Source organism: Sabulicella rubraurantiaca (assembly GCF_017355885.1).
Classification (GTDB): domain Bacteria; phylum Pseudomonadota; class Alphaproteobacteria; order Acetobacterales; family Acetobacteraceae; genus Roseococcus; species Roseococcus rubraurantiacus.
Genome location: NZ_JAFEUU010000006.1, coordinates 105,590 through 158,913 on the forward strand (window position 1 = coordinate 105,590; position 53,324 = coordinate 158,913).

The 53,324-nt window shown below is 71.5% G+C and carries 59 protein-coding genes (2 of these 59 running past the window's edge); 34 read left to right on the top strand and 25 right to left on the bottom strand.

Features of this window, described 5'->3' with window-relative positions; translation table 11 throughout:
* The 3 genes from JTJ31_RS12465 to JTJ31_RS12475 all read left to right on the top strand — a co-directional run.
* Positions 1-89: the end of an ABC transporter ATP-binding protein gene (locus JTJ31_RS12465; RefSeq protein WP_207538991.1), read on the top strand. Its footprint begins 685 nt before the window's first position; the window shows 89 of its 774 coding nt (coding positions 686-774); its start codon lies beyond the left edge, outside the window; the stop codon is at positions 87-89.
* Positions 90-381: 292 nt separating this feature from the next.
* Positions 382-1,014: a YciI family protein gene (locus JTJ31_RS12470; RefSeq protein WP_207538992.1), complete on the top strand. Its 633-nt coding sequence runs from the start codon at positions 382-384 to the stop codon at positions 1,012-1,014.
* Positions 1,011-1,844, top strand: a complete 834-nt coding sequence (locus JTJ31_RS12475; RefSeq protein WP_207538993.1) for a DMT family transporter — start codon at positions 1,011-1,013, stop codon at positions 1,842-1,844. Before JTJ31_RS12470 ends, JTJ31_RS12475 begins: the two co-directional genes overlap by 4 nt.
* Positions 1,845-1,851: 7 nt before the next feature.
* Here JTJ31_RS12475 and JTJ31_RS12480 read toward each other — a convergent pair whose 3' ends face one another.
* On the bottom strand, positions 1,852-2,655 hold the full coding sequence (locus JTJ31_RS12480) for an FkbM family methyltransferase (protein ID WP_207538994.1): 804 nt from the start codon (positions 2,653-2,655) through the stop codon (positions 1,852-1,854).
* 115 nt (positions 2,656-2,770) lie between these two features.
* Between JTJ31_RS12480 and JTJ31_RS12485 the strand changes: the two genes are divergently transcribed.
* Both JTJ31_RS12485 and JTJ31_RS12490 read left to right on the top strand, forming a co-directional pair.
* Complete coding sequence (locus tag JTJ31_RS12485) at positions 2,771-4,048, top strand: erythromycin esterase family protein (RefSeq protein ID WP_207538995.1); 1,278 nt, start codon at positions 2,771-2,773, stop codon at positions 4,046-4,048.
* A gap of 107 nt (positions 4,049-4,155) precedes the next feature.
* Positions 4,156-4,533 (top strand): SPW repeat domain-containing protein, encoded by a 378-nt coding sequence (locus JTJ31_RS12490; RefSeq protein WP_207538996.1) that lies wholly within the window; start codon positions 4,156-4,158, stop codon positions 4,531-4,533.
* Between the two features lie 15 nt (positions 4,534-4,548).
* Here the strand turns inward: JTJ31_RS12490 and JTJ31_RS12495 are convergent, their stop codons facing one another.
* The 5 genes from JTJ31_RS12495 to gloB are packed head-to-tail and all read right to left on the bottom strand — an operon-like array spanning position 4,549 to position 7,961.
* Positions 4,549-5,517, bottom strand: coding sequence for a Bug family tripartite tricarboxylate transporter substrate binding protein (locus JTJ31_RS12495; RefSeq protein ID WP_207538997.1), 969 nt, complete (start codon positions 5,515-5,517; stop codon positions 4,549-4,551).
* Between the two features lie 56 nt (positions 5,518-5,573).
* A complete protein-coding gene (locus tag JTJ31_RS12500; RefSeq protein ID WP_207538998.1) occupies positions 5,574-6,179 on the bottom strand; it encodes a methyltransferase domain-containing protein in 606 nt (201 codons plus the stop codon).
* Positions 6,176-6,622, bottom strand: a complete 447-nt coding sequence (locus JTJ31_RS12505; RefSeq protein ID WP_236020161.1) for a cupin domain-containing protein — start codon at positions 6,620-6,622, stop codon at positions 6,176-6,178. Before JTJ31_RS12505 ends, JTJ31_RS12500 begins: the two co-directional genes overlap by 4 nt.
* Positions 6,619-7,212, bottom strand: a complete 594-nt coding sequence (locus tag JTJ31_RS12510) for a glutathione S-transferase N-terminal domain-containing protein (RefSeq protein WP_207539000.1) — start codon at positions 7,210-7,212, stop codon at positions 6,619-6,621. Before JTJ31_RS12510 ends, JTJ31_RS12505 begins: the two co-directional genes overlap by 4 nt.
* Positions 7,213-7,235: 23 nt before the next feature.
* Positions 7,236-7,961, bottom strand: a complete 726-nt coding sequence (gloB, locus tag JTJ31_RS12515; protein ID WP_207539001.1) for a hydroxyacylglutathione hydrolase — start codon at positions 7,959-7,961, stop codon at positions 7,236-7,238.
* Positions 7,962-7,996: 35 nt separating this feature from the next.
* On the opposite strand from gloB, the gene JTJ31_RS12520 reads away from it, so the two are divergent.
* A complete protein-coding gene (locus JTJ31_RS12520; protein ID WP_207539002.1) occupies positions 7,997-8,764 on the top strand; it encodes a class I SAM-dependent methyltransferase in 768 nt (255 codons plus the stop codon).
* Here the strand turns inward: JTJ31_RS12520 and JTJ31_RS12525 are convergent.
* From JTJ31_RS12525 to JTJ31_RS12540, 4 genes are all read right to left on the bottom strand, one after another.
* A complete protein-coding gene (locus tag JTJ31_RS12525) occupies positions 8,688-9,290 on the bottom strand; it encodes a hypothetical protein (protein WP_207539003.1) in 603 nt (200 codons plus the stop codon). The genes JTJ31_RS12520 and JTJ31_RS12525 overlap by 77 nt on opposite strands.
* 66 nt (positions 9,291-9,356) lie before the next feature.
* A complete protein-coding gene (gene dut, locus JTJ31_RS12530; RefSeq protein ID WP_207539004.1) occupies positions 9,357-9,836 on the bottom strand; it encodes a dUTP diphosphatase in 480 nt (159 codons plus the stop codon).
* Positions 9,833-11,014, bottom strand: coding sequence for a bifunctional phosphopantothenoylcysteine decarboxylase/phosphopantothenate--cysteine ligase CoaBC (gene coaBC / locus JTJ31_RS12535; protein ID WP_207539005.1), 1,182 nt, complete (start codon positions 11,012-11,014; stop codon positions 9,833-9,835). The genes dut and coaBC overlap by 4 nt, the downstream gene beginning before the upstream one ends.
* 41 nt (positions 11,015-11,055) lie before the next feature.
* Positions 11,056-11,805, bottom strand: coding sequence for an SDR family oxidoreductase (locus JTJ31_RS12540; RefSeq protein ID WP_207539006.1), 750 nt, complete (start codon positions 11,803-11,805; stop codon positions 11,056-11,058).
* Positions 11,806-11,883: 78 nt separating this feature from the next.
* Here JTJ31_RS12540 and JTJ31_RS12545 point away from each other — a divergent pair, with 78 nt between their 5' ends.
* The 7 genes from JTJ31_RS12545 (at position 11,884) to JTJ31_RS12575 (ending at position 20,284) form a co-directional block, all read left to right on the top strand.
* Entirely contained in the window at positions 11,884-12,999 is a 1,116-nt protein-coding gene (locus tag JTJ31_RS12545; protein ID WP_207539007.1) for an efflux RND transporter periplasmic adaptor subunit, read from the top strand.
* A 4-nt stretch (positions 13,000-13,003) separates the two neighbouring features.
* Positions 13,004-16,129: an efflux RND transporter permease subunit gene (locus JTJ31_RS12550; protein WP_207539008.1), complete on the top strand. Its 3,126-nt coding sequence runs from the start codon at positions 13,004-13,006 to the stop codon at positions 16,127-16,129.
* Positions 16,126-17,295 (top strand): TolC family protein, encoded by a 1,170-nt coding sequence (locus JTJ31_RS12555; RefSeq protein ID WP_207539009.1) that lies wholly within the window; start codon positions 16,126-16,128, stop codon positions 17,293-17,295. Before JTJ31_RS12550 ends, JTJ31_RS12555 begins: the two co-directional genes overlap by 4 nt.
* A gap of 95 nt (positions 17,296-17,390) precedes the next feature.
* A complete protein-coding gene (gene hrcA / locus JTJ31_RS12560; protein ID WP_207539010.1) occupies positions 17,391-18,464 on the top strand; it encodes a heat-inducible transcriptional repressor HrcA in 1,074 nt (357 codons plus the stop codon).
* A gap of 29 nt (positions 18,465-18,493) precedes the next feature.
* Positions 18,494-19,171 (top strand): CPBP family glutamic-type intramembrane protease, encoded by a 678-nt coding sequence (locus JTJ31_RS12565; RefSeq protein ID WP_207539011.1) that lies wholly within the window; start codon positions 18,494-18,496, stop codon positions 19,169-19,171.
* Positions 19,172-19,220: 49 nt separating this feature from the next.
* Complete coding sequence (locus tag JTJ31_RS12570) at positions 19,221-19,778, top strand: nucleotide exchange factor GrpE (RefSeq protein WP_207539012.1); 558 nt, start codon at positions 19,221-19,223, stop codon at positions 19,776-19,778.
* Entirely contained in the window at positions 19,778-20,284 is a 507-nt protein-coding gene (locus tag JTJ31_RS12575; RefSeq protein WP_207539013.1) for a GNAT family N-acetyltransferase, read from the top strand. Before JTJ31_RS12570 ends, JTJ31_RS12575 begins: the two co-directional genes overlap by 1 nt.
* Here JTJ31_RS12575 and JTJ31_RS12580 read toward each other — a convergent pair.
* Together JTJ31_RS12580 and JTJ31_RS12585 are read right to left on the bottom strand one after the other, a co-directional pair.
* Positions 20,235-20,426 (bottom strand): hypothetical protein, encoded by a 192-nt coding sequence (locus tag JTJ31_RS12580; RefSeq protein ID WP_207539014.1) that lies wholly within the window; start codon positions 20,424-20,426, stop codon positions 20,235-20,237. The two genes, JTJ31_RS12575 and JTJ31_RS12580, sit on opposite strands and share 50 nt — an antisense overlap.
* A 5-nt stretch (positions 20,427-20,431) precedes the next feature.
* Positions 20,432-21,397, bottom strand: a complete 966-nt coding sequence (locus JTJ31_RS12585) for a Bug family tripartite tricarboxylate transporter substrate binding protein (RefSeq protein ID WP_207539015.1) — start codon at positions 21,395-21,397, stop codon at positions 20,432-20,434.
* 80 nt (positions 21,398-21,477) lie between these two features.
* On the opposite strand from JTJ31_RS12585, the gene phnC reads away from it, so the two are divergent.
* The 10 genes from phnC to JTJ31_RS12635 all read left to right on the top strand — a co-directional run bounded on the left by phnC (position 21,478) and on the right by JTJ31_RS12635 (position 29,596).
* On the top strand, positions 21,478-22,314 hold the full coding sequence (gene phnC, locus JTJ31_RS12590) for a phosphonate ABC transporter ATP-binding protein (RefSeq protein WP_236020139.1): 837 nt from the start codon (positions 21,478-21,480) through the stop codon (positions 22,312-22,314).
* Positions 22,315-22,339: 25 nt separating this feature from the next.
* Positions 22,340-23,338, top strand: a complete 999-nt coding sequence (gene phnD, locus JTJ31_RS12595; RefSeq protein WP_207539016.1) for a phosphate/phosphite/phosphonate ABC transporter substrate-binding protein — start codon at positions 22,340-22,342, stop codon at positions 23,336-23,338.
* Entirely contained in the window at positions 23,335-24,336 is a 1,002-nt protein-coding gene (gene phnD / locus JTJ31_RS12600) for a phosphate/phosphite/phosphonate ABC transporter substrate-binding protein (RefSeq protein WP_236020140.1), read from the top strand. Before phnD (JTJ31_RS12595) ends, phnD (JTJ31_RS12600) begins: the two co-directional genes overlap by 4 nt.
* A complete protein-coding gene (gene phnE / locus JTJ31_RS12605) occupies positions 24,336-25,199 on the top strand; it encodes a phosphonate ABC transporter, permease protein PhnE (protein WP_207539017.1) in 864 nt (287 codons plus the stop codon). The genes phnD (JTJ31_RS12600) and phnE (JTJ31_RS12605) overlap by 1 nt, the downstream gene beginning before the upstream one ends.
* A complete protein-coding gene (phnE, locus tag JTJ31_RS12610) occupies positions 25,196-26,026 on the top strand; it encodes a phosphonate ABC transporter, permease protein PhnE (RefSeq protein WP_207539018.1) in 831 nt (276 codons plus the stop codon). Before phnE (JTJ31_RS12605) ends, phnE (JTJ31_RS12610) begins: the two co-directional genes overlap by 4 nt.
* Complete coding sequence (hemW, locus tag JTJ31_RS12615) at positions 26,023-27,177, top strand: radical SAM family heme chaperone HemW (RefSeq protein WP_207539019.1); 1,155 nt, start codon at positions 26,023-26,025, stop codon at positions 27,175-27,177. Before phnE (JTJ31_RS12610) ends, hemW begins: the two co-directional genes overlap by 4 nt.
* A 126-nt stretch (positions 27,178-27,303) precedes the next feature.
* Positions 27,304-27,582 carry a hypothetical protein gene (locus tag JTJ31_RS12620; protein ID WP_207539020.1) on the top strand — a complete coding sequence of 93 codons (279 nt, stop codon included), beginning with the start codon at positions 27,304-27,306 and terminating at the stop codon, positions 27,580-27,582.
* A 69-nt stretch (positions 27,583-27,651) separates the two neighbouring features.
* Positions 27,652-28,383: an endonuclease III domain-containing protein gene (locus JTJ31_RS12625; RefSeq protein WP_207539021.1), complete on the top strand. Its 732-nt coding sequence runs from the start codon at positions 27,652-27,654 to the stop codon at positions 28,381-28,383.
* The gene (locus tag JTJ31_RS12630) at positions 28,380-28,760 is read left to right on the top strand and encodes a histidine triad nucleotide-binding protein (RefSeq protein WP_207539022.1); all 381 of its coding nucleotides are present in this window, start codon (positions 28,380-28,382) and stop codon (positions 28,758-28,760) included. Before JTJ31_RS12625 ends, JTJ31_RS12630 begins: the two co-directional genes overlap by 4 nt.
* Positions 28,757-29,596 carry a SirB1 family protein gene (locus tag JTJ31_RS12635; RefSeq protein WP_207539023.1) on the top strand — a complete coding sequence of 280 codons (840 nt, stop codon included), beginning with the start codon at positions 28,757-28,759 and terminating at the stop codon, positions 29,594-29,596. The genes JTJ31_RS12630 and JTJ31_RS12635 overlap by 4 nt, the downstream gene beginning before the upstream one ends.
* 90 nt (positions 29,597-29,686) lie before the next feature.
* Here JTJ31_RS12635 and JTJ31_RS12640 read toward each other — a convergent pair whose 3' ends face one another.
* Both JTJ31_RS12640 and JTJ31_RS12645 read right to left on the bottom strand, forming a co-directional pair.
* On the bottom strand, positions 29,687-30,844 hold the full coding sequence (locus JTJ31_RS12640) for an MFS transporter (protein WP_328805729.1): 1,158 nt from the start codon (positions 30,842-30,844) through the stop codon (positions 29,687-29,689).
* Between the two features lie 2 nt (positions 30,845-30,846).
* Entirely contained in the window at positions 30,847-32,241 is a 1,395-nt protein-coding gene (locus JTJ31_RS12645; protein WP_207539024.1) for an FAD-binding oxidoreductase, read from the bottom strand.
* Between the two features lie 187 nt (positions 32,242-32,428).
* Here JTJ31_RS12645 and JTJ31_RS12650 point away from each other — a divergent pair, with 187 nt between their 5' ends.
* The 3 genes from JTJ31_RS12650 to JTJ31_RS12660 are packed head-to-tail and all read left to right on the top strand — an operon-like array spanning position 32,429 to position 34,671.
* The gene (locus JTJ31_RS12650; RefSeq protein ID WP_207539025.1) at positions 32,429-33,391 is read left to right on the top strand and encodes a tripartite tricarboxylate transporter substrate binding protein; all 963 of its coding nucleotides are present in this window, start codon (positions 32,429-32,431) and stop codon (positions 33,389-33,391) included.
* A gap of 6 nt (positions 33,392-33,397) precedes the next feature.
* Positions 33,398-33,880, top strand: a complete 483-nt coding sequence (locus JTJ31_RS12655; protein WP_207539026.1) for a MarR family winged helix-turn-helix transcriptional regulator — start codon at positions 33,398-33,400, stop codon at positions 33,878-33,880.
* Between the two features lie 32 nt (positions 33,881-33,912).
* Positions 33,913-34,671, top strand: coding sequence for an HpcH/HpaI aldolase family protein (locus JTJ31_RS12660; protein ID WP_207539027.1), 759 nt, complete (start codon positions 33,913-33,915; stop codon positions 34,669-34,671).
* 37 nt (positions 34,672-34,708) lie between these two features.
* Here JTJ31_RS12660 and JTJ31_RS12665 read toward each other — a convergent pair whose 3' ends face one another.
* Genes JTJ31_RS12665 through JTJ31_RS12675 form a run of 3 tightly spaced genes read right to left on the bottom strand, consistent with a single transcriptional unit; the run spans position 34,709 to position 37,720 of the window.
* Positions 34,709-35,884 carry an enolase C-terminal domain-like protein gene (locus JTJ31_RS12665; RefSeq protein WP_207539028.1) on the bottom strand — a complete coding sequence of 392 codons (1,176 nt, stop codon included), beginning with the start codon at positions 35,882-35,884 and terminating at the stop codon, positions 34,709-34,711.
* Between the two features lie 7 nt (positions 35,885-35,891).
* On the bottom strand, positions 35,892-36,551 hold the full coding sequence (locus JTJ31_RS12670) for a class I SAM-dependent methyltransferase (protein ID WP_207539029.1): 660 nt from the start codon (positions 36,549-36,551) through the stop codon (positions 35,892-35,894).
* Complete coding sequence (locus JTJ31_RS12675; RefSeq protein WP_207539030.1) at positions 36,548-37,720, bottom strand: CaiB/BaiF CoA transferase family protein; 1,173 nt, start codon at positions 37,718-37,720, stop codon at positions 36,548-36,550. Before JTJ31_RS12675 ends, JTJ31_RS12670 begins: the two co-directional genes overlap by 4 nt.
* Before the next feature lie 82 nt (positions 37,721-37,802).
* Here JTJ31_RS12675 and JTJ31_RS12680 point away from each other — a divergent pair, with 82 nt between their 5' ends.
* Both JTJ31_RS12680 and JTJ31_RS12685 read left to right on the top strand, forming a co-directional pair.
* Positions 37,803-38,582: an enoyl-CoA hydratase/isomerase family protein gene (locus JTJ31_RS12680; RefSeq protein WP_207539031.1), complete on the top strand. Its 780-nt coding sequence runs from the start codon at positions 37,803-37,805 to the stop codon at positions 38,580-38,582.
* A gap of 62 nt (positions 38,583-38,644) precedes the next feature.
* Complete coding sequence (locus tag JTJ31_RS12685; protein ID WP_207539032.1) at positions 38,645-39,115, top strand: DUF1003 domain-containing protein; 471 nt, start codon at positions 38,645-38,647, stop codon at positions 39,113-39,115.
* Here the strand turns inward: JTJ31_RS12685 and JTJ31_RS12690 are convergent, their stop codons facing one another.
* Positions 39,116-39,505 carry a DUF1232 domain-containing protein gene (locus tag JTJ31_RS12690; protein WP_207539033.1) on the bottom strand — a complete coding sequence of 130 codons (390 nt, stop codon included), beginning with the start codon at positions 39,503-39,505 and terminating at the stop codon, positions 39,116-39,118.
* Entirely contained in the window at positions 39,502-41,310 is a 1,809-nt protein-coding gene (locus JTJ31_RS12695) for an ABC-F family ATP-binding cassette domain-containing protein (protein WP_207539225.1), read from the bottom strand. The genes JTJ31_RS12690 and JTJ31_RS12695 overlap by 4 nt, the downstream gene beginning before the upstream one ends.
* A gap of 96 nt (positions 41,311-41,406) precedes the next feature.
* On the opposite strand from JTJ31_RS12695, the gene JTJ31_RS12700 reads away from it, so the two are divergent.
* Complete coding sequence (locus tag JTJ31_RS12700) at positions 41,407-42,144, top strand: SDR family NAD(P)-dependent oxidoreductase (RefSeq protein WP_207539034.1); 738 nt, start codon at positions 41,407-41,409, stop codon at positions 42,142-42,144.
* On the opposite strand, the gene JTJ31_RS12705 is transcribed toward JTJ31_RS12700, so the two are convergent.
* The gene (locus tag JTJ31_RS12705; protein ID WP_207539035.1) at positions 42,098-42,904 is read right to left on the bottom strand and encodes an SDR family NAD(P)-dependent oxidoreductase; all 807 of its coding nucleotides are present in this window, start codon (positions 42,902-42,904) and stop codon (positions 42,098-42,100) included. The genes JTJ31_RS12700 and JTJ31_RS12705 overlap by 47 nt on opposite strands.
* Positions 42,905-42,994: 90 nt before the next feature.
* Between JTJ31_RS12705 and JTJ31_RS12710 the strand changes: the two genes are divergently transcribed.
* Genes JTJ31_RS12710 through JTJ31_RS12730 form a run of 5 tightly spaced genes read left to right on the top strand, consistent with a single transcriptional unit; the run spans position 42,995 to position 47,811 of the window.
* Entirely contained in the window at positions 42,995-43,387 is a 393-nt protein-coding gene (locus JTJ31_RS12710) for a DVU3141 family protein (RefSeq protein ID WP_207539036.1), read from the top strand.
* Between the two features lie 8 nt (positions 43,388-43,395).
* Positions 43,396-44,199, top strand: a complete 804-nt coding sequence (locus JTJ31_RS12715; RefSeq protein WP_207539037.1) for an ABC transporter permease — start codon at positions 43,396-43,398, stop codon at positions 44,197-44,199.
* 3 nt (positions 44,200-44,202) lie between these two features.
* The gene (locus JTJ31_RS12720) at positions 44,203-44,850 is read left to right on the top strand and encodes an ABC transporter ATP-binding protein (RefSeq protein ID WP_207539038.1); all 648 of its coding nucleotides are present in this window, start codon (positions 44,203-44,205) and stop codon (positions 44,848-44,850) included.
* Entirely contained in the window at positions 44,807-46,054 is a 1,248-nt protein-coding gene (locus tag JTJ31_RS12725) for a capsule biosynthesis protein (RefSeq protein ID WP_207539039.1), read from the top strand. The genes JTJ31_RS12720 and JTJ31_RS12725 overlap by 44 nt, the downstream gene beginning before the upstream one ends.
* Entirely contained in the window at positions 46,051-47,811 is a 1,761-nt protein-coding gene (locus JTJ31_RS12730) for a polysaccharide biosynthesis/export family protein (protein WP_328805730.1), read from the top strand. The genes JTJ31_RS12725 and JTJ31_RS12730 overlap by 4 nt, the downstream gene beginning before the upstream one ends.
* 40 nt (positions 47,812-47,851) lie before the next feature.
* Here the strand turns inward: JTJ31_RS12730 and JTJ31_RS12735 are convergent, their stop codons facing one another.
* The 5 genes in view from JTJ31_RS12735 to JTJ31_RS12755 are tightly spaced (each overlapping or abutting the next) and all read right to left on the bottom strand, a layout consistent with a single transcriptional unit that may run on beyond the window.
* Positions 47,852-49,183 (bottom strand): aldehyde dehydrogenase family protein, encoded by a 1,332-nt coding sequence (locus JTJ31_RS12735; protein WP_207539040.1) that lies wholly within the window; start codon positions 49,181-49,183, stop codon positions 47,852-47,854.
* A complete protein-coding gene (locus tag JTJ31_RS12740; RefSeq protein ID WP_207539041.1) occupies positions 49,180-50,388 on the bottom strand; it encodes a hydroxysqualene dehydroxylase in 1,209 nt (402 codons plus the stop codon). Before JTJ31_RS12740 ends, JTJ31_RS12735 begins: the two co-directional genes overlap by 4 nt.
* Positions 50,385-51,995 (bottom strand): squalene/phytoene synthase family protein, encoded by a 1,611-nt coding sequence (locus JTJ31_RS12745; protein ID WP_207539042.1) that lies wholly within the window; start codon positions 51,993-51,995, stop codon positions 50,385-50,387. The genes JTJ31_RS12740 and JTJ31_RS12745 overlap by 4 nt, the downstream gene beginning before the upstream one ends.
* Positions 51,992-53,089 carry a glycosyltransferase family 2 protein gene (locus JTJ31_RS12750; RefSeq protein WP_207539043.1) on the bottom strand — a complete coding sequence of 366 codons (1,098 nt, stop codon included), beginning with the start codon at positions 53,087-53,089 and terminating at the stop codon, positions 51,992-51,994. Before JTJ31_RS12750 ends, JTJ31_RS12745 begins: the two co-directional genes overlap by 4 nt.
* Positions 53,089-53,324, bottom strand: partial view of a lysophospholipid acyltransferase family protein gene (locus JTJ31_RS12755; RefSeq protein WP_207539044.1) — the 3' end only. 574 nt of this gene lie beyond the right edge of the window; the window shows 236 of its 810 coding nt (coding positions 575-810); its start codon lies off the right edge, out of view; the stop codon is at positions 53,089-53,091. Before JTJ31_RS12755 ends, JTJ31_RS12750 begins: the two co-directional genes overlap by 1 nt.

Consider the following 53,324-nt stretch of genomic DNA (forward strand, 5'->3'; position numbering starts at 1 on the left):
AGACATTAGGCCGCACCGGCAATGCCATGGTGGACCAGTTCGCCAATGGCGAGCGCGAGGGACCAATCCGGATGGAGCTGCGGCGCTAAGCGCTTCCCCACGAAAACGCTTCGCATTTTCGCGAGGGCCCCGGATTGGCGGTGATCCTGTGAGCTTCGCTCCGTTGCGCGGGCAAAGCCCGCGCGCCGACCGGGGGGCGGTGGGTTGGCAGCGCCTCCTGTTCGCCAGCGGGTGCGACCTCTTCACAGGAGGGGCAACCGGACGGAGTATCCGGCCGCGACTGCGGCCGGCGCGCCCAGAGCACCATCGAAACAGGCGCAACCCAGGCGGCGCGAAAGCCAAGCCGCCGGAGGCGGCGCCCGGCGCCTGAGGAAAGAAAACATGGGCCACGTCATCCTGGGCTGGGACGGCACCGATGCGGAGGCGCCCGCGCGCCGCGCCGCTGTGCGCGACCGCCATCTTTCCGTCATCACGCGCTGGGTGGAGGAGGGGCGCCTCAACCTCGCCGTGCCGCTCTTTGAGCCGGACGGCCGCGCCCTCGGCTCCGTGATGATCCTCGGCGACGCGGATGAGGTGGAGGCGCGCCAATACCTTCTTGAAGAACCCTTCGCGCGCGAGGGCGTGTGGCTCTCCTACCAGATGCGTCCCTTCCGCATCGCCCCCTTGCCGTATCAGCCTTTGCCGAACGGGCCGATGCCCTCCTCCTTCACCCATGTCGTCAGCATCGTGGAGGACCAGCCCGGGGGCACGGAACGCCGCGCCCACGCGCGCGGCCCGCATCTGGAGCGCGTGCGGCAATTCGCCGCCGACGGCACGCTGGCGCTGGGCGGCGCGCTGCTCGACGCCAAGGGCCAGATGGTCGGCTCCATCACCGTCACCCGCCACCCGACGGTGGAGGAGGCGGACGCCTTCTGGGCCGAGGATCCCTACGTGACCGAGGGCGTCTGGGGCGAGGCGCGCCGCTTCCCGACCCGCTTCGCGCCCCTGCCCTACAAGGCGCTGCCCACGGCATGAGCGCCACGCTGCTGGGCGTGGGCGCGCTGGCGCTCTGGGCCTTCCTGGGGCTGCTGACGCGCCTCGCTGCCGGCCTGCCGCCGCTCCAGGTAACGGCGCTGTCCTTTGCGGTGGCCGCCGCCCTGTCGCTGGCCCTGGTGGCGGCGCGTGGGCGGATCGGTGCGCTGCGCGTCGGGCCGGTGGCATGGCTGCACGGGGTGGGCGGGTTGTTCGGCTATCACGCGCTCTACTTCGCCGCGCTGGCCTTCGCACCACCGGTCGAGGCCAATCTGTTGAACTACCTCTGGCCGCTGCTGATCGTGCTGCTCGCCGCGCCCATCCTGGGCCTGCCGCTCGGCGCGCGGCGGCTGGGCGGCGTGGCGCTGGGCTTCGCGGGCTGCGTCGTGCTGATCGGCGGCGGCGCGCGCTTCGATCCGTCGGCGTGGTTCGGCTTCCTGTGCGCGGTGGGCTGCGCCGTGGTCTGGGCCACCTATTCCGTCACCGCGAAGCGCCTTGCCGCCGTGCCGACCGATGCGGTGGCCGGGTTCTGCGCCGGCGCGGCCCTGCTCGCCCTCGTCGCGCATCTCCTCTTCGAGCAATGGGTGACGCCTGGCGCCATGCAGTCCATCGCCCTGCTGCTGCTCGGCATGGGGCCAGTGGGAGCGGCCTTCTTCCTGTGGGATGCGGGAATGAAGCGCGGCGACCCGCGCCTGCTCGGCACCCTCGCCTATGCGGTGCCCGTGGCCTCCACGGCGCTGCTCGTCCTCGCCACGGGCGGTGATTGGTCCTGGCGCCTCCTGGTCGCATTGGCGCTCGTAGCTGGCGGCGGGGCCCTCGCTGCGCGAGCGTGAGCCGGGCCTAAGGTCGGGCGAGCACCACGATCGCCCGGCTGGATTTGCGAGGGTGGTAGAACAGCCCTTCCTCCGCGAAGCGCGCGAAGACCCGCCCCACCCCGTCCAGCCCGATCACGTCCGGGTGCACCTCCAGGATCGCCTCGCGCACGCATGACAGGTCGACGCCGTCGAACACGGTGAGCTCGCCGCCCTCGATGTCCACGATGAGCAGGGAAGGCCTCACCTCGGCGACGAGATCGCGCAGGGAACGCGCGGGCAGGCGGACCTCCTCCGTGTCCGGCTGCGGCGTCATCGAGCAGCGCCAGAAATCCGCGTGCATGTAGAAGGGAACGGTGCCGTTCTCCTGCGCCACCACCGCGTTGACGAGTTCGACCGGCACATCGTTGATCGCGTGGTTGCGCCGCGCCACTTCGATGAGCTTCGGATTGGCCTCCACCGCCACCACGCGTTCGATCCCAGGCCGCCGGGCCACGAAGGAGGAGATGAAGCCGATCCCCGCACCCAACTCGAGGACGCGGTCTCCCGGGCGGGTCGTGCCGGCGATCGCGTCCAGCTCCTCGGTCTCGTAGCGGCCCTCGCAGAGATACCGCCAGATTTCCGGGGTCAGGACGGCGCGCGGCACTTCCAGGGGCACGCCGCGAATGTCGAAGCGATAGCGCAGATCGGGCGCGGCGCCCCGCGGGAAGCGGAAGCGCATCCGGCGCCGCCAGTGGCGACGCACGAGGTGCAGCGCCGCGTCCTGGCCAGCCTGCAGGGCCCGCCTTGCGCGGATGGACAAGGAAGGAAGGGAGCGGTGTGACGCAGTCATGCGCGAGGACCATGCCGCAGAATTCTTCACGCAGCCAGACGAGGCCCTGCCACGTGCCCCGCCGAACCACGCCCCCGCCTCGCGCGTTCCTCGCGCTTGGAGGAGCGAGACCGCCATGGCGAGCGAAGCGGAGATCCAGCGCATCCTGGCGCAAGCAGCCGAACCCTTGCCGCGGATCGGCCAGGATCTTGCCGCGGCCTTCGACCGCTTCGGTGATGCGCGCGTCGTCCTGCTGGGCGAGGCGACGCACGGCACGCATGAGTTCTACGCCGCCCGCGCCGCCATCACCCGTCGCCTGGTGGAGCGGCACGGCTTCACCATCGTGGCGGTGGAGGCGGATTGGCCCGACGCCGCCGCGCTGGACCGCTGGCTGCGCCGCCTGGGCCCCGGCGGGCCGGTGCGGCCGCCCTTCTCGCGCTTCCCCGTCTGGATGTGGCGCAACGAGGAGATGCGCGGCTTCGCGCAATGGCTGCGCACCCACAACGACGCGCTGCCGCCCGAGAGGCGCGTCGCCTTCCGGGGCCTCGACATCTACTCCCTTGGCAGTTCCATCGAGGCAGTGCTGCAGCACCTCGAGATTCATGACCCGGAGGAGGCGCGGGCGGCGCGGCGCCGCTATGGCTGCCTGACGCCCTGGCAGGCCGAGCCCGCGGATTATGGCCGCGCCGTCTTGTTCGGCGACCGCCATGGCTGCGAGGACGCCGCCGTCGCCCAATTGCAATCCTTGCTCGAAGCCGGGATGGGCGGCGAGGAATGGCTGTTCGACGCCACGCAGAATGCGCGCGTGGTGCGCGCGGCGGAGCAATACTACCGACTGATGTTCCGCAGCGGCACGGAAAGCTGGAACCTGCGCGACCGGCACATGTTCGACACGCTGCGCGCCGCGCTGGACCATGCGGGGCCGGAGGCGAAGGCGGTGGTCTGGGCGCATAACAGCCACATCGGCAACGCCGCCGCCACCGCCATGGGCTGGCAGGGCGAGTTCAATATCGGCGAGCTGTGCCGCACCGCCTTCGGCATGGATGCGGCGCTGGTCGGCTTCAGCACCGACACGGGGAGCGTGGCCGCCGCGCATGACTGGGACGGGCCGATGGAGGAGATGGCGCTGCGCCCCGCCCTGCCCGGCTCGCATGAGGCGCGGCTGCGCGAGGCGGGCTTGCCCGAGCGCGCCCTGCTGGACCTGCGGACGCCACGGCTGCGCGACGCCCTGTCGCAGCCTGCGCTGGAGCGCGCCGTGGGGGTGGTCTATCGTCCGGCGACGGAGCGGCGCAGCCATTACTTCGAGGCGGTGCTGCCCGACCAGTTCGACGCGTTGGTCTGGTTCGCCCAGAGCCGCGCCGTCACGCCCCTGCCATCTCCAGGGGAGGAGGAGGCGACCCCGCTGGGTGCCTGACCGCGCCAAATGCATCGCGGTTCATAAATATCGTTGGCGATACGGAACGGGCCGCGCCGCCGGGCGTTCGACGCGGACAACATGACACAAACGTCATGGAGGCAAACATGCGCGTCATCTCCACCCGCACGCACGGCGTGCTGGATTACCTCACCGGCCTTCTGCTGATCGTCGTGCCCTACCTCCTCGGCTTCGCCGACGGCACGGCGGCGCAGTACGTGCCGCAGGCCCTGGGCGTGCTGCTGCTCGGCTCCTCGATCATGACCGACTACGAACTCGGGCTGATGCGAATGATCCCGATGCCGGTCCACCTGACGATGGATATCGCCATGGGCGTGCTGCTCGCGGCCTCGCCCTGGCTCTTCGGCTTCGCGGACCGCGTCTTCTGGCCGCATCTGCTGGTCGGCCTGTTCGAGATCGCGGCCGGGCTGATGACCCGCACCACGCCCGACGCGGTTGCAGGCGACGTGGCCCGCAACCGCTGAGCCGCAGCGCCCGGGTCAGTCGAGCCGGATTCCCACCTGCTCGATCACCGGGCGCCAGCGCGCGGTTTCCTCGGCGATCATGCGGCCCATCGTCTCGCGGTCGTTGTAGCCGATGATGATGGCTTGGTTGCGGAAGGTCTCCTGCACGCCCGGATCCTCGAGCGAGGCGCGGATCGCCTCCTGCAGCACCTGCTTGATCGACTCGGGCGTGCCGGCGCGGATCACGAAGCCCTGCCAGCCCGGCACCACCAGATCGGGCATTCCCTGCTCCCGCGCCGTCGGCACGTCGGGCATCATTGGGTGGCGCTGCGGCGTCAGGATGGCGAGCGCGCGCACCCGCCCGCTATCCACCTGCGCCTTGGCGAGGTTGATGCCGTCGATCATCAGCTGCACCCGCCCGCCCAGCATGTCCTGCAGCGCGGGGGCGGAGCCGCGGTAGGGCACATGCACCACGTTCACCCCGGCCTGCCGCGTGAAGAGTTCGAAGGCGAGGTGGGTGATCGAACCTGGCCCGCCCGAGCCGAAATTCAGCTGCCCCGGGCGCTGCTTCGCCAGGGCGATGAATTCCTGGAGGTTGCGCACCGGAAGATCGGCCGGGACCATCACGAACAGCCCGCCCACCGTCGCGGTGGCGAGCGGCGCGAGGTCACGCACCGGGTCGAAGGGCAGGCTGCGATAGAGCAGCGGGTTGACCGCGATCACCGAGTTGTTGACGTGGCCGAAGGTGTAGCCATCCGGCGCCGATTTCGCGACCGCATCCAGGCCGAGATTGCCATTGGCGCCGCCCCGATTCTCCACCGCCACGGGCTGGCCCAGGATCTCGCCCATGCGCTGCGCGATGGGGCGCGACACGAGGTCGGAGCCGCCGCCGGGCGGGAAGCCGACCACGAGTCGAATTGGCCGGTTGGGGAATCCCGCGACCTGCGCGAGGGCAGGCGTGGCGAGAAGCGGCGCGGCCAGCAAGGCGCGGCGGGGCAGGGACATGGGCTTCCTCCGAAGTATCGTCTTTGGCCGAAGCTTCAGCGCAACGCGCCCGTCCATCAAGCCTTGCGCCAGACGCCGCGCAGCACCTCCGCCTCGCCCTGATGCTTCGGGCCTTCATCCAGCCGCACCGTGCCTTCGGTGCATTCCAGCAGCGTCAGCGCGCCGAAAGCCGCGTCCGCCGCCGCGCGCGTCCAGAGCAGCGCCGCCTCGCGCGGGCCGCCGGAGCGGCGCCCCGATTGCGCGGGCGAGAAGCCCTCCAGCACGAGCAGACCGCCCGGCCGCAGCGCCCGCACCACGCCCGCCGCCACGGCGGCGCGATCCTCCGGCGGCAGGTGCAGGAAGATCCAGGCCACGACGTCGAAGCACGATGCCGGCCAGTCCCAGCGCGCGAGATCGGCTACCTCGGCCTGCATGGAGACGCCGCGTGCCCGCGCCAGCGCCGCCGCGCGCGCGACGGCGACGGGCGACCAGTCCACCGAGATCGTGTCGAGGCCGCACCCGGCCAGGAACACGCCGTTGCGCCCCTCGCCATCGCCCAGCGCCAGGGCCCTTCCCCGTGCCGGGAAGCGCCAGGATTGCGCGCGCAGATAGTCATTGGGACGGTCGCCGAACAGGAACTCGCCGGTGCCGTAGCGCTCATCCCAGGCGAGGGAGGTGCTCATCCCGGTGCCCAGCCCGGCGGCGCCATCTCGAACCCGGCGAACTCGAAGGCGGGCGAGACGGTGCACGCAACCAGCACCCAGCCACCGAGCGGCCGCGCCGCCTGCCACGCGCCCTTCGGCACCAGCGCCATCAGGCACTGGCCACGCGACAGGTCGGGGCCGAGAAGGATCTCCTCCTCTTCGCGCCCGTCGGGCGACACGCGCAGCGACAGCGCGCCGCCGCCCTGCCACAGCCAGAGCTCCGCCGCGTCCACCCGGTGCCAGTGCGAATCCTCGCCGGGGCCGAGCAGGTAGTGGATCGCCGTCACCGCACCGCGCGCGCCATCCGCCGGCGCGTCGCGCCATACCTCGCGGAAATGCCCGCCCTCCGGATGCGGCGCGAGGCCGAGCGCCTCGATCACCGCACGGTGGTCCAGCTTGGGATCGGCGAGGTTCACGCTCAGCCCTTGGGCATCGTCTCCGCGAAGGGCTTCAGCTTCACGGTCTTCTCGTACCACGCCGCCAGCTTGGGATGGGCCTTGCGCCAATCCTCGTTGCCGAAGCGAAAATCGAGATAGCCCAGTGCGCAGATCGCGCCGACGGAGCCGATGGTCAGCGGCGCGTCCGGATCTTCCGCCTCCAGCGCCACCAAGCCGCGCTCGACCGCCGCCTTGGCGCGACCGACGAGGCGCTGCCGCCCTTCATCCTCCTGCGCGAAGGCCTGCTGCCCGCGCCGGAACACCGCCGCATCCATCATCCCGTCGGCGATGGCGGCGATGCGCAGGGCGTTCCAGCGCGGCGCGCCGTGATCGGGGATCAGCTTCGCATTGGTGCCGATGCTGTCCAGGTACTCGCAGATCAGCGGGCTGTCCGGCAGGGCGATGCCGTCATCGGTGACGAGGCAGGGCACCTTGCTGAGGGGGTTGTCGCGCAGCAGCTCCTCAGGGCTCTCATGCGGGTTTGTCGCCACCCGCTCCAGTTCGATGCCGTGATGGATGGCGACGGCATTCACCTTGCGGACGAAGGGCGAGGCGGCGCTGTTGTAGAGCTTCATGCGGGACGTTTCCTTGTCGTTGGTCAGCGGAAATTATCCTTGCCCGTCCGCAGCCGGGCCAGCTCGGCCACGTCGCGCGCGCGCAGGAACGGGTTCGCGGCCTTTTCCAGGCCGAGCGTCGTCGGGATGGTCGGCTCGTTCCGGTCGCGCTGCGCCTGCGCCTTCGCGGCATAGTCGCGCAGTGCCGCATTGTCCGGGTCCACGGACAGCGCGTAGCGGATGTTGGAGAGCGTGTATTCGTGGCCGCAGAAGACGCGCGTGTCGTCCGGCAGGGGCGCGAAGCGCTGCAGCGAGTGGAACATCTCCTCCGCCGACCCTTCCAGCAGCCTTCCGCAGCCGATCGCGAAGAGCGTGTCGCCGGGAAAGAGCGCCTTGCCGGAGGCGAAATGAAAGGCGATGTGGCCGCGCGTGTGGCCCGGGCTGTCCAGCACCACCGCCTCGCTCTCGCCCAGGCGGAAGCTGTCGCCGGGCTTCAGCGCGAGGTCCAGCTTGGGCAGGCGCGACGCATCCGCCGCGTTGCCCGCCACCTTGGCGCCCGTCGCCTCCCGCACCTCGGGAATGCCGGCGATATGGTCGCCGTGATGGTGGGTGATGAGCAGCCAGTCCAGCCGCCCGCCGCGTGAATTCACCCGCTCCAGCACGGGCCCGGCGACGGCGGCATCCACCACGGCGGTTGCGCCCGTTGCCTCGTCGCGCAGGAACCAGGCGTAGTTGTCTTCCAGCAGCGGGATGGGTTCCACATGCAGCATGGCGCGCGCCTCCTGTCCCGCCCTATATCCCGCGCATGAACGCCGAGGTCCATGGGCTGCACGAGTTTCACCTGTCGCCGCTGGGAAGGCTGGCCGCGCGGCTGGTCGGCCAGCGCTTGGCGGCCCTGTGGCCCGATGCGGGGCGGCGCGAGGTTGCAGGGCTGGGCTTCGCCGCGCCCTTCCTCCATGCAATGCCGCCTGGCCCTGGGCGACGGATCCTGCTGACCCCGTCCACCCTGGCCGACCGCCTGGGCGCCGTGGTGTCCGAATCTGCCCTGCCCCTGCCCGATCGCTGCCTGGACGGCATCGTGCTGGCCCATGCGCTGGAAGCCTGCCCGGCGCCCCGCCTCCTGCTGCGCGAATGCTGGCGCGTGCTGCGCGACGACGGGCGCCTGCTGGTGGTCGCCCCGAACCGCCTCGGCCCCTGGGCGCTGTTCGAGCACACGCCCTTCGGCCAGGGCCGGCCCTATTCCCCCGGGCAGGTGTCGCGGCTGCTGGAATCGCAGATGTTCCGGGTGGAGCGGCGCGATGGCGCCCTGTTCCACCCGCCCTTTCCCTGGCCCTGGGCGCTGCGCGGCGCCGGGTTGTCGGAGGCGCTGGGACGGCGCTGCCTTTCCCGCTTCGCGGGCGTGCTGGTGCTGGAAGCGGAGAAGGACCTTTTCGCCGCCATGCCTGCCGGCGCGGTGAGCCTGCGCCGGCGGGTGGTGATGCCCGTGCGGGCGGCGGTCAGGTCCGTGGCAGCGGGGAAGCGCGCTCCTGCTCCGCCAGCAGGCGTAGCTGCTCTGCGCGTTCCCCTTCGATGAAGGATACTTCCATGTCGCAGGCGGTGGGCGCGCCGCGGCTGCGCTCCGGGCACGCCGCGCGGGCGGTGGCGATGCGGGCTTCGGTCGCCTGATCGATCTCACGCCGGCGGGTGGCGAACCATGCCTCCCGAGCCTCGGTCGTCCCGAACTGGCCGGGTGGCAGGGTGAGGGCGACGTTAGCTGGATAGGTGCTGATCGCGCCGGAGGCGGCGTCCACCGCGACGCCAATCAGTCCGCCGATGAGGAGGTTGCCCATCGTCATGGGCTGGAACCCAGCCGGCGCAGTGGCGACAGCGGGCTGGAAACCCTGGCGCTCGCAACGCACCGCGAGGTCGCGGGAGGAGCGGCTGATCGTCACCGTGCCCGGCGTCGGGTTCACCACAGCGATGGGCGATCCGTCGCGACTGACCGTACAGGTCGCCCCAGCGGGCTCGGTGGTGACGGCGATGGTGGCAGTGGTGCCCTGCGTCACCGTGGCGCAGGCAGTGGTCAGGAACAGGCCTAGAAGGGCCAGGACACGAAGCATGTTGTTTCCTTCCTCATGGCGGGATCTTTGCCCGCATGGGAAGGTTTGCTCAAACTTGCGACATTGTCACTCTTTGTCGACCATCTTTACGAGATTTTTAGTCGCATGGCCTGTCGAGCCGAACCCGCCTCCCCCTCGCGCCGTCTCGTCCAGGCTGGCCACTTCCTCCCACATCGCCCGCACTACGGGGACGAAGACGGCCTGGGCCACGCGGTCGCCGCGTGACACCGCGAAGGGTTCGGTCCCGGAATTGAACAGGATCACCCCCACCTCACCGCGGTAATCCTCGTCCACCGTGCCAGGCGTGTTCAGCACCGTGACGCCGTGCCGCAGCGCGAGGCCCGAACGGGGCCGCACCTGCATCTCGAAGCCGGGTGGCAGGGCGATGCGGAGCCCCGTGGGCACCAGCGCGCGACCGCCCGGCGGCACCACGCAGGGCGCAGCGGCGAGCAGATCCATCCCGGCGGCACCCGACGTGGCATAGGCCGGCAAGGGCAACCCCTCGGCGGAAGGCAGGCGCGCGACGCGCACGGTGACCGCACTCATGCCAGCGCCTCCGCGACGCGCAGCGCGAGGCGGGCGGCCACCTCCTCCTTCGGCATCCTCGGCCAATCCTCCACGCCCTCGGCGGAGACGAGGTGGACGGCGTTCTCCATGCCGCCCATCACGTCGCCCGACACGTCATTCGCCATGATCCAGTCGCAGCCCTTGCGCGCCAGCTTGGCCTGGGCGTGCTCCACCACCTGTTCCGTCTCCGCAGCGAAGCCGACCATGAGGCGCGGCCGCCGCGCGTGGACGGAGAGCGTGGCGAGGATGTCGGGGTTCAGGGCCATCTCCAGCACGGGCGCACCCGCGCCCGGTTCCTTCTTCAGCTTCTGCCCAGCCTCGCGCGCCACGCGCCAATCGGCGACGGCTGCGGCGCAGATCGCGCCATCGGCGGGCAGCGCCGCCTCGCAAGCCGCCAGCATCTCCCGCGCCGTTTCCACCCGCACCACCTGCACCCCTGCCGGGTCGGGCATCGCGACCGGGCCGCTCACCAGCGTCACGCGGGCGCCCAGCCGTGCCAGGGCGGCGGCGATGGCATGGCCCTGGCGGCCCGAGGAGCGGTTGGCGATGTAGCGCACCGGGTCGATGGGCTCATGCGTCGGCCCGGACGTGACGAGGATGTGCTGGCCACGCAATGGACCGTCCGACAGCGCGGCACGCACGGCGTCGCACATCGCCTCTGGCTCCACCAGCCGCCCGGGCCCGGATTCGGGCTCGGCCATAGCTCCCGAGTCCGGGCCGATGAAGCCCACGCCCCGCGCCCGCAGCGTTGCTACATTAGCCTCCGTCGCCGGGTGCTCCCACATGGCGGGGTTCATGGCCGGCGCCACCAGCACGGGCGCGCGCGTCGCCAGGAGGATGCAGCCCGCGAGGTCGGTCGCCAGACCCCCCGCCATGGCGGCGAGGCGCGAGGCGCTGGCCGGCGCGACCAGCACCAGATCGGCCCATCGCGCGAGGCGGATATGGCCGATCTCCGCCTCCGCGGCCCAGAGGTCGTCGAAGACCGGCTCCGCCGTCAGCGCCGCGAGGGATTCGCGCGTGACGAAGCGCGCCCCGGCGGCGGTCAGCACCGCGCGCACCGTCGCCCCCTCCTCACGCAGGAGGCGTGCCAGCATCAGCGCCTTGAAGGCGGCGACGCTGCCCGACACGATGAGGAGGATGCGGCGACCTTGGAGCATGGGGGAACCCTAGCCTCCGTTCCGGCGCGACGGAACTTCCCTCACCCCTTGTGGACGCGCAGCGGGCCGAAGGACTGGCCCACCGGCATCACCTGCAGCAGGTTCACGTTCACCCGCGCCGGACGCGTCGCCACCCATTCCACCGCCTCGGCGATGTCCTCGGGCGTCAGCGGCTCCGCACCCTCGTAGATCGCGGCGGCGCGGGCGTCGTCGCCATGGAAGCGCACGTTGGAGAATTCCGTGCCGCCGACGAGGCCCGGCTCGATATCGGTGACGCGCACCTTGGTTCCCCAAAGATCGGCGCGCAAATTGAGCGAGAACTGGCGCACGAAGGCCTTGGTGCCGCCATAGGCATTGCCGCCCGGATAGGCGTAGTCGCCCGCGGTGGAGCCGATATTCACGACATGCCCACGATTGCGCGCCACCATGCCGGGAAGCACGGCGCGGGTGACGTACATCAGCCCCTTGATGTTGGTGTCTACCATCGCGTCCCAATCGTCGAGGTCCGCCTCCTGCGCGGGGGCGAGGCCGAGGGCGAGGCCCGCATTGTTCACGCAGATGTCGATCGCCGCCCATTCCACCGGCAGCCCTGCGATGGTGGTACCCACCGCCGCGCGGTCGCGCACGTCCAGCACCAGCGGCAGCAGTCGTTCCGCACCCAGTTCGTTACGCAGCACCTCCAGCCTGTCCTGCCGCCGTCCCGCGGCGATGACGCGGTCGCCACGCGCGGCGAAGCGGCGGGCGATGTGGAGGCCGAAGCCGGCAGTGGCGCCGGTGACGAGGACGATCATGCAACGATCTCCGTTCAGCGTGGGTCAAGCTGCGCCCACTTATTGCGCCGCGCCATGCCGTTGGAAAGCTTCCCTCCCGTGCCACTCGCCTGGGCGCGTCGCGCCGTGCTTCTGCTGCTCGCCCTTGCCAGCCCGGTCCAGGCCCAGCAGGCCGCCTTCGAGGTGGCGCTGCGCCTCGATGACCGGCAGATCCGCTCCGCCGGGATCGAGTTGGGGCGGGTGGAGCGGGAGACCGGCTCCGCCGAGGTGTCGCTGCCGGGCCAAGTGGTGGTGCCGCCGAGCCAGCTGCGCGTCATCGCCGCCCCGGCGGCGGGGCTGATTGAGACGCTGCTCGTCGCGCCCGATGAGCGCGTGCGCGCCGGCCAGGCCGTCGCCCGGCTGCGCTCCACCGAATTGGTGGAGGCGCAACGCCTGTACCTGGAAGCCGCGAACCGCGCCGAACTGGCAGCGGAGAAGCAGCGCCGCGACGAGCAGTTGTTCCGCGAGCGGGTGATCGCCGAGCGCCGCCTCATCATCACCCGCGCCGAGGCGCGCGCCGCGGCCGCCGCGTTGGATGAGCGTACCCAGATGCTCAGCCTGCTCGGCATGGCGGAGACGGAGGTGGCGGAACTGCGTGCCGACCGGCGCATCCGACAGGCGCTGACCGTCACAAGCCCGATGGATGGTGTGGTGATCGGCCGCGCCGCCACGGCTGGTGAACGCGTGGCCCAGGCGGCGCCGCTGCTCAGCGTGGCGCAGCTGGAGCCGCTCTGGATCAACATCCAGGTGCCGATCGCGCGCATCTCCGCCCTTGCGGTGGATGCGCCGGTGGCGGTGCCGGCCTATGGGGCGGAGGGCTTCGTGCTGCGCCTGGGCCGCACCGCCGACGCGGCGACGCAGAGTGTGCAGGCGACGGCGCTGGTGAACCGGGGGGCGGAGGCGCTGCGTCCTGGCCAGGCGGTCACGGTCGCGCTGGAAACGCGGCGCAATGGCGACTCGCAATGGCGCGTCCCGGCCGGCGCGGTGGTGCGTCACCGCGAGCGATCCTGGGTCTTCGTCCGGACGGATTCGGGCTTCGTCGCCCGCCCGGTGCAGGTGGTGGGCGAGACGGCGCAGGTCACCTCGCTGCGCGGTCCGCTCCAGCCCGGCGACCAGGTGGCGACGCGCGGCATGCTCGCCCTGCTCGCGGAACTCGCCGAAGCGGATCAGAGCTGAATCCATGCTCGCCCGTCTCGTCGATACGGCGCTGCGTCAGCGCCTGCTGGTGATCGTCGCCGCCCTGGCCCTCGCGGCCTGGGGCTTCCTGTCCTACCGTGCCCTGCCCATCGACGCCTTTCCCGACGTGTCGCCGACGCAGGTGCTGGTCTCCATGCGCGCCCCCGGCCTGACGCCGGAGGAACTGGAGCGCCGCGTCACCCAGCCGGTGGAGCTGGCGATGCGCGGCATTCCCAACCTCGTCTCCATGCGCTCCACCACGCGCTTCTCCGTCTCGCTGATGACCTTCGAGTTCGCGCCGGGCACGGACATCTTTTGGGCCCGCGCCCAGGTGGGCGAGCGACTGAACGAGATCGACGACCAGCTTCCCGATGGGGTGGGTGGCGGGCTGGCGCCCATCATCACGCCGCTCGGCGAGATGCTGATGTTCACCCTGGAAGGACCCGACCTCAGCCCGCGCGACGCCCGCACCTTGTTGGACTGGGTGGTGCGGCCGCAGCTGCGCGCCGTGCCGGGCGTGGCTGACGTGAATGCGCTGGGCGGCTATGTCCGCACCTATGAGGTGGTGCCCGACCCCGTCGCCATGGCGGCGCGCGGCATCACCACGCGGATGCTCGAGGAAGCGATCGAGCAAAACAACCGCAACGACGGCGCCGGCCGCATCCGCGACGGCGAGGAGGCGCTGCTGGTTCGCGCCGAGGGCCGCATTCGCTCCTTGGAGGAGGTGCGCTCCATCGTCCTCTCCTCCCACGCCGCCGGGGTGGTGCGCATCGGTGACGTGGCGGATGTGCGCTTCGGTGGTTTGCCGCGCAACGGCGTCGTCACCCGCGATGGCGAGTCGGAGGCGGTGTGGGGCCTCGTGCTCGGCCTGCGCGGCGTGAATGCGCGCGAGGTGGTGGAGGGGGTGAAGGCCCGTATCCCCGCCATCGAGCGCCAGCTCCCCGAGGGGGTGCGCTTCGTCCTGTTCTATGACCGCGCGGATTTGATCGGGAAGGCGGTCTGGACCGTGCAGAAGGTGCTGCTGGAGGCGATCGCGCTCGTCGTCGTGCTTCTGCTGCTCTTCCTCGGCAACTGGCGCGCGGCGCTGGTCGTCTCGCTCTCCCTGCCGCTCGCGGTGCTGGCGACCTTCGGCGTGATGAAGTGGCAGGGGCTTTCGGCCAACATCATGTCGCTGGGCGGCATGGCCATCGCCATCGGCCTGCTCGTGGATTGCGCCGTGGTGGTGGTGGAGAACGCGGCGCACCGTTTCCACGCGTCGCCAGCCGGGCTGACCATGGCGCAGCGCGTGCGGCTGGTGGGCGAGGCGACGCGGGAGGTGGCGGTGCCACTCGTCTCGGGCGTCGTCATCATCGTCGGCGTCTTCGTGCCGCTGCTGTCGCTGCAGGGGCTGGAAGGGCGGCTCTTCTCGCCTGTCGCGCTCACCATCGCCTTCGCGCTGATCGTCGCGCTGACCTTGTCGCTGACCGTGGTGCCGGTGATGTGCGCCCTGCTGCTGAAGGGCGGCCATGCGCGGGAACCCTGGCTGGTCCGCCGCCTTCACGCCGTCTACGACCCGTTCCTGGAATGGGCGATGCGGCGGCCCCTCGTCATCGGCGGCGCGGCGCTGGCCGGGCTTGTTGCCGCCTTTCTCGCCTTCGGGCAGATCGGCTCCATCTTCATCCCCGCGATGGACGAGGGCACGCCTGTCATCACCGTCCGCAAGCACCCCACCATCGGCGTGGACGAGACCGCCGACGTGGATCTGCGCATCGCGCGCGAGATCCGCGCCCAGGTGCCGGAGGTTGCGGGCATCATGGCCCGCGCCGGGGCGGATGAGCTGGGCATCGACCCGGTCGGTCTGAACGACACCGACATGTTCCTGCAGATGGCGCCGGTGGAATCCTGGCGCGAGGAAGCGCAGCGCGGCGGCACGCCCTGGGTGATGGACCGCGTGCGCGAGGTGATGGATGCCATCCCGGGCGTCACCTACTCCTTCGCGCAGCCCATCGACATGCGCGTGCAGGAGATGATCATCGGCGCGCGCGGCGACGTGGTGGTGAAGATCTTCGGCCCCGAGATTCCGGAGCTGAACCGCATCGCGCGCGAGATCGAGGCAGCGCTGCGCGGCGTCGCCGGCTCCGCCGATGTCTTCGCCCTGCGCAACGAGGGGATGAAGTACCTCACCGTGCGCGTGGACCGGCTCGCCGCCGGGCGCGTCGGCCTCAACGCGGGCGAGGTGCAGGAAGCGCTGCGTGTCTGGGTGGACGGCGTGCGCGTCGGCGAGGTGCTGGAAGGCGAGCGCCGCATCCCCGTGCTGCTGCGCGGCGAGGCGGGGCTGCGCCGCTCCGCCGGCGACCTCACGCGCGTGCCCATCGCCCTGCCCGGCGGCGGCACGGTGCTGCTCTCCCAGGTCGCGGAGATCCGTGAGGAGGAGGGCGCGGTGCAGGTGGTGCGTGAGCAGGCGCAGCGCATGGCGACCGTGCTGGCCAATGTGCGTGGGCGCGACGTCGGCGGCTTCGTGGCCGAGGCGCAGCGTATCGTGGGCGAGCGCGTCAGCATCCCGCCTGGCTACGACGTCGCCTGGGGCGGGCAGTTCGAGAACCAGAGCCGTGCCCAGGCAAGGCTGATGGTGGTGGTGCCCCTGGCGATGGCCGGGATCTTCCTGCTGCTCTACCTCACCTTCAACAGCCTCAGGCAGGCGACGCTGGTCTTCTGCAACGTGCCCTTCGCGCTGATCGGCGGCGTTGTCGCGCTGTGGCTGTCCGGCGAGTTCCTGTCGGTGCCCGCCTCGGTCGGCTTCCTCTGCCTGATGGGCATCGCGGTGCTGAATGGCGTGGTGCTCATCTCCTACGTGAACCGGCTGATCGCGGAGGACGGGCTCGACCTGCCGCAGGCGGTGCGGGAGGGGGCTAAGCGGCGCATGACGCCGGTGACGCTCACCGCCTCCATCGCCGCCCTGGCATTGGTGCCCTTCCTCTTCGCCACCGGGCCGGGCTCGGAGATCCAGCGCCCGCTGGCGGTGGTCGTCATCGGCGGCCTCGTCACCGCGACGGTGCTGACGCTGGTGCTGCTGCCCATCCTCTACGAGCGCTTCGCCCTGCCCGGGGCGGCGCGCGATTCGGAATCCGCTCAAGGGGAGCCCGCCGAATGATGCGCCTCCTGCTGCTTCTCCTGCTGCTCCTGCCCGGCATCGCCCAGGCGCAGCTTTCCGCCCATGTGGACGCCGCCATGGCGCTCGACGCCGGCGCCCGCGCCATCGCCGCCCAGCGCGAGGTAGCGGCCGCGCGCACCGCCACGGTGCGGTCGCTGACGCCGCTGCCCCCTGCCGTGTCCGGCTCCTTCCGCTCCGACACGCGCGGCCCGCGCGAGGTGCGGGAGCTGGATGCGGAACTCTCCCTGCCGGTCTGGCTACCTGGCCAGCGCCGGGCCCTTGCCGGCTCCGTCGCCACCAGCGTGGCGGAGCAAGAGCGCCGCCTCGCGCTGCGGCGGCTGGAGGTGGCCGGGGCGCTGCGCGACGCGTGGTGGAACGCGGCGGAGGCCGCGCGCGCCGTGCAGCTGGCGCGCGAGCGGCTGACCACCGCCCGCGCCATCGCGGGCGACGTGTCCCGGCGCGCGCGGCTGGGCGACATCCCGCCCGGCGAGGCACTGCTGGCGCGCAACGAGACCCTGGCCGCCGAACTCGCCCTTTCCCAGGCCGAGGCGGAGCAGGAGCAGGCCCGCGCCCTCTACGCCGTCGCGACGGGCGGGCTGCAGCCGGACCTCCCTGTGGAGCGCGTGCTGCCGGCCCGTGGGCCGCACCCGCTGCTGGCCGCGGCCGAGGCGGTGCTGGAGACCGCATCGGCCCAGGCGCGCTACGTCGCCACCACGCCGCGCGACAACCCGGAGGTTGGGTTTTTCGCTCGCCAGGAGGGCGGCACCGGCACCAACGAGGGCACCTCCCTCGGCCTGCGCTTCCGCCTCCCCCTGGCGACGGAGGGCCGCAATGCCCCCCGCCGCGCCCAGGCCCAGGGCGAGGTGACGCGGGCTGCGGCGGAACTCGCGCAGTCGCGCCGGCAGGTCGCCGCCACCATCAGCCGTGCCGAGGTGGCGCTGCGCGCTTCCGAGGCCAATCTCCGCATCGCCCGGCAGCGCCTCCAGGTGGCGCGGGAGCAGGAGGCGATCGCCCTCAACGCCTTCCGGGGCGGCGAGACGGGCACGTTCGACCTGTTCCGCGTGCGCCAGCTCCGGCTGGAGGCGTCGAACGACGAGGGACGCGCGGCCGTGGAGGTGAATCGCGCCCGGTCACGGCTGAACCAGGCGCGGGGGGTCGTGCCCTAGGGCGCGCAAGGAAGCCATGCGGTAAGGCGGGCGGGGGCGCGGGCGGGTTTCTCTTGACCTGAACCCGGCGCGACCCAAGACTCCCTGGGCAAAACATGAACAAGCCCCGCGTGACGGGCCTCCTGCCCGCCCTTTCGATGTCCCAGGCCCTGGACCCTCGCGCCACCGCCGTGCTGCGCGAGCTGGTGGAGGTGTATGTCCAGACCGGCGAGCCCGTCGGCTCCCGCACCCTGTCGCGCCGCCTGCCGCTCAACCTTTCCCCCGCTTCCATCCGCAACGTCATGGCCGATCTGGAGGAGGCGGGGCTGCTCTACGCCCCCCACACCTCCGCCGGGCGCCTGCCGACCGAGCGGGGCCTGCGCCTCTTCGTGGACGGGCTGCTGGAATTCGGCGACCTGTCGGCGGAGGAGCGCGAGACCATCGCCGCGCGCTGCGCCGCCCATGGACGGTCGCTCCAGGAGACCCTGGCCGAGGCGGGGCAGATGCTCTCCGGCCTCGCCGGGGCGGCCGGGCTCGTGGTCGCGCCCAAGGGCGAGGCGGCGGTGCGCCACATCGAGTTCGTGCCCCTCGGCCCCGGCCGCGCCCTGGTGGTGCTGGTGGCCGAGGATGGGCGCGTCGAGAACCGCGTGATCGAGGTGCCGCCCGGCCTGCCGCCCGCGGCGCTGATCCAGGCCGGCAACTACCTCAACGCCCGCCTTACCGGGCGCACCCTGGAGGAAACGCGCGAGGCGGTGTCGGAGGAGATCGCCGCCAACCGCACCGCGCTGGACGCACTGACGCATCAGGTGATCGAGGCGGGGCTGGCCACCTGGGCGGGCGGCTCGGCCGGCTCGCTCATTCTGCGCGGCCAGGCGCGTCTTCTGGAGAACGTGGAGAACCTCGCCCGCGTGCAGGAGATCTCCGCGCTCTTCGAGCGGCTGGAGGCGCAGGAGACGACGCTGCGCCTGCTGGAACTCGCGCAGCGCGGCGAGGGGGTGCAGATCTTCATCGGCGCGGAGAGCGGGCTGTTCAGCAGCGCCGGCCTGTCCGTGGTCGTCGCGCCCTTCCGCAACGCGCAGGAGAAGATCGTCGGCGCCATCGGCGTGATCGGCCCGTCGCGTATCAACTATGGCCGGGTGATCCCGGTGGTGGACTACACGGCGCGGGTGCTGGGCCGCCTCCTCGGCTGAGGAGGCCGGCCTCCGGTTAGGCCCACTTCATGCGCCGAATCGCCACGCCTGCCTTTCTGATCCTGCTGGGGCTTCCCGGCCTTCTGTCCCTCCCCGACCTTCCCGGCGTGCCGCGCTGGGCCGTGCTGCTCAATCCCCTGCTGCTTCTGGTGGCCTTCGCCTTCGCCGGCCAGTTCGCCGCGCCCCGCTGCGGACTCCATCTACGCTCGCCCGAGGCCACGCCCGCTTCGCGCCTCCTCCAGGCGGGAAGCGGTGCTTTGCTCGGATTTGCCCTCGCCCTCGCCGGCCATCTTGCACGTTCCTGGTGGCAGGCGGCGCCGGGCCTGCCGCCCTCGGTGATCGAGGGCTGGAGCCTTGCGAGCCTTCGGCTGGGTGTCCTTTACGGCGGGGTGGTGGAGGAGGTGATCCTGCGCTGGGGCGTGATGAGCCTGCTCCTGCTCCCGCTCCGGCGCATCCTGGCCCGGTGGGACGCGGCGCTTCTCCTCGCCATCCTGCTTTCCGCGCTGCTTTTCGCCGCCCTGCACTTGCCGGCGCTGGCCGCGTCCGGAGCGCCGCTGGAAGCAGGCGTGGTGCTCCGCACCCTCCTGCTCAACACGGTGGCCGGGTTGCTCTTCGGCTGGATCTTCGCGCGGCGCGACCTGATCGCCGCCATGCTGGCCCATGCCGGCGCGCATCTCGGCTTCGCCGTCGCTGCGCTGATGGCATGACAGCCATGCTGGGTTGATCCCCCAAGCCGCGCCGACTACCTCCCCACCCATGAGCGACACGCCAGACCAGCAACCCGCGCCGGAGGCCGTCAACGACGCCGCCGCGCCCGAGGCCCTTCCCGACCCCACGCCAGAGGAACGCATCGCCGCCCTGGAGGCCAAGGTGGCGGAACTCGAATCCGCACTGCTCTATGCCCGCGCCGAGACACAGAACGCCGCGCGCCGCGGCCGCGAGGAGGCGGAGAAGGCCCGTCTCTTCGCCGTGCAGAAATTCGCGGCCGACGTGGTGGAGACGGCGGAGAACCTCCGCCGCGGCCTGGAATCCCTGCCCCCCGCCGCTGAGGACGAGCCGGAACTCCTCGCCAAGCTGCGCGGCGGCTTCGAGGGGGTGGAGCGCTTCATGCTTCAGCGGCTGGAAGCCAATGGCATCCAGCGCAAGCCTGCCCAGGGCGAGAAGTTCGACCCCGAGTTCCACCAGGCGATGAGCGAGGCCCCAGCCCCCGAGGGCGTGGAGCCCGGCACGGTGCTCCAGGCCTGGAGCAGTGCCTGGACGCTGAATGGCCGCCTATTGAAGCCGGCCATGGTGGTGGTCGCGGCCAAGGCCTGATGATCCGGGACATCGGCGAGGCGGATCTTCCTGCCCTCGCCGCGCTGAACGATTCCGAGGCGTTGCAGGTGAACGCTCTGGGGCTCGAAGGGCTCCGCGCCGCCGCCCGCATCGCCTTCGCGGCGCGCATTGCTGCGGAGGGCGGCGCCTTTCTCATCGCCTATGACGAGGCAACGCCCGCCCAGGGGCCGAATCATTCCTGGTTCGTCGCGCGCGGCGGGCGCTTCGCTTATGTGGACCGGGTGGTGGTGGCGGCCTCGGCGCGGCGCACCGGCCTGGCCCGCGCCCTTTACGCGGACCTCGCTTCCCTGGCGGCGGCGCGCGGCAAGGAGCTTCTGTGCTGCGAGGTCAATCTCGACCCGCCGAACCCCATCTCTCTTGCCTTCCACGAGATGCTCGGCTTCGCGCCGGCCGGCGAGGCGACCGATCCGCGCAACGGCAAGCGCGTGCGCTACCTCAGCGCACCGTCATCCGCGATCCTGGCGGCAGCTCGCGGTTCAGGATGAGCGTGCCGTCCGTGGTGATCTGCCCCATCCGGTCCCCGACGCGGCCATAGGGCGTGTCGGGGAAGCCGGAGGCGCCGGGCCGCGTGTCCACCCCGCCGCAAGCGACGAGAAGCAGGGGAAGCAGCAGGGGCAGAACACGCATCGCGGTCACTCCGGACGGATATTGGCCGCGCGGATCAGGTCGCCCCACAGGCGCGTCTCGCTGGCCAGATAGGCGCCGAGGCTTGCCGCATCCCCGGTGACGATGTCCACCCCCTGCTGCGCCATGCGCGCCCGCAGCTCGGGGTCGTCCGTGCTGGCCTTCAGCGCAGCGGCGAGGCGCTGCTTCACCGGCTCCGGCGTCGCGGCCGGGGCGAAGAGCCCCTGCCAGAACACCGCGTCGAAGCCCGGCACTGCATCGGCCACCGGCGGCAGCTCGGGCAACAGCGATGAGCGCTGGGCGGAGGAGACGGCGAGGCCGCGCGTCGCGCCGTCACGCACCGTCGGCAGTGCTTCAAGCATCGCCTGGAACATCGCGTGGATGCGCCCCGCGCGCAGCTCCAGCAGCGCCGGCGCGCCGCCGCGGAACGGCACGTGCAGCACGTCGATGCCGGTGCGGTGCGCCAGCAGCGCCTGCGCCAAATGGTTCACCGCGCCCGTGCCGCTGCTGCCGAAATTCACCTTGCCCGGATTGGCGCGGCAATAGGCGATGAACTCCGCCGTGCTGTTGACGGGCAGCGAGGGATGGACGTGCAGCACGAAGGAGGTGCGGTACATCATCCCGATCGGCGCCAGCTCGCGCATCGGCTCGCGCGGGGTCAGGCTGGGCTGCAGCGCGGGGTTGATGGCGAGTGTCGTGGTCCCGGCCAGGAGCGTGTAGCCGTCGGGCCGCGCCTGGGCGACATGGGTGTTCGCCACGGCGGTCGCAGCGCCGGCGCGGTTGTCCACCACCACCGTCTGGCCCAGCTCGCGCTCCATCCGCGCGGCGACGGCGCGGCTGCTCACGTCGGTGACGCCGCCGGGCGGATAGCCGGAAACGAGCGTGATCGGGCGGCTAGGGAAGCTGTCCTGCGCGCGCGCGGGCAGGGCGGCAAGGATGACGGGCGCGGCCAGCAGGGCGCGGCGTGATGTCATGGCGTGTTCCTCCGTTCGCGGCACATTGGATTCCACGCCGCCGCCGCGCAACCGTCATCGGGACGTAACACGTTGCGACTATGTCGCGCCGCATGAACGCGACGCTGGAAATCCAGTCCCTGTCCCGCCGCTTCGGCAACACCGCCGCGCTGGACGCGGTGAGCCTGTCCATCCCCGCCGGGCAGATGGTTGGCATTATCGGCCGTTCCGGCGCCGGGAAATCCACGCTGCTGCGGATGATCAACCGCATGGCGGAGCCGGATGCCGGCCGCATCGTGTGGGGCGGGCAGCAGGTGACGGCGCTGCGCGGCCAGGCGCTGCGCGACTGGCGCACCGGCTGCGCCATGATCTTCCAGCAATTCAACCTGGTGCAGCGCCTCGACGTGCTCACCAACGTGATGATCGGGCGGCTGAACCGCAGACGCGGCATCGCGGCCCGCATCACTGCGCTGCTGGGCCGCTTCCCGGATGAGGACCGCGCCCTGGCGCTGTCGGCGCTGGAGCGATTCGACCTTCTCCCCACCGCGCTTCAGCGCGCGGAGACGCTCTCGGGCGGGCAGCAGCAGCGCGTCGCCATCTGCCGCGCCCTGCTACAGCAGCCGCACACCATCCTGGCCGACGAGCCCATCGCCAGCCTCGACCCGCGCAACGCCCGCACGGTGATGGAAGCGCTGCGCACGGTGAACCGGCGCGACGACATCACCGTGGTGGTGAACCTTCATCACCTCGACGCGGCGCGCGAGTTCTGCGGCCGCATCATCGGCATGCAGGCTGGACGCGTCGTCTTCGATGGCACGCCGGAACAGCTGACCGAGGCCGCTGCCGAGCGCATCTACGGCGCCCCGACCACGCGCCCCGCACACGGCAGCGAACCGACCGAGGACGCCATTCTCGCCGCCCGCTGGGCGGTCGCCTGACACGATCCGCAAGGAAGCACAGAGCATGATCAACCGACGCTACCTCGGCGCCCTCGTGCTGGGCGCCACCTTGAGCCCGGCCGCGCTGCGCGCGCAATCCGCCCCGGCGCGCCGTTCCCTGGACGAAGGCATCGCCCTGCCCGCACCGGGCCGCCGCCCCTGGGCCGCGCAGGTGCCGCAGCTCCGCATCGGATTGATGGGCGGCGAGAACGAGGCCGACCGGCTGGGCCGCTACGGCGCCTACCGCGAGTTGCTGGAGCAGACCTTCGGCGTCCCGGTGCGCCTCTTCCCAGCCAGCGACTATGCCGGCGTGCTCCAGGCCTTCTCCGCCCGGCAGATCGAATCCGCCTCGCTCGGTCCCTCCGGCTATGCGGGCGCCTGGCTGGACACGCAGGGCGGCGTCGAGCCGCTTCTCGTGGCGGAGGAGCGCGACGGCTCCATCTCCTACGTGTCGGTCATGGTGACGCGCGCCGATAGCGGCATCACCGACCTCGCGGGCATGCGCGGCCGCTCCCTCGCCTGGGCGGACGCCAATTCCACCTCCGGCTACCTCGTGCCTCGCTTCGCGCTGCGTCGCGCCGGCATCCCCGTGGAAAGCGGCCAGTATTTCTCCCGCACCGGCTTCGGCGGCGGACATGAGCAGGCGGTGGTCGCGGTGCTTCAGCGCCAGTACGACGCCGCCGTTACCTGGACCTCGGGCCAGGGCGACCTCAGCGAGGGCCACACGCGCGGCAACCTTCGCGCCATGGTGGAAAAGAACATGCTGAACATGCGCGACCTGCGCATCGTCTGGCAGTCCGATCCGATCATCAACGGCCCACTCACCGTGCGGCGCGACCTGCCGCAGGGCTTCAAGGACGACCTCGCCAGTTTCCACCTCGCCCTCCCCAAGACGCATCCGCAGATCTATGCGCAGATCGAACGTGGCTCGGGCACCGGCTATCGCACCGTCACGCACGAGCAGTTTGCCTTCCTCGTGGAGATGCGCCGCGAGGAGATGGTCGAGCGGCGGCGCCGGGCATGACGCATCCGATGACGGCCCGCCGCGCCCTCCTCCTCGACGCCCTCGCCGCACCTGCCGTGGCGCGGGCCGCGGAATGGCGCCCGCGCCGCTCCGCCGAGGGCGAGCATCGGCTGCCCGAGCCCGGCCGGCGCCCCTGGGCCGCGCAGGTGCCACAGATCCGCGTGGGTCTGACGGGTGGCGAGAACGAGGCCGATCGGCTCGCCCGCTTCGACGGGCTGCGCGCCCTGCTGGAGGAGCGCTTCGAGGTGCCGGTGCGGCTCTACCCCGCCAGCGACTATGCGGGGGTGCTGCAGGCCCTCGCCGCACGCCAGGTGGAGTTCGCCTCGCTTGGCTCCTCCGCCTATGCCGGGGCGTGGCTCGACACGAATGGCGCGGTGATGCCGCTCCTCACCTTCGAGCAGGTGGACGGATCCATCTCCTATGTCTCGGTGGCCGTCGTGCGCGCGGACAGCCCGGCCCGCGACCTGGACGATCTGCGCGGCCGCTCCCTCGCCTGGGCCGATCCCAACTCCACCTCCGGCTACCTCCTTCCGCGCTTCGAGCTGCGCCGCGCCGGCATCGGCGTGGAGCCGGGGCAGTTCTTCGGCCGCACCAGCTTCGGCGGCGGGCACGAACAGGCGGTGGTGGCGATGATGCAGGGCCAGTACGACGCCGCCGTCACCTGGGCCTCCGGCATGGGCGAGGCGGCGGAAGGATTCACCCGCGGCAACCTCCGCGCTATGGTGGACAAGGGCCTGCTGCGCCCCGGCACCTTCCGCGTGGTGTGGCAGAGCCGGCCGATCCAGAACGGCCCGCTCACCATCCGCGCCGACCTGTCCGCTTCCTTCCGCGAGGACATCACCGCCTTCTACCTCGCCCTCCCGCGCGAGCGGCCGGAGATCTTCCGCCAGATCGCGCGTGGCGAGGGGCTGGGCTTCCGCGAGGTGCGGCACGCGGATTACGAGGTCTTCGTGGAGATGCGCCGCGAGGAAGCTTCGGCACGGCGCCGCCGTTCCTGATGTCGGCCGCGCTGCGGGCCGCCGAGGCCGCATTCCATGAAAGGCGCCGCCGTCGCCAGGCTTCCGCCTTGCTGGGCGGGGCCGTGTTGCTCGCCTGCTTCCTCGCCGCCGCGCGCCTGGCGGAGTTCCATCCGGACACGCTGCTGGCCGGGCTGCCGCGCATCGGCGAATACTTCCTGCGCATTGCGCCCGAGCTGCGCTGGGATTCGCTGCTCAGCGCTTCCGAGATGGAAGGCTCTCTCGCCTTCTGGTTCTACCGGCTGGACCGCTGGTCTCTGCTGCTGCTGGAAACCGCGCAGATGGCGGCGCTCGCGACGCTGCTCGGCGCCGCCGCGGCGCTGCCGCTCTCCTTCGCCTCCGCGCGCAACCTCGGCGCGCCGCTGGCGCGCTTCCTCGCGCGGCGCTTCCTGGAAGCCGGGCGCACCGTACCGGAGATCGTCTTCGCGCTGATCCTGATCTGGGCCTTCGGCGTCGGCGCGCTGCCCGGCATCCTCGCCATCGCGCTGCATACGGCGGGAGCGCTGGGCCGCCTCTTCGCCGACGCCATCGAGAACGTGCCGATGCGCCCCTGGGAAGGCGTACGCGCCGCCGGCGGAACCTGGGCGGAGGCGTGCCGCTACGCCGTCCTGCCCGCCGCCGCGCCGGACCTGCTCAGCCACGCCATCCTCCGCTTTGAGGTGAACATCCGCTCCGCCAGCGTCATCGGCTTCGTCGGCGCCGGCGGCATCGGCGAGGAACTCTACCAAGTGATCTCCTTCAACCATTACGAGGAGGTGAGCGCGATCGTGCTGCTCATCATCCTCGCCGTCATCGCCTGCGACCTGCTGAGCGAGCGGTTGCGCCGCCGGGTGATCGGCGCATGAGCGCGGATCTCGTCGCTGCCTGGCGCGAACGCGTCCCCGGCGCCTTCCCGCGTCCGCGCCCGCTGCGCGTCCTTGCCTGGGCAGGCTTCGCGCTCTGGCTTGGCTTCGCCCTCTGGTGGTTCGAGGCGACGCCTCTGCGCCTGTGGAACGGGCTGAGCGGCTTCCTCGTTATCATCCGGCTGATGATCCCGCCCTCGCCCGGCGAGCTGTGGCTGGAGATCCTGAAGGGCATGGGCGAAAGCCTCGCCATGGCCTTTCTCGGCACACTGCTTGCCGCGATCCTCGCCGTGCCGCTCGGCCTGCTGGGCGCGCGCAACGTGGTGACGAATGCGCTGTTCCGCTTCTCGCTGCGCCGCGTGCTGGACGGGTTCCGCGGCGTGGACCAGCTGATCTGGGCACTGGCCTATGTGCGCGCCGTCGGGCTGGGGCCGCTGGCCGGGGTGCTGGCCATCACCACCGCCGACATCGCCGTGCTGGCCAAGCTCTATGCCGAGGCGATCGAGAACGCGGAGCGCCGGCAGACCGAGGGCATCGCCGCCGCCGGCGCTTCCTCCACGCTGGTGGTGCGCTTCGGCCTGCTGCCGCAGGTGCTGCCGGTGATGCTGGGCCACGCCCTCTACTTCCTGGAAAGCAACACGCGCTCCGCCACCATCCTCGGCGTGGTGGGGGCGGGCGGCATCGGCCTGCAGATCGCCGAGCGCATCCGCGTCCGACATTGGGACGAGGTGGCCTTCGTCATCCTTCTCATGGTGGTGACGGTCGCGGCGATGGACTGGCTTTCTGCCCGGCTGCGCCGGAGGCTGATCGGCGCTACATCCGCCGGGTGAACGAACCCCTCGCCCTCTACATCCACTGGCCCTTTTGCGCCGCCAAGTGCCCGTATTGCGACTTCAACTCGCATGTGCGCGAAGGCGGCCCGGACCACCCGCGCTTCCGCGCCGCCCTGCTGCGCGAGTTGGCGCACGAGGCGGCGCGGGTGGGGCGGCGTCCCCTCGCTTCCGTGTTCTTCGGCGGCGGCACACCCTCGCTGATGGAGCCGGAAACCGTGGCGGCGCTTCTGGAGGCGGCGCGCACGCATTTCGACGCCGCGCCCGACATGGAGGTGACACTGGAAGCCAACCCGACCAGCGTGGAAGCCGGCAAGCTGCACGGCTTCCGCGAGGCGGGGGTGAACCGCCTGTCGCTCGGCGTGCAGAGCCTGGACGAGGAAGCGCTGCGCTTCCTCGGCCGCCGCCATGATGCGAAGGAGGCAGTGGCGGCGCTGGAGGTGGCGCGCGCCCTGTTCCCGCGCCTGTCCTTTGACCTGATCTATGCCCGCCCCGGCCAGGACGAGGCGTCGTGGCGCGCCGAGTTGCGCAAGGCGCTGGCGCTCGCCGCCGACCACCTCTCACTCTACCAGCTGACGATCGAGCCCGGGACGCGTTTCCACACCGAGCATGCGCGCGGCGCCTTCCGCCTGCCGGAGGATGACGATGCCGCCCGCATGTACGAAGCGACGGCGGAGGAAGCTGCGCGCTTCGACCTACACGCCTACGAGATCAGCAACTACGCGAAGCCCGGCGCGGAAAGCCGCCACAACCTCGCCTATTGGCGCTATGGCGACTATCTCGGCATCGGCGCCGGGGCGCATCAGCGCCTGCTGCTGGATGGCGCCATGCTTGCCACGCGCCGCCACCGCGCGCCGGAGGAGTGGGCCGCGCGTGTCGAGCGCGACGGGCATGCGGCGGTGGAGGAAACCGCCCTTTCCCCGCAGGAACGCGGGCGCGAGGCGATGCTGATGGGGTTGCGCCTCGCCGAAGGAGTGGACCCCGCGCGGGTCGAGCGCCGCGCCGGAACTTCCTTCGCCGAGGTGGTGGACCCCGCCATGCTCTCGGCTCTCGCGGAGGAAGCCCTGCTGGAATGGGAGGGCGGGCGGCTGCGCGCAACGCCGGAAGGTCGTGCGAGGCTGGACTCCCTGCTGCCGCTGCTGCTACGGTGAGCCCATGTCCACCATGCGGACCACGCTGCGAATTACCCGCCCGGCCGGCTGAACCCGCGCCGCGACACGGCGCGTCCGCGCCGTCCGGGTCTTTCCCTTCGCAGCCCGCATCCCAGGACATTCCCCATGACCGAATCCGCTCCCGATACCGTCTCCGTGCTTTTCACCCTCCAAGCTGAAGCCGCGCCCGGCATGCTGCCGCGCCTGCTTCAGCCCTTCGCGAAGCGCGACCTCGTTCCCGACCAAGTGAAGTCGCGCCGCGCCGGCGAGGTGCTGCTGGTGGAACTCGGCATGGACGCCATGCCGGCGAATGAGCTTCACCTCGTGGAAGGCAACCTCTCCCAGGTGATCGGCGTGCGGCGCCTTGAGACGATGCGGCGCGCCCGGCTGCGTTCAGCAGCCTGATCCGAGCCGGCTGCGCTCGGCAGCCTCACGGGACAAAGCGCGTTTCCCCCTCTTCGGAGGAAGCGCGCCTTGACCGACCCCGCCGCCCAATTGCTGGAAGCGCATCGCCGCCTCTGCGCGGAGTTCGGCTGCCCGCTGTCCTATTTCCACGCGCTGGACCCGTTGGACGAGCTGGTCTCCTCCCTGCTGTCGCACCGCACCCGCAACGCCGACAGCGCCCGCGCCTTTCGCACGCTGCGAGAGCGCTTCCCCGATTGGGAGGCAGTGCGCGACGCCCCGGTGGAGGAGGTGGAGGACGCCATCGCCGCCTGCACCTGGCCCGAGGCCAAGGCCCCCGCCCTGCAGCGCACCTTGCACGCGGTGACGGAGCGGCGCGGCGTGCTGGATCTTTCGCACCTCGCTTCCATGACGGCGGAGGAAGCGCGCGAATGGCTGCAATCCCTGCCCGGCGTCGGGCCCAAGACCAGCGCGGCCGTGCTGTCCTTCTCGACGATGCGGGGACGTGCCCTGCCGGTGGACAGCCACCATCACCGTGTCGCGCAGCGCCTGGGGGTCATCCCGCCGCGCATGGCCGTCGGCCCGTCGCACCGCGTGATGGAGGCGATGCTGCCCGCGGAATGGGGCGCGCAGGAAGTGTATGACCACCATCAGGTGCTGATGCGCCATGGCCAGAAGACGTGCCATTTCCACGCCCCGGCCTGCGGGCGCTGCGTACTGCTGGATATCTGCCCCACTGGCCAGTCGCGCCGCGCCAGCCCGTTCACAGCCGAGGCGGAACCGGATTACCCTCCGCCCCCATGAGCGTCTCCGGCCTGCCCCCCTATGACCCGCAGAACATCTTCGCGCGCATCCTGCGCGGCGAGATCCCGTGCAAGCGCGTCCACGAGGACGAGTTCGCCCTCGCCTTCCACGACATCAACCCGCTGACGCCGACCCATGTGCTGGTGATTCCCAAGGGCGAATACGTTTCCGCCGCGGATTTTCACGCCAACGCCGGCGACGCGGCCATCGCCGGGTTCTGGCGCGCCGTGGGGAAGGTGGCGAAGGATCTGGGGCTGGAAGGGAGCGGCTATCGCATCCTGTCCAACATGGGGCCGGATGGCGGGCAGGAAGTGCCGCATTTCCACGTCCACATCTTTGGCGGCAGGCGGCTGGGCCGCATGATGCCGCGCGAATGAGCGAGGAGGCGCGGGCCGCGCTCTCGGCCGCCGGACAATTGCCGGATGCCGAGCTCGACCTCGCCGAAGTCGCGCTGCAATTCGCGCGCGTGGACGCGCCCGATGCCGACTGGCGCGCGGCGCGCGACCTCCTGTCCCGCATCGCCCGGCGCGCGGTGGAGGAAGCCTCCGCCGACCCGCGCGCCGATGCGGGCGACACCACGCGCCGCGCCGCCATCCTGTCCCGGCTGCTGCATGGCGAGTTCGGCTTCGGCGGCGATGCCGAGACCTATGACGACCTGCGCAACGCCAATCTCCTCGCCGTGCTGGAGCGGCGGCGCGGCCTGCCGGTGGCGCTCGGCATCCTCTGGCTGCACGCGGCGGAGGCGGCGGGCTGGGCAGCGCATGGGGTGGATTTCCCCGGGCATTTCCTGCTGGCGCTGGGACATCCGCGCGGCCAGGTGATCCTGGACGTATTCGGCGGCGGTGCGGTGCTCGCCGCGCCGGAGCTGCGCGCCCTGATCAAGCGCATCGAGGGGCCGAAGGCCGAGCTGCGCCCCGGCCTGCTGGTGCCGATGAGCAAGCGGGGGGTGCTGCTGCGCCTGCAGAACAACATCAAGCTGCGCCGCCTGCGCGCCGGCGACGTGGATGGCGCGCTGCGCTGCACGGAGGACATGCTGCGCCTCGCCCCCGACCATGCGGGGCTGTGGCGCGAGGCGGGGCTGATGCAGCACCGGCTGGAACGCATCGGCGCCGCGCTGCAAAGCCTGGAGCGCGCCCTGGAACTGGAACCACGCGGTGAGGCAGCGCACCGCACCCGCGCCCTGATCGACGAGTTGCGGAACCGGCTGAACTGAGGCCGGTTCCGCTTCGGCTCAGCCCTCCCGCTGCGCCCGGGTGAAGGCGTCGAAGCGCTGCGGCAGATTGGTAATCTCCGCCCTGCCCGATCAGTCCCGCTGCCAGCGCACGAAGGCCAGACAGCCCAGCAACAGCGCCGCGACAAAGGTCAGCAGCGCCGCCCCCGCGCCGCCCATCCAGGCCGCAGCACCGGAGATCCATTGCAGCACCGCCGCGCCGCCGAAGAAGAACATGTTCATGGCCGACAGCGCCCGCCCCGCCTCCTCCTGCCGTACCGAGCCGCGCAGCAAGGAGAAGCACAGAACCTGGAAGGAGATGGCGAGGCCGAATCCCACCAGCAGCGCCGCGTCCAGCCACACCGGGCCGCGCAGGAACAGCCCCAGCACCAGCAGCGCCGCCACTCCATGGCCCAGCACGATCAACCGCCGGACATGCCCGAAATGCGACACCACCCAGCCCGCCAGGGCCGGCCCGGCCACCAGCGCCAGGGTGCAGCCCAGCAGCAGGTGTCCCGCCTCCAGCCGCTCCAGGCCGCGCACTTCCATCAGCCATGGCCCGCCCCACAACCCGCGCACGCCCAGCACCGCGCCGAAGGACACGAAGGCGATCGCCATCAGCCCGCGCAGCCGGGGCGAGGCGGCGATGCGCAGCACCTCCCGCGCATCGCCCAGGATGGAGCGCGCGGCGGTGGTGGCCGGCGCCCATGCGGGGACGGTCGCGGCCACGGTGCCGACCGCCACTAGTGCGAGGCCGAGGCAGGCCCAGTAGCCGGCGCGCCAGCCTTCCACCTCGATCAGCCAGGCCAAGGGACTCGCCGTCAGCACCATGCCGCTATTGCCGATGGTCTGGATGATGCCCGACCACAGACCGAAGCGCGGCGCGTCCAGCGAGCGGGCGGCAAAGGTCATCGGGCACATCAGCATGCCCGAGCACCCCACGCCGAGCACCACCTGCGCCAGCAGCATGGCAGGCGCGGAGGGGGCCAAAGCCGCCAGCCCCGCCCCCAGCGCCGCGATGCCGAGCAGGGTCAGCGCCACGGGCCGCACGCCGTAGCGGTCCAGCGCCACGCCGACCGGGATCATCGCCACGGCGAAGGCGGCGGGAAACGCTCCCGTGATGGCGGCAAGCTCCTGCGCGGAGACGCCGAGGTCGCGCGACAGCACATCCGCCGCCACGGCGGGCAGGGTGCGGATGGCGTTGGAGAAGACGTGGCCGAGAGTCAGCGCCAGCAGCGGCAGGACAAACACGCTCAGTTCCGGAAGATCTTGCCCGGATTGAGGATGCCCTTCGGGTCCAGCGCCTGCTTGACGCTCCGCATCACCGCCAGCGCCTCAAGCCCGTGCTCCGCCTCCAGGAATTCGCGCTTGCCGATGCCGACCCCGTGCTCACCGGAGCAGGTGCCGCCCAGCGCCAGGGCGCGGTGGACGATCTTGCGGTCCAGCTCCCAGGCGCGGTCCAGCGCGGTGGGGTCTTCCTGGTCCACCAGAATCACGGTGTGAAAATTGCCGTCCCCCACATGGCCGACGATGGGTGCCGTGAGGCCGCTCGCCTCGATGTCCTCCTTCGCGCCCAAGAGCGCCTCGGCGAGGCGGGAGATGGGCACGCAGACATCGGTGGCGATGCCGCGATGGTTGGGCTTCAGCGCCACGCAGGCCCAGTAGGCATCGTGCCGCGCCTTCCACAGGCGGTTGCGCGCTTCTGCCTCCCGCGCCCAGGCGAAGTTGCTGCCGGAATGGTCAGCGGCGATGGCCTGTACCGTCTCCGCCTGCTCCGCCACGCCGGCCTCGGAACCGTGGAACTCCAGGAACAGCGTCGGAGCGGGCGCCAGCCCCTCCAGCTTGGAGAAGCGGATGCAGGCATCCATCTGCACCTCGTCCAGCAGCTCGATCCGCGCCACGGGCACGCCCACCTGCAAGGTGGCGATGACGGTGTTGACCGCATCGGCCAGGGTGGGGAACTGGCAGATCGCCGCGCTCATCGCCTCCGGGATGCCGTGCAGCCGCAGCCGGATCCTGGTGATGACGCCGAGCGTCCCTTCCGAGCCGATGACCAGCCGCGTGAGGTCGTAGCCATTCGCCGCCTTGCGCGCGCGGGAGCCGGTCCAGATCACGCGCCCATCCGCCAGCACCACTTCCAACTGGAGGACGTTCTCGCGGATCGTGCCGTAGCGCACGGCATTGGTGCCGCTGGCGCGCGTGGCGCACATGCCGCCGATGGTGCAGTGGCTGCCGGGGTCCACCGGAAAGAACAGCCCCTGGTCGCGCAGATGGTCGTTCAGCTGCTGCCGCGTGACGCCCGGGCCGATCAGGCAGTCCATGTCCTCCGCGCTCACCTCCTCGATCGCGTCCATGCGCGACAGGTCGAGCGAGATGCCGCCACGCACCGGGTTCACGTGGCCTTCCAGCGAGGTTCCGGCGCCGAAGGGCGTCACCGCGACGCCGTGCTGGTGACAGAGCGCGAGGATGCGGCTCACCTCCTCGGTGCTTTCCGCGAAGATGACCGCGTCGGGCATGGTGGGGGCGGTGGTATCCTCGCCGCGCGCGTGCTGCTGGCGGATCGCGTCGTTCACGCTGAGCCGCTCGCCGAGGAGGGGGCGCAGCGCGGCAATGACGGCTTCCGCCGGGGACTGGGAAATCTGGGTCATGGCGTCCTTCCGGGGCCGCATCATGCCCCCGAAAGCGCCGCGTGGCGACGGGCCGGGTTGCCCTTGCCGCCCGGTCGTACGCCAGCTTACGGTATCCCCAACCATAACCAGGGAGGACCCGGCGTGCCCATGGCGCGGCGGGATGCGGGGCCCTGCCCGCTCGGAAACGCCAGGAGACGCCCGGACCATGCTGAAGCGCCGCCAACTCGCCGCCCTCGCCACGCTGCCCCTCGCCGCGCCGGCCTTCGCCCAGGGCGGGTATCCCGACCGGCCGATCCGCGTGATCGTTCCCTTCCCGGCGGGCGGCGCGACCGACATCTGGGCCCGCCTCGTGACCGAGCCCATGGCCGCCGATCTCGGCCAGCCCATCGTGATCGACAATCGCGGCGGCGCCGGCGCCATGATCGGCACGGAGGCGGTGGCCCGCGCCGCGCCGGATGGCTACACGCTGCTATTCACCATCTCCTCCTCCTTCCAGAGCCCGGTGGTGCTGCGCCGCGACCCCTACCGCCTCTCGGACTTCGCGCCGATCGGCAAGATGGGCACCACCTCGCTGGTCTTCTGCGTCGCCGCCAACCAGCCGCCGCGCACAATGGAGGAGTTCATCAACTACACGCGCGGCAAGTCGCTGAACTATGGCACCTACTCGCCTGGCTCCACCGGTCACGCCATGGCGCAGCTTCTCTCCGACACGCACCGTCTCGACATGTCGCCCGTGCACTACCGGGGCGAGGCACCGCTGCTGGCCGACGTGCTGGGCGGGCGCGTCCCCTGCGCCTTCCATTCCATGACCGGCGCGGGCGAGCATATCCGTTCCGGGCGCGTGCGCCCCCTCGCCGTGCTGGGGCGGGAGCGCATCCCGTCGCTGCCGCAGGTGCCCACCCTGCTCGAACTCGGGATGATCGAGGATTTCGCGCAGACCGGCTTCCTCGGCATGCTCGGCCCGGCGCGGCTGCCGCAGCCCATCCATGCCCGCCTCGCCGAAAGCTACCGCAAGGCGATGGCGCGGCCCGAGGTGGTGTCGCGGCTGCGCGAGATGGACACGATCCCGCAATGGCTCGGCCCGGAGGAGTTCCGCGCCGACATGGAGCAATACCTGCGCTGGTGGACCGCGCTGGTGGACCGGATGGGGCTGCGGGCGGACGGGTAGGGCACGGTGACGGAGGAGGCAGGGGCGGGGTTCCGCATCGGCTTCCTGGTGCATGACGTGTCGCGGCTGCGCCAGGCGCTGTTCGACGGCGGGATGCGCCCGCACGGGCTGACCCGCGCGCAATGGTGGATGCTGGTGCAGCTCTCGCGCTCGGCGGACGGGACGATGGCACAATCCGACCTCGCGCGGCTGCTCGGCGTCGGCAAGGTGTCGGTGGGGGCCACGATCGCGCGGCTGGAGGCGGCGGGCTTCGTGCGCCGCGAGGGCGATGCGTCGGACCGCCGCGTCCGGCGCCTTGCGCTGACTGGGGCGGGGCGGCGCCTCCAGGCCAAGATGATCGGGCTGCGCGAGGGGCTGAACGACGCCATGACCGCGGGCCTCACGCCGGAGGAGTTGGCCCAAGCCGGGCGGGTGCTGGCGCGCATGAAGGCCAATCTCAGCGCCGCGCGGCAGGCCAGGCGGGTTCCCCCAATGGAAGAACCGCTCTAGCCTTCCCCCAGCCCATCCGGAGGAGGAAGCGCGTGGCGAACAAGGTCAAGGAAGCCTGGAAGAGCGGCAAGGCGGTGGTGAACGGGTGGCTCGCCATCCCCAACGCCTTCAGCGCCGAGATGTATGCCCAGTGCGGCTGGGACAGCGTGACGGTGGACATGCAGCACGGCGTCCAGGACTACCTGTCCTGCGTGGCCTGCTTCCAGGGCATGCAGCCGCATGGCGTGCTGCCCATGGTGCGCGTGCCGTGGAACGAGCCGGGCATCGTCGGCAAGGTGCTGGATGCTGGCGCCTATGGCGTGATCTGCCCGATGGTGAACACCGAGGCCGAGGCCCGCGCCCTGGTGCAGTACGCGAAGTACCCGCCCAAGGGCACGCGCTCCAACGGCCCGATCCGCGCCGGCTCCTACGGCTCGGGCGGCACCTACCAGAAGACCGCGAATGACGAGGTGCTGGTGATCCCGATGATCGAGACGCAGACCGCGCTCGACAATCTGGAAGCCATCCTCGACGTGGAAGGCATCGACGCGATCTACGTGGGTCCCTCCGACCTCGGCCTGTCCCTCGGCATGGAGCCGAAGCTGGACCGCGAGGAGCCGGAGATCATGAAGATCTACGAGCGCCTGCTGAAGGAGACGGATAAGCGCGGCATCGCGGCGGGCCTGCACAACGGCACCCCCGAATACGCGAACAAGATGATCAAGATGGGCTTCAAGCTCGTCACCATCCTGAACGACGTGGGGCTGATGGTGAACGCCGCGAAGTCTGCGGTGAAGATCGCGCGCGGCTGACGCGCCGAGGGGGGCCTGCCCGGCCCCCCTCCTTGCCTCACAGATCCTTGAGCACCGCGTAGAGGTCGTTCTTCGCCTCGAAGCCGATGCCCGGCACGTCCGGCATGCGGATGCGGCTATTCTCCACCGGGGTGGAATCCGCGAAGCCGCCGAAGGGCGCGAAGACCTCCGGGTAGCTCTCGTTGCCACCCAGCCCCAGCCCCACCGCGATGTTCAGCGCGAATTGATGCCCGCCATGCGGCACGCAGCGGCGCGGGCTCCAGCCATGGGCGCGCAGCATGTCCAGCGTGCGCAGGTATTCGACGAGGCCGTAGGAAAGGGCCGGGTCGAATTGCAGCACGTCGCGATCCGGGCGCAGCCCGCCATGGCGGATCAGGTTGCGCGCATCCTGCATGGAGAACAGGTTCTCGCCCGTGGCGATGGGCGGCAGGTAGTGCTCGGCCAGCGTCGCGTGGGTGGCGTAGTCCAGCGGGTCCAGTGGCTCCTCGTACCAGCGCAGCCCGAAGCCCTCGATGCTGGCGGCATAGGAGAGCGCGGCATGGAGGCCGAAGCGCCCGTTCACGTCCACGCAGAGCCGGTGCCCCTGCCCGTCCAGCAGCTTCAGCACCGCCTCGATGCGGTTCAGATCCAGCAGCAGCGCCTCGCGCAGAGGCATGCCGGGGCTGCCGCCGATCTTCATCTTCACCACGGAATAGCCGAGACCGAGATAGCGCTTCATCTCCTCGACCAGCGCGTCCACGTCCTTGCCGGGGTGGTAGTAGCCGCCGGCGGCGTAGATCCATGCCTTCTCGTCGAACTGGCCCTTGTTGTAGCGCTGCGCCAGGAGCTTCCACAGCGGTACACCGGCCAGCTTCGCCGTCGCATCCCACAGCGCCATGTCCAGCACGCCCACCGCCACGCTGCGCTCGCCATGGCCGCCCGGCTTCTCGTTCTTCATCATGGCGGTCCAGGCCGGGACCGGGTCGAAGCCGCCATCGGCGTGGGCGGGCAGCTCGCCCGCCTCTTCCAGCCGGGGGATGAAGCGCTCCGTCAGGAGGCCGTGCTGCGCGTAGCGTCCGTTGCTGTTGAAGCCGTAGCCGGTGGCGGAGCGCCCGTCGCCGCTTTCCACCGTGATGGCGACGACGCTCGCCGTCATCTTGGAGAAGTCGATATAGGCATTGGCGATGGCGCTGCTGATGGGCACCACGCCCTGCCGGATGCTGGTGATCTTCACGGAACCCTCATGTCTGGCTGGGCGGGTTCTGCGCCTCGCCGGCACAGGCGGCAAGGGCGGCGCCCTTCCGGAAGATCAGCCGGTCCCAGGTTACTTCGGCGCGCAGCAGTCCATCCTTCGCCTCGGCGCGATGCAGGCAGGGATGCAGGCAGGCAAGCCCTGCTGCTTCCGCCAGCGCGACGGTTTCCTCCGCCGTCACCTGGAACATGTGGCGGCCAGGCGGGATGGGTCCGTGACGCAGCGTACGCGCGAGCACCCCGCCATGGCGCAGCAGCGCGGTCACGCGCGGCATGCCGCGTGCGCGTTCCGCGGCGTCGAGATGCATCCAGACCGCCGTGGCCAGGATGGTGTCAAAGGATGCATCCGGAGGCAGGCTGGCGAGATCCGGCAGGGAATCGTCCAGCCAGGCGATGCCCGGGTCGGGATGCAGCGCCATGGCGCGGCGCCTCAGTTCCGCCGTCGGCTCCACCGCCGTGACCTGGTGGCCCAGCGCGGCAAGGCCCGCCGCGTCCCGGCCGGTGCCCGCGCCGATGTCGAGCACCGAGGCCGGCGCCCGCGGCAGATAGGGAAGAAGATGCGCCTTCGCGCGGGCGAAGGGAACGCTCTCGTACAGCCGGGAGAGGGTATCCGCCTCCTCCGCGTAGCCTGCGCTCCCCGGGACGCTCAAATGGCCTTCTCGTTGCGGAGCGCGGCGATCTCCTCGGCGGAAAGGCCGAACTCGCGCAGAACCTCCTCCGTGTGCTGGCCGCGCTCGGGCGTCGGGTTGCGGGCGCATTCGACGCCCTGGATCTGCATGGGCGCGCGCACCAACTGGATCTCGCCGAGTTGCGGGTGCTGCACCGGCATCGCCATGCCCAGGTGCCTCACCTGCTCGTCGGCGAAGACCTGGTCCATGGAATAGACCGGGCCGCAGGGCACGCCGGCCTCGTTGAACGCGCGCACCCATTCGTCGGTGCTGCGCATCTCCATGCGCTTCTGGATGATGGCGTTGGTCTTGGCGCGGTTCTGTGAGCGCAGCTTGTCGGTGGCGAGGTCAGGGTCCTTCGCCTCCTCCTCGATGCCCAGCACGGCGACGATGCGCTTCCACATCTCGCCGCCGCCGCCGGCGATGTTCACCACGCCGTCCTTCGTCTGGAACAGCCCGGTGGGGATGGTGGTCGGGTGGTCGTTGCCCGCCTGCTTCGGCACCTCGCCCTTCATGGTCCAGCGCGTGGCCTGGAAATCCATCATGGCGATCATCGCCTCCAGCAGGGAGACGTGCACCCAGCGTCCCTTGCCGGTGCTCTCCCGCTCCAGCAGCGCCACCATGATGCCGAGGGCGCAGTAGAGCCCGGCCGTGAGGTCGGCCACCGGGATGCCGGCGCGCACCGGCCCCTGGCCGGGCAGGCCGGTCACGCTCATCAGCCCGCCCATGCCCTGGGCGATCTGGTCGAAGCCCGGACGCTTGGCATAGGGCCCGTCCTGCCCGAAGCCGGAGATGGAGCCGAGCACGATGCGCGGATTGATGGCGGCGAGCGTGTCGTAATCCACCCCCAGCCGGTGCTTCACGTCGGGGCGGTAATTCTCCACCACCACGTCGGCCTTCTCGACGAGGCGGTGGAAGAGCCTGCGCCCCGCCTCGCTCTTCAGGTTGATGGTGATGCCGCGCTTGTTGCGGTGGACGTGCTGGAAATCCGGCCCGTGGCGCTCGCCGCCCAGCCCCTTGCCCGTGTCCACCTCGTCCGTCGCCTCGACCTTGATGACGTTGGCGCCCCAATCGGCCAGCTGCCGCACGCAGGTCGGCCCGGAGCGGACGCGGGTGAGGTCGAGCACGGTGAAGCGGCTGAGGGGCATCATGGGTGGGACGTCTCCTGGGTTGGCGCCCGCATCTTCCACCGCGCGCCGAAGGCTGCAACCCTGCCGGGGAAAGGGGAACCGCATGTCCGAGGAACTTCTGGTCGAGCGCCGCGAGGGCATCGTCCATGTCACGCTCAACCGCCCCCAGGCGCGCAATGCCCTCACCTTCGGCATGTATGAGGGCTTGGCGAAGCTGGCCGCCGAGGCGAGCGCCGATGATTCCGTGCGGGCGGTGATCCTGACCGGCGCGGGCGAGAAGGCCTTCGCCGCCGGCACCGACATCTCCGAGTTCCGGAACTTCCGCACGGCCGAGGACGCGATCGGCTACGAGGCGAAGATCGACCGCATCCTGACGGCGCTGGAGGATTGCACGAAGCCCACCATCGCTGCCATTTCCGGGGCCTGCACCGGGGGTGGCGCCGCCATCGCCGCGGTGTGCGACCTGCGCATCGGCGCGGCCAATGCGCGCTTCGGCTTCCCCATCGCGCGGACGCTGGGCAACACGCTGTCCATGGTGAACCACGCGCGCATGGCGGCGCTGATTGGCCCGGCGCGCGTCACCGACCTCATCTTCACCGCGCGCCTCATGGAGGCGGAGGAGATGAAGCAGGCCGGGCTGCTCTCCGAGATCCTGCCTGACCACGCCGCGCTGCAGGCCCGTGCCTGGGAGCTGGCGCAGACCGTGGCGGGCCACGCGCCGCTGACGCTGCGCGCCACCAAGCAGGCGCTGCGCCGCCTGCGCGACGCCAGCCGCGCCATCCATGGCGACGACCTCGTAGCCATGTGCTTCACCTCGCGCGACTTCGCCGAGGGAGTGGAAAGCTTCCTGGCGCGGCGCCCCGCCAAGTGGGAGGGGCGCTGATCCCGGCTTCCGCCGGAGGGCGGGCGGGGTAGCTTCTGGTCATTCCGGCTCCGGAGCCTTGCATGACCGCCCCCGACCCTTCCGACGACTTGGCCCGGCTGCGCGCCCTGCGCCGGGCCCGTCCCGCCCACCGGCCGCATCCGGCCCTGGGCTGGGGCGACCGCGTGGCCGACCGCGTGACCGGGCTCGTGGGGTCCTGGCGCTTCATCATCGTGCAGAGCGTGATGCTGGTGCTTTGGATGGTCGCCAACATCCTGGCCTGGAACCACGCCTGGGACCCCTACCCGTTCATCCTGCTCAACCTCGTCCTGTCCTTCCAGGCCGCCTACACGGCGCCCATCATCATGATGAGCCAGAATCGGCAGGCCGAGATCGACCGCGCGCACGCGCATCACGATTACGAGATCAACGTGAAGGCGGAGCTGGAGATCGAGGCGCTGCACGCCAAGGTGGACGCGCTGCGGGAGGTGGAGATGCTGCGCCTCATCAGGCTGGTGGAAACGCTGCTGGAGGAGCGGCGCGGCCAGGCCTGATCAGCGTCCCAGCGCGGCCCAGCCCAGCAGCACCAGCAGGGCCAGCCCCGCCATGGCCCAGGGCCAGAGCGGCGAGCGCGGCGGCTCCGCGGCCTCGGCCGGGCGGCCCACCACCGGGCGGCCACCGCGATGCGCGATCACCTGGTCCATCACCGGCCCTGGCACCATCTTCGCCGCCAGCCCGAGCAGCAGCGGCACCACCACGAGGTCGTCCAGCCAGCCGGCAAAGGGCACCACGTCGGGCAGGAAATCGATGGGCCAGATGGCGTAGGCGGCGGCCAGCACCGCCACCGCCTTGGCGCGCAGCGGCGTGCGCGGGTCGCGCAGCGCCGTCCAGAGCACCGACAGCAGCCCGGGCAGGCGCCGCAGGCGAAGGAGGAGGCCGATCACCCTTCCAGCTCCTCGCGCAGCATCTCCAGGCGCAGCCATTCCCCCTCGGCCGCTTCCAGCGCCGCCTCGCGTTCTGCGAGGCCCTTGGTGCGCGTCTCGAAACCTTTGGGGTCGCGGGCATAGAGCCCCGGATCGGACAGCCATTCGCGCAAGACGGCGATCTCCTTGCCCAGCCGCTCCATCGTGGCTGGCAAAGTCTCCAACGCGTGACGATCCTTGAAGCTGAGCTTGCCGCGCGAAGGGGCAGGGGCGGGCGGCGCGGCGGGCTTCGGCGCGGCCGGGGCGGCGCGCGGCGCCTTGGCCGCCTCCACCCCCGCGCCGCGCTGCGCCAGCAGGTCGGAATAGCCACCCGCATACTCCACCCAGCGCCCCTCGCCCTCGGCAAAGATCACCGAGGTGCAGACGCGGTCCAGGAAGTCGCGGTCATGGCTCACCACCAGCACCGTACCGCCGTAATCGGCCAGCATCTCCTCCAGCAGGTCCAGCGTTTCCAGGTCCAGGTCGTTGGTCGGCTCGTCCAGCACCAGCAGGTTGGAGGGTGCGGCGAGGGCACGCGCCAGCAGCAGCCGCCCGCGCTCCCCGCCCGAGAGCTTTCCGACCGGGGTGCGCGCCTGCTCCGGTCCGAACAGGAAGTCGCCCATGTAGCCGATGACATGGCGCGGCTGGTTATTCACCCAGACCTGGTCGCCGCGCCCCTCGGTCAGCGTGTCCGCCAGTGTGGCGTTCGGGTCGAGGGCGGCGCGCATCTGGTCCAGCGTCGCCATCTGGAGATTCGTGCCCAGCCGCACCGTGCCGGAATCGGGCGGCAGCGCGCCGGTCAGCATCCGCAGCAGCGTCGTCTTGCCGGCGCCGTTGCGCCCCACCAGCCCGACGCGGTCGCCCTTGAGGATGCGCGTGGAGAAGTCGCGCACCACCGGCGCGCCGCCGAAGGATTTCGCGATGCCTTCCGCCGCGACGACCAGCGCGCCGGAGGGCGTGGCCTCCGCCGCCTCCAGCTTCACGTTCCCCTGCGGCTTCACGCGGTCCCGCCGCGCCTGCCGCAGCGCCTGGAGTTCGCCGACGCGGCGCATGTTGCGCTTGCGGCGGGCGGAGACGCCGTGGCGCAGCCAATGCTCCTCCCGTGCGATCTGCCGGCCGAGCTTGTGGGCGGCCTGCTCCTCCTCCGCCAGCACCGTCTCGCGCCACTCCTCGAAGGCGGCGAAGCCCCGATCCAGGCGCCGCGTCGTGCCGCGGTCCAGCCACAGCGTCGCGCGCGACAGCCGGCCCAGGAAGCGCCGGTCATGCGAAATCAGCACCAGCGCGCCGCGCATCGAAGCCAGCTCCTCCTCCAGCCATTCGATGGCCGGCAGGTCGAGGTGGTTGGTCGGCTCGTCCAGCAGGAGGATGTCCGGCTCCGGCGCCAGGGCGCGGGCGAGCGCAGCCCGGCGTGCTTCGCCACCGGAGAGGCGCGATGGGTCCTCCTCGCCCGAAAGGCCGAGCGATTCCAGCAGGTGACGGGCGCGATACGGGTCGTCGGCCGGGCCGAGGCCGGCCAGGGCATAGTCCAGCACTGTCGCGTGGCCGGACAGGTCCGGCTCCTGCGGGAGGTAGCGCATCGTCGTGCCGGGCTGGACGAAGCGCGTGCCGCTTTCCGCTTCCAGTTCTCCCGCTGCGATGCGCAGCAGGGTGGACTTGCCGCTTCCGTTGCGCCCCACCAGCGCTAGGCGCTCGCCCGGCGCGACGGAAAGCGCGGCGCCGTCCAGCAGCGGCTTGCCGCCCAGGGTGAAGCGGATGGCATCAAGGATGAGGACAGGGGGCGCGGCCATGGGGGCGCGATTGGGGCGCGGGGACACGCGCGTCAAGGCTTGCGCCCGGCGCCGCCCCGGCCTTCCATCGCAGGGAAAGCGGAGGGGCAAGACAGCATGTTCGACTTCAACGGCAAGCGCGTCGTGGTGTGCGGCGGTTCCAAGGGCATCGGCCGCTCGGTCGCGCTGGGCTTCGCCCAGGCGGGCGCCGCCGTCTCCATCTGCGCCCGCGGCGCCGAGGCGCTGGAGCGCACCCGTGCCGAACTTGGCACCAAGGGCCACGCCGCTTCCTGCGACCTGTCGGACGGTGTGGCGGTGCGCCGCTACATCGCCGAGGCGGAGAAGGCGCTGGGCGGCATCGACGTGCTGGTGAACAACGCCTCCGGCTTCGGCGCCTCGGACACGGAGGAAGGCTGGGCGGCCTCGCTCAACGTGGACGTACTGGCGACCTTTCGCGCCACCCGCGCGGCGCTGCCGGCGCTGAAGGCGTCGCGCGGCTCGATCGTCAACCTCTCCTCCATCTCCGGCTATGGCCCCTCCCTGCGGACACCGGCCTATGCGGCGGTGAAGGCGCTGCTGATCAACTACACCCAGTCCCAAGCGGCGATGTTCGCCTCGGACGGCATCCGGGTGAACGGCGTCGCCCCCGGCTCCATCGAGTTCCCCGGCGGCTCCTGGGAGAAGCGCAAGTCGGAGGACCCGACGCTCTACAACCGCATCCTGAACTCCATTCCCTTCGGCCGCCTCGGCACGCCGGAGGAGGTGGCGAATGTGGTGCTGTTCCTGTCCTCGCCGCTGGCTTCCTGGGTCACGGGGCATACGGTGGTGGTGGATGGGGGGCAGCTTCTGGGCTGATCGTGAAGCGGTGCAGCCGCGCCGCCCGGTCGGCGAGCGGTGCGGGCAGCAGCAGCAGGAGACGCAGCAGCAGCCCCAGTGCGGCGGGCACGGCAACGCGCCCGCGCCCGCGCTCCACGGCCCGCCAGATGCGGCGGGCCATCGCCTCGGCGCTGATCTCGCCGGGATGCGGCCCGGCATAGCGCGCACTCATCGCGCTGCCGAAGAAGCCCGGCGCGGCCACCGTCACCCCCACGCCATCGGGTGCCAGCTTCGCCCGCAGCGCCTCGCCCCAGGTCCAGAGCCCCGCCTTGCTGGCGCAATAGGCCGGGCTGTCCGGCAGGCCCAGGAACCCCGCGACGGAGCCCACCAGCACCACCCGCCCCGACCGCCGCGCGATGAGGCGAGGCAGCAGCGGCGCCACCGTGTTCATCGCCCCCAGCAGGTTCACGGCGACCGTCCGCGCGGCCAGCTCCGGCGCCTCCAGCCCACCCTCCGGTGGCGTTCCGGAGGACACGCCCGCCGCCGCGATGACATGGGTGAAGGGCTGCCCCGAATCCCAGGCGAGGAGGCGTCCCGCCATCGCCGCCGCGTCGCGCACATCCAGCAGCGCGGTGTCCAGCTCGGCGCCGCGCGCCCTGCATTCCGCCGCCACCGCCTCCAGCGCCGCCGCGTCCCGCGCGACGAGGCGCAGCATCACCCCCGGCGCGGCGAGGTGCCGCGCCAGCGCCGCGCCCAAGCCGCGCGAGGCGCCGGTGATCAGGACGCACCTTGCCGCCATCTCCCACTTTCTCCGCGAATTGTTGATCGGGCTCAGCCCGTATAGGTTGAGGAAGAGGGCCGTCGAAGCCCGCCTATCCCGGGAAGGTTGATGATGGTGCTGCGCCGGTTCTTGTTTCTACCCCTCTTGCTGATCGTGTCCGCCTGTTCGTCGCTCCCCAGCTTCTCCGACGTGTCGGCGGCGTTCCAACCCGATCCGGGCCGCACCATGTCCGCCGCGCCGCTGCCCCTGCCCGCGGCCTCCGCCACTGCGGCCGCCAATGACCCGGTCGCCGTCTTCGCCGCCTCCGCTGCGCCCGGCCAATCCGGCGTGGCCGGGGGGCAGCCGGTGCGCCTCGCCCGGGTCTTCCATGCGGCGAGCGGGCGGCAATGCCGCGAGGTGATCCTGGGCGCCGGCTTCAACGAACGGGCGCAGGTCGCCTGTCAGGACCCGGATGGCGCCTTCCGCAGCGCCCGGCCCCTTCTGCAGGGCGCGTCGCGCTGACCCACGCCATGCGCCCGGGCCCCATCCTCCCCGAGCCCAGCCTGTCCCGCGCCCTGCGCGTCCAGTTCAACGTGCTGGGCGCACTGATCATGCGGGAGATGCACGCGCGCTTCGGGCGGGAGAATCTCGGCTATGTCTGGCTCTTCGTGGAGCCGATGATCCTGGCCGGCTGCGTTGCCACGCTGCATCACATCGCGGGACACGGGCTGCCGGGCGGGCTCGCGCCCTTTCCCTTCTACGTGCTGTCCTACACGCCCTACTACCTGCTGCGCTCCATCGTGACGCGCGCCTCCACGGCGCTCGAAGCGAATGCCGCACTCTTCTTCCACGCGCGGGTGCGGCTGCATGACGTGCTGATGGCGCGCACCGTCCTGGAATGCGCCGCCGTGCTGGTGGCGCTGACGATTTTCCTCACGGGCGTCGGCATCCTCACCGACAACTGGCCGCGCGAACCTCTGGGCATCGCGATGGGCCTCGTCCTGATGGCGCTGCTGATGCACGGCGTCGCGCTGCTCGTCGCCTCGCTGGGGGTGCTGGGGGCCCACAACGTGGACCGCATCGTGCACCCCGCCACCTACCTGTCCCTGCCGGCCTCGGGCGCCTTCTTCATGGTCTGGTGGTTCCCGGCCGAGATGCAGGAGATGATCCTCTGGATCCCCACGGTCCACGTCTACGAATTCGTGCGCCATTCCTTCTACGGCGACGTCGTGCCCTTCCATTACGACATCAGCTACCTCGGCGCCTGGATCCTCGTCACCAACACGCTCGGCCTCGTCGCCCTGCGCGCGGCGCGGCCGCATCTCGAGACGTGAGCGATGCTGCGCCTGGAGGGAGTCTGGAAAAGCTACCGCGTGCGGGGGCGCGACAAGGAGGTGCTGCGCGGGGTGGACGCGGCGGTGTGGAAGGGCGATGCCATCGGTATCCTCGGCCGCAACGGCGCAGGCAAGTCCACGCTGATGCGCCTCATCGCGGGCGTCGAGCATCCCAACGCGGGCCGCATCCAGCGGGAGATGAGTATCTCCTGGCCGCTGGGCTATGGCGGGGCGCTGCACGGCAACCTGTCCGGCGCGGACAATGTCCGCTTCGTGGCGCGCATCTACGGCCGCCCGGTGGACTGGACGCTCGGCTTCTGCGAGGAGTTCGCCGAACTCGGCGAGCACATGCGGATGCCGGTCCGCACCTACTCCTCGGGCATGCAGTCGCGCCTGGCGCTGGCGCTGTCGCTCGCGGTGGATTTCGACTGCTACCTGGTGGACGAGATGGTGGCGGCGGGCGATGCCCGCTTCGCCGGGCGCGGGCGGGAGGAGCTGATGGCCCGCCGCGGCCGCGCCGCCCTCATCCTCGTCTCCCATTCGGAGGAACTGGTGAGGAATTTCTGCACCAGCGCCGCCGTGCTCCAAGACGGGAAGCTGCACTTCCATGAAGATCTGGACCAGGCTTTCGCCGCCTATCGTGCGCTCTGAAGGGGTGCGCGGCGCACAGCCGCCCACGCTGCGACGCGAGGCGCCAGCGCCCTCCGCCGCGCCGCCGCTCAATATCGGCCGGCTGCTGCCGCCGCAGACGCGGCCGCGGCGCGGCATCTTCGGCCCGATCCGGCGCTTCCCCTTCACCTTCGCCGTCATCCTGCCGACGCTGCTCGCCGCGCTCTACCTCTTCGCGGTGGCGGCGCCGCAATACATCAGCGAGTCCCGCTTCACCCTGCGCGGGCAGCAGCGCAACGCCGTCTCCCTGCTCGGCGAGGCGCTGAACCAGGCCGGGTTCCGCGCCGCCTCGGAGGATGCGACGGCGCTGCGCGACTTCCTGCTGTCACACGACGCCGTGCGCCTTCTGCGCGAGAGGCTCGACCTCGTTTCCCTGTTCCGCCGCCCCGAGGCCGATCCGCTGGCGCGGCTGTGGTGGGAGGAGCCGGAGGCGGAGCGTCTGCTGTGGTATTTCCGCCGGCAGGTGAAGGCGGAGATCGACCAGAACAGCGGCGTCACCACGCTGCAGGTCCGCTCCTTCCGTCCGGCCGACAGCCTGGAGGTGTCGCGCCTCCTCCTCTCCCTCGGCGAGGATCGAGTGAACGAGATGAACCGCCGCCTGCTCGACGATTCCGTGCGCGCCGCGCGGCTCGAGCTGGAACGGGCGGAGGAGCGCGCGAAGGAGACAGGCGCCGCGCTGACCGCCTTCCGGCAGCGCGAGCAGTCGCTCGACCCCTCGCGCTCCATCGCCATCAACGTGGAGGCACTGGGGCGGCTGGAAGGCGAGGTGACGCGGCTGCGCACGGAGCTGCAGCAGGCCCAGTCCTTCGCCCGCCCCAACGCGCCGCAGATCCAGAGCCTGCGCAGCCGCATCGAGGGGGCGGAGCAGCAGCTGGCGGAGGAGCGGCGTCGCCTCGCCGCCGCCGGCACCGGCCTGACGGAGCAATTGGCCGCCTATGAGCGGCTGCGGCTGGAAGGGGAGTTCGCGGCCCGCGCCCTCGCCTCCGCCACGATGCAGCTGGAGCGCGCGATGGTGGACGCGCAGCGCCAGCAGCTTTTCCTGGTGCGGGTGGTGGAGCCGAACCTCGCGGAGCGTTCGCTCTTCCCGCGTCCCATCCTCGGCACGGTCTACGTGTTCGCGGGGCTTTCGCTGCTTTATGGTCTGGGCTGGTTGCTGGTCGCCGGCGTGAAGGAACACGCCGCGTGACCCGGGGGATTCCGATGAAGTATTTCGTGACGCGCGCCATGCTGGCCGCGCTGGCCGGGTTCGCGCTCGCGGGCGGGGCGGCGGCGCAGAACATGCTGCCGGTACTGACGCCGCAGCAGGCGCAGCAGCTGCAGCAATTCCAGCAGCAGCAATCGCTGATCGGCCAGCCGCCCGGCGCCCCCACCGTCGCCCGCGCCGGCCAGACGACCGAGGCCGAGGCCGGCGTCAGCGCCGCCCCGGCGCTGGGCGAGGCGCCGCGCAACACGGGCGGCCCCACCGCCGTGTTCGGCGCCGGCATCTTCACGCGCGAGGCCACGGCGGCCTCCGACGCGCCGAACCCCAACTACATCATCCAGCCCGGGGATCGCGTTTCCGTCCGCGTCTGGGGCGCGGTGGATGCGGAAGGCATCATGCCTGTGGATTCCGCGGGCAACATCTTCCTGCCCAATATCGGCCCCGTGCGCCTCGTCGGCACCCGCGCCGGCGACGTGCAGCGCGTGGTGGAGGGCGAGGTCCGCCGCATCTACACCCAGCAGGTACAGGTCTATGCCGTGCTGCTATCCACGCAGCGCATCGGCGTCTTCGTCACCGGCTTCGTCCGCACCCCCGGCCGCTTCGGTGGCTCGGCCGCGGATTCCGTCATCGACTTCCTGCAGCGAGCGGGCGGGGTGGACCCCACGCGCGGCTCCTTCCGCGACATCTCGATCATGCGCGGCGGCCGCGCCATCGCCACGGTGGACCTCTACCGCTTCCTGCTCGAGGGGCGCCTGCCGCCGGTGCGGCTGCAGGAGGGCGACACGTTGCTGGTGGGCCGCCAGCGCGCCCTGGTCGGCGCCGATGGGGCGGTGCGCAACAACTTCCTGTTTGAGGTGCCGGGCCGCACCATGTCGGGGCGTGAGCTGGTGGACTATGCGCGTCCGCTGCCCTCCGCCACCAACGCCATCATCACCGGCAACCGCGACGGTCGCCCCTTCTCCCGCTACGCCACGCTGGCGGAGCTTTCCTCCATCCCGCTCTCCGACCAGGACGTGGTGACCTTCATCACCGACCGCCCGGCCCAGACCGTGCGGGTGATGGTGGAAGGCAGCCGCATCGGGCCCTCCGTCCTCGTGGCCGATCGCGATGTGACGCTGTGCCAGGCCCTCGACTACATCGCGGTGGATCCGGGCCTCGCCGACACCAACAGCATCTACCTGCTGCGGCCGCGTGTCGCGCAGCAGCAGCGCCGCGCGATGGAGGAGGCGATCGAGCGTCTGGAGCGCCAGCTCTTCACCGCCGTCTCCGCCACCACGGGCGTCGCCAATATCCGCTCGCAGGAGGCGAATCTCGTCGCCTCCTATCTCCAGCGCGCCCGCCGCACCCAGCCCGAGGGGCGGGTGGTCGTGTTTGACTCCAATGGCCGGTGCTCCTCAGTGCGGCTGGAGAACGAGGATGTGATCGTGATCCCCGAGCGTTCCTCCACCGTCCTCGTCTCCGGCGAGGTGACGGCGCCGCGCGCCGTGGTGTGGAACCGGGACATGAGCATCAACGATTACGTCCAGCAGGCGGGCGGCTACACGCAGCGCGGTTCCTCGCGCAACGTGATGATCCGCCGCGCCTCGGGCGAGCTGGTGCTGGACCCGCGCGAAGGCCCGCGCCCGGGTGACGAGCTGATCGCCATGCCGCGCCTGGACCCCAAGCTGTTCCAGATCGCGACGGATTTCTCGCAGCTGATCTTCCAGGCCGCCTTCGCGGCGCGGACGGTGCAGAACTGGTGAGGGATTTCGGGTGACCGCTTCGGCGGTCACGCAGCCATTTTCAGGGCTTCAGCCCCACGAGCCGCCGCGCCAGCTTGCGCGCGAAGTCGCCGCGCGGCGGATCGAGCAGCCGCGCCAGGGCGACGCGCCCGTGCCGCACCCGGGCGCGCGGGTTCGAGAACTCGCGGAACCCGGCCTCGCCGCCGCGCCTCCCGAAGCCCGAGGCGCCGACGCCGCCAAAGGGCAGGCCTGGCATGGCCGCGTGCTCCATGGCGCGGCCCACGACCAGCGCACCGGATTTCGTGCCGGCAGCCACCGCCTCCTCCTCCGCCCGCGTCGCGCCGAACAGCGCGATGGCAAGCGGGTGCGGCCGGGCGGCGATCCAGCGCAGCGCGGCCGGAAGATCGGCGCATTCCTCCACGGCCAGCACGGGGCCGAAGATTTCCTCCGCCGCCAGCGCACCCTGCGCAGGGGCGAGGCGCAGTGGTGTCGTTCCCTCGCCCAGCGTTTCGGTTTCGGTGCCCCCGGCGATGCGCTCCAGCCTCGCGCCCTGCGCCGGATTAATCACCGACGTTTCCGCTGCGCCGATGCCGGTGGCGCGGCAGGCAGCATGAAAATCCGCGGCCCGGTGGCCCACCAGCAGCACCGTGTCCGGAGCGATGCAGGTCTGGCCCGCATTTACCGCCTTGGCCGCCAGGATGGCCCGCGCCGCCTCGCGCAGATCGGCCCCCGGCAGCACCAGGGACGGGCACTTTCCGCCCAGTTCCAGCGTCAGCGGCGTGAGGTTGGCCGCAGCCGCCGCCATGACGCGCCGCCCCGTCTCCGTGCCGCCGGTGAAGACCAGATGGTCCCAGGGCTGGGTCGCGAAGTCGCGCGCCACCTCCACCCCGCCCTGCACCACCAGCCCCATTCGCGGCCCCCACGCCTCGGCCACGATCTCCCCCAGCAGCGCGGCGACGCGCGGCGTGGCTTCGGAAGGCTTGAGGCAGACGCGATTGCCGGCCGCCACGGCCTCCAGCGCCGGAACCAGGGCAAGCTGCAGCGGGTAGTTCCAAGGGGCCATCACCCCCACCACCCCCTTGGGCACGTATTCCACCCAGGCACGGGCGGGCAGGAAGGGCAGGGGGACGGAGACGCGCTGCGGCTTCGCCCAGCGACGGAGGTGCCGCGCCGCGTATCGCGCCGCCTCCGCCACCACCAGCACGTCGGCCAGCAGCGTGTCTTCCGCCGCGCGGCCGCCGAAATCCGCATCCGCCGCCGCCACCGCATCCTCCGCACGCCGCAGCACGGCGGCCCGCAGCCTCTCGAGCGCGGCGCGGCGGGCGGCAAGGTCCGGTGCGCCGTCCTCTGCCTCCGCAGCGCGCAGCGCCGCCAGCGCCACGGCGGGCGTCACCGCAGCGCCTTCGCGGCGGCGAGGCCGGACAGCGTGGCGGATTCGATGGTCGCGGGCAGGCCGGGCCAGGTCCAATCGCCGGCCAGGACGAGGTTCGCGAGCGGGCGGCGCGGCGGCGTGGGAATCGCCCCTGGCTCGTGGCGCGGCGTGGCGCGGCGCTCCTTCACCGCCCGGCAGGGGGGTGTTTCCTCCGGCCATTCGCCGGGCAGGGCGAAGGCGGCGGCGGCCTCGCGGATCTCCGCCCAGGCACGGGGCGCGAGCGTGTCCACCTCCTCGCGCGCCTCGGCATCGCCGGCGCTGACGGTGACGGAGACGCCCTCAGGCCGCACCAGCACCCATTGGCACAGCGCGCCCACCATGCCGATGAAGCGCACCGGGCCGGGGCCGGTGCGGGCGAAATGCAGGTTCACGATCGGGGCATGGCGCTCCGGTGCCAGGACATGGGTGAGGAGGCGCACTGCCTCCCAGGGCGGCACGGCCAGCACCACCGAATCGCCCTCCTCCAGCGCCACCGTGCCCGAATGCAGGTGCAGCGACGTGACGCGCCCGCCCGCGCGGTCCAGCTTCCGCAGCCGGTCCTCCGTCACCACCGTCCCGCCGAAGCGCCGGATCGCCGCCAGGGCCGGCTCCACGAGATCAGGCCCCAAGCCCCGCCGGGCGACGAGGAGCCGTGTGGCCCCCGGCGCGCCCAGCCGCCGCAGCACCTGTGCCAGCCGCCGCGTCCCTGCCTCGCCGACCGGGGTGTTGAGCGCCGCGACGGTCAGCGGGTCCACGAAGCCGCGCAAGAATTCCGGGTGGCGCGACATCGCCTCGGCCACGCTGCGGTCGCGCCCCGGCAGGGTCATCGCCAGGAGCGAAACCACCGCCCCGGCCGAGACTCCAGCCGGGCGCCGGTCGCGCCGCCACCAGCCGAAGGGCGACAGTGCGACGAGGCGCCGCGACCCGTCGGCACGGTCCAGCACCGGCAGCCCGTCCGGCTCCGGCTCGATCCAGCCATCCCGCGCGCCGATCTCCTCCAGGAAGCGCAGCGCGGCGCGGTTGGCGCCGATCAGCGCATGAGTGCCGTTGTCGGTGCCGTCGGGCAGGGCGCGCGCCCGCCCGCCCGCGCCGGGCGAGCCCTCGTGCAGCGTGACCGGGCGGCCCGCCTTCAGCAGGGAATGGGCAGCGACGAGGCCGGCGACGCCGCCGCCGACGACATGGATCATCGCCCCGTCACCGCGAAGGCGGCCATGCGCAGCTTCTCCATGCCCGACAGACGCGCGCGCACCCGCGCCCCCGCCCAGCCACGCGCCCGCATCCGGTCGAGGAGGCGGCGATACCCCCACATCATCACCCGTGCCGGGCGCAGCGCCGCCACGTCATGCTGTGCGAGTTCCGCCTCGGCCACGGCGAAGCCCTGCACGGCGCGTTCGGAGAGCGTCTCGCAGATTGCGGGGAAGGCAGGGTGGGCGACGATCTCGCGCGCCGGCCCGTCCGGGATGCCAGCTGCCGCCAGCAACGTGAGCGGGATGTAGACCCGCTCCCGCAGCGCGTCCTCGTCCACGTCGCGCAGGATGTTGGTGAGCTGGAAGGTGTGGCCCAGCGCCAGCCCCCAGGCTTCCGCCTCCGGCGCGCCGAAGATGCGCACGCTCATCGCGCCCACCGAACCGGCAACGCGGCGGCAGTAGAGGTCCAGCGCCGCTTCGTCCGGCAGGCGCAGCCGGTCGGCGGCATCCGTCTCCATCCCCGCCACCATCGCCTCGCACTCGGCGCGCGGGATGCGGAAGGCGGTGCAGGCCCAGGCCAGTTCGCGCGACAGGGCGCAATCCGGCCGGTCCAGCTTCGCCCGCCACGCGAGGAGGAGGCGGCGCTTCTCCGCCTCCGGCATGGCGCCGTCGGCGATGTCGTCCACGTCGCGGCAGAAGGCATAGACGGCCCAGAGGGCGCGGCGCCGCTCGCCCTTCAGCACCGCCATGCCGCGCGCGAAGGAGGAGCCGGCGCGCCGCACCCGCGACGCGACCAGCGCGGAATCGGAGGGTGGCGGCGTCAGCAGAGCCTTCGCGAAATCGGTCTTGCCCAGCGCCACCCGCCCGGTCACCGGATCCGCCGCGCGCAGCTTCGCCAGGAGGCGCCGCGCGCAGGCCATGGTCATGGCGGATTGCCAGGCAAGGCGTCGGTTGCGGCACAGGCGGGGCAGGGCAGCGGCGCGGTCCAGCGCCGCCTCCACCCGGTCCAGCGCCGCATCCAGCACGGCACGGCGCGGCGCAGCGTTGGCGGGGTCGAAGAAGGCATCCTCGCCACCGGCCAGGGAAAGCCAGTCCTGCGGGATATAGACGCGGCCGATCTTGGTCCGGTCCTCCGCCGCGTCCTGGATGTGGTTCAGAAGCTGCAGCGCCGTGCACAGCCCATCCGCCGCCGCCTCGCCCTCCGGCGTCGCGTCGCCATGCAGGCGCAGCAGCATCCGCCCGACCGGGTCGGCGGAGCGGGTGCAGTAATCCTCCAGCGCCGCCCAGTCCGGGTAGCGCGCCATCGTGGAATCCTGGCGGAAGGCGGAGAGCATGCGCCGCGCCTCCATCGTGCCGACCTCCAGCCGGTGCAGCGCGGCGGCCTCGGGCAGCTCCGTGGCGGGGTCGTCCAGTGCTGCCTCCATCGCGTCCAGGCGGCGCAGCTTCTCCTCCGGAGCCAGCTCGGCGCTGTCGGCGATATCATCCGCCATGCGGACGAAGCGGTAGAAGGCCATCACCCGCCCCCGAAGCTCGGGGGCGAGGATCAGTGAGGCGGTGGGGAAGTTCTCGGTGTCGTGGGTGCGGTTGGGCGCGCCGGGGGCCTTCATGCCGTCCTTGTGGCGGGATATGCGCGGCCTTTCCAGCCCGCCTTGATCCCGAGCGCCGAGCGGAAGAGCGCCGTCCACTGGATCGCCAGCGCCACCAGCACGGTCAGCGGATGCAGCGGCACGGTCCACCACGGCTCGCCGGTGCGGATCGTCACGGCGGCGCGCAGGGCGAACATCAGTAGGATGGTCAGCAGGGCCTCCGCATCCGGCAGCAGCGCCCAGGGCCAGAGATGCGCGCCGGCCAGCAGGACAGTCCAGATCGGCAGGCCGATCGGCGTCGCCATCCCCTCGCGCGCATTCTTGATGAAGCCGGCCCAAGAGGGGATGAAGCCCTCATACATGCGGCAGGTGGCGAGCGGCGCGCCGTCCAAGATCTCCGTGTCGTGGCCGCGGCTGCGGAATAGCCGGGCCAGGGCGATGCCGTCATGCAGCACCCCCTTGATCGCGCCATGCCCGCCAATCGCCGCATAGGCGCGGCGCTCCACCAGGATGAGCTGCCCGCAGGCGGCGGCGAGGCTGGGCCGGCGGCTCGTCGCCCGCCCGCCGAAGGGCAGGTAGCAGATCAGCAGGAAGTTGATGAAGGGCACGGTCAGCGCCTCGCCCAGCGAGAAGATGAGCTGCCGCGGCACGCCCGAGACCATGGCGATGCGCTTCGCCGCCGCATGGGCGGCCATGGCGCAGGCGGCATGGGGGGCGAGGCGCACATCGGCGTCAATGAACAGCAGATGCGTGCCCTGGGCCGCCTCGGCCAGCCGGGCGCAGGCATGCACCTTGCCGGTCCATCCCGGCGGCAGGGAAGGGGCCTCGACCAGCCGCACCCGCGCGTCGCGCGCGGCATAGCTGGACACGATGGCGGCGGTGTCGTCGGTGGAACCGTCATCCATCACCACCACCTCCACCGCGCAGCCGGTGGAGGCGAGGGCGGCATCGAGGCAGGCGCCGATATTCGCCGCCTCGTTGCGCACCGGGACGAGGATGGACACGAGCGTCCCCTCGGGCGGCGTGCCGCGCGGACGCGCCATGCGGAGCAGATTGATGGTACCGAAGACGACCGGCATCAGGGCTAAGGCGAGGGCGACGTGGGCGTATTCCATCAGCTTCCCTTCGGTGCGCCGGTGTCGTGACGCGGATCGAACGCCTCGCCGCGCAGACGGGCGCGCAGGCGCTGCCACAGACCGTAGATCCCGCCCATGCCTTCCTGCGCCTCGGTCAACGCCTGGAACCGCGTAGGGTCGCGGCTGATCGAATCCTCGGCCAGCCGGTCCATCACCGCTTCCAGCGCCGCGCGCATCCGCTCGGCCCGCGCCGTGCGGTCGAGTGCCAGAAGTT

Bases quoted from the DNA above. Each gene is read 5' to 3' on its own strand.
- JTJ31_RS12720 (WP_207539038.1), top strand. From the start codon at position 44,203: ATGCTGCGCCTGGAGGGAGTCTGGAAAAGCTACCGCGTGCGGGGGCGC.
- phnD (WP_207539016.1), top strand. From the start codon at position 22,340: ATGATCAACCGACGCTACCTCGGCGCCCTCGTGCTGGGCGCCACCTTG.
- JTJ31_RS12715 (WP_207539037.1), top strand. From the start codon at position 43,396: ATGCGCCCGGGCCCCATCCTCCCCGAGCCCAGCCTGTCCCGCGCCCTG.
- phnC (WP_236020139.1), top strand. From the start codon at position 21,478: ATGTCGCGCCGCATGAACGCGACGCTGGAAATCCAGTCCCTGTCCCGC.
- JTJ31_RS12705 (WP_207539035.1), bottom strand. From the start codon at position 42,904: ATGGCGGCAAGGTGCGTCCTGATCACCGGCGCCTCGCGCGGCTTGGGC.
- gloB (WP_207539001.1), bottom strand. From the start codon at position 7,961: ATGCTGCATGTGGAACCCATCCCGCTGCTGGAAGACAACTACGCCTGG.
- JTJ31_RS12510 (WP_207539000.1), bottom strand. From the start codon at position 7,212: ATGAAGCTCTACAACAGCGCCGCCTCGCCCTTCGTCCGCAAGGTGAAT.
- JTJ31_RS12480 (WP_207538994.1), bottom strand. From the start codon at position 2,655: ATGACTGCGTCACACCGCTCCCTTCCTTCCTTGTCCATCCGCGCAAGG.
- JTJ31_RS12725 (WP_207539039.1), top strand. From the start codon at position 44,807: ATGAAGATCTGGACCAGGCTTTCGCCGCCTATCGTGCGCTCTGAAGGG.
- JTJ31_RS12485 (WP_207538995.1), top strand. From the start codon at position 2,771: ATGGCGAGCGAAGCGGAGATCCAGCGCATCCTGGCGCAAGCAGCCGAA.
- JTJ31_RS12555 (WP_207539009.1), top strand. From the start codon at position 16,126: ATGATGCGCCTCCTGCTGCTTCTCCTGCTGCTCCTGCCCGGCATCGCC.
- JTJ31_RS12520 (WP_207539002.1), top strand. From the start codon at position 7,997: ATGAACGCCGAGGTCCATGGGCTGCACGAGTTTCACCTGTCGCCGCTG.
- JTJ31_RS12550 (WP_207539008.1), top strand. From the start codon at position 13,004: ATGCTCGCCCGTCTCGTCGATACGGCGCTGCGTCAGCGCCTGCTGGTG.
- JTJ31_RS12650 (WP_207539025.1), top strand. From the start codon at position 32,429: ATGCTGAAGCGCCGCCAACTCGCCGCCCTCGCCACGCTGCCCCTCGCC.
- phnE (WP_207539017.1), top strand. From the start codon at position 24,336: ATGTCGGCCGCGCTGCGGGCCGCCGAGGCCGCATTCCATGAAAGGCGC.
- coaBC (WP_207539005.1), bottom strand. From the start codon at position 11,014: ATGCTCCAAGGTCGCCGCATCCTCCTCATCGTGTCGGGCAGCGTCGCC.
- JTJ31_RS12490 (WP_207538996.1), top strand. From the start codon at position 4,156: ATGCGCGTCATCTCCACCCGCACGCACGGCGTGCTGGATTACCTCACC.
- JTJ31_RS12575 (WP_207539013.1), top strand. From the start codon at position 19,778: ATGATCCGGGACATCGGCGAGGCGGATCTTCCTGCCCTCGCCGCGCTG.
- JTJ31_RS12685 (WP_207539032.1), top strand. From the start codon at position 38,645: ATGACCGCCCCCGACCCTTCCGACGACTTGGCCCGGCTGCGCGCCCTG.
- hrcA (WP_207539010.1), top strand. From the start codon at position 17,391: ATGAACAAGCCCCGCGTGACGGGCCTCCTGCCCGCCCTTTCGATGTCC.
- JTJ31_RS12565 (WP_207539011.1), top strand. From the start codon at position 18,494: ATGCGCCGAATCGCCACGCCTGCCTTTCTGATCCTGCTGGGGCTTCCC.
- JTJ31_RS12540 (WP_207539006.1), bottom strand. From the start codon at position 11,805: ATGATCGTCCTCGTCACCGGCGCCACTGCCGGCTTCGGCCTCCACATC.
- JTJ31_RS12585 (WP_207539015.1), bottom strand. From the start codon at position 21,397: ATGACATCACGCCGCGCCCTGCTGGCCGCGCCCGTCATCCTTGCCGCC.
- phnD (WP_236020140.1), top strand. From the start codon at position 23,335: ATGACGCATCCGATGACGGCCCGCCGCGCCCTCCTCCTCGACGCCCTC.
- JTJ31_RS12750 (WP_207539043.1), bottom strand. From the start codon at position 53,089: ATGGAATACGCCCACGTCGCCCTCGCCTTAGCCCTGATGCCGGTCGTC.
- JTJ31_RS12630 (WP_207539022.1), top strand. From the start codon at position 28,380: ATGAGCGTCTCCGGCCTGCCCCCCTATGACCCGCAGAACATCTTCGCG.
- phnE (WP_207539018.1), top strand. From the start codon at position 25,196: ATGAGCGCGGATCTCGTCGCTGCCTGGCGCGAACGCGTCCCCGGCGCC.
- JTJ31_RS12645 (WP_207539024.1), bottom strand. From the start codon at position 32,241: ATGACCCAGATTTCCCAGTCCCCGGCGGAAGCCGTCATTGCCGCGCTG.
- JTJ31_RS12500 (WP_207538998.1), bottom strand. From the start codon at position 6,179: ATGAGCACCTCCCTCGCCTGGGATGAGCGCTACGGCACCGGCGAGTTC.
- JTJ31_RS12620 (WP_207539020.1), top strand. From the start codon at position 27,304: ATGACCGAATCCGCTCCCGATACCGTCTCCGTGCTTTTCACCCTCCAA.
- JTJ31_RS12635 (WP_207539023.1), top strand. From the start codon at position 28,757: ATGAGCGAGGAGGCGCGGGCCGCGCTCTCGGCCGCCGGACAATTGCCG.
- JTJ31_RS12680 (WP_207539031.1), top strand. From the start codon at position 37,803: ATGTCCGAGGAACTTCTGGTCGAGCGCCGCGAGGGCATCGTCCATGTC.
- dut (WP_207539004.1), bottom strand. From the start codon at position 9,836: ATGAGTGCGGTCACCGTGCGCGTCGCGCGCCTGCCTTCCGCCGAGGGG.
- JTJ31_RS12525 (WP_207539003.1), bottom strand. From the start codon at position 9,290: ATGCTTCGTGTCCTGGCCCTTCTAGGCCTGTTCCTGACCACTGCCTGC.
- JTJ31_RS12570 (WP_207539012.1), top strand. From the start codon at position 19,221: ATGAGCGACACGCCAGACCAGCAACCCGCGCCGGAGGCCGTCAACGAC.
- JTJ31_RS12710 (WP_207539036.1), top strand. From the start codon at position 42,995: ATGATGGTGCTGCGCCGGTTCTTGTTTCTACCCCTCTTGCTGATCGTG.
- JTJ31_RS12695 (WP_207539225.1), bottom strand. From the start codon at position 41,310: ATGGCCGCGCCCCCTGTCCTCATCCTTGATGCCATCCGCTTCACCCTG.
- JTJ31_RS12495 (WP_207538997.1), bottom strand. From the start codon at position 5,517: ATGTCCCTGCCCCGCCGCGCCTTGCTGGCCGCGCCGCTTCTCGCCACG.
- JTJ31_RS12675 (WP_207539030.1), bottom strand. From the start codon at position 37,720: ATGATGCCCCTCAGCCGCTTCACCGTGCTCGACCTCACCCGCGTCCGC.
- JTJ31_RS12470 (WP_207538992.1), top strand. From the start codon at position 382: ATGGGCCACGTCATCCTGGGCTGGGACGGCACCGATGCGGAGGCGCCC.
- JTJ31_RS12745 (WP_207539042.1), bottom strand. From the start codon at position 51,995: ATGAAGGCCCCCGGCGCGCCCAACCGCACCCACGACACCGAGAACTTC.
- JTJ31_RS12740 (WP_207539041.1), bottom strand. From the start codon at position 50,388: ATGATCCATGTCGTCGGCGGCGGCGTCGCCGGCCTCGTCGCTGCCCAT.
- JTJ31_RS12475 (WP_207538993.1), top strand. From the start codon at position 1,011: ATGAGCGCCACGCTGCTGGGCGTGGGCGCGCTGGCGCTCTGGGCCTTC.
- JTJ31_RS12580 (WP_207539014.1), bottom strand. From the start codon at position 20,426: ATGCGTGTTCTGCCCCTGCTGCTTCCCCTGCTTCTCGTCGCTTGCGGC.
- JTJ31_RS12700 (WP_207539034.1), top strand. From the start codon at position 41,407: ATGTTCGACTTCAACGGCAAGCGCGTCGTGGTGTGCGGCGGTTCCAAG.